This window comes from Curtobacterium sp. 320, from assembly GCF_031455235.1.
GTDB lineage: Bacteria > Actinomycetota > Actinomycetes > Actinomycetales > Microbacteriaceae > Curtobacterium.
On record NZ_JAVDSI010000016.1, the window covers coordinates 1 to 57,269 of the forward strand.

The window sequence follows — 57,269 nt, forward strand, 5'->3', positions numbered from 1 at the left end:
GCCGCCCCGGCGGGCGCCCCGGGGGGGGGGGGGGCCGCCCCCCCCCCCCCCCCCCCCACCCCCCCCCCCCCCCCCCCCCGGCGGGGGGGGGGGGGCCCCGCCCCCCCCCCCCCCTCCCGTCTCGCTGTCACCGCGTCTGTTCATCGACCAGACCGGGCCCGTTCACCCGCCTGTACCCACGCACAGCCATCCTCGGATGGCACCCGTTCGGGGCACAGACGAGGGGAACACCCAATGCAGCACACTCCGCAGCGCCGCCGCCGCGCGGCGCTCGCACTCGGCGCCGCGCTCATCGCCGGCGCCGTCGCCCTGCCGGGCGCGGCCGAGGCCGTCGGGCAGCTCGCGCTGAACCAGCACGGCGGCGCACAGCGCCATCAGGGCGACCAGACCCGTTCGATCCAGCAGGAGATCAAGCGGGCCGGCGCGAAGAACGTCATCCTGCTCATCGGCGACGGGATGGGCGACTCCGAGATCACCATCGCGCGGAACTACCAGTACGGCGCGGCCGGTCGACTCCCGGGCCTCGACGCGCTGCCGCTCACCGGCTCGTACACGACGTACTCCCTGTACAAGGACGGTGCGGACAAGGGCAAGCCCGACTACGTGACCGACTCGGCGGCCTCCGGCAGCGCCTGGGCGACGGGGACGAAGACGTACGACGGCGCGATCTCGGTCGACATCGACGGGAAGCAGCAGCAGACGCTCCTCGAGCTCGCGAAGGCGAACGGCCTCCGCACCGGCGACGTCTCCACCGCCGAGATCCAGGACGCCACCCCGGCGGTCCAGGTCGCCCACGTCGGCGCCCGGTCCTGCTACGGCCCGGACACGGCATCGTGCGGCACGGACGCGCTGCAGAACGGTGGGCTCGGGTCGATCAGCGAGCAGCTGCTGAACACGCGCCCGGACCTCACCCTCGGCGGCGGTTCGGCGAGCTTCCAGCAGACCGCGAAGGCCGGGCAGTGGCAGGGCTCGACGCTCTTCGCCCAGGCTGAGCAGCGCGGCTACCAGGTGGTCTCCGACGCCGACGGTCTCGCCGCCGTCCGTCGTGCGGACCAGTCGAAGCCGCTCCTCGGGCTCTTCACCCCGGGCAACTTCCCGACCCGGTACGCACCCACCACGGCGACCGTCGGCGGGGCGGACCAGGCACCGGTGCAGTGCACGCCGAACCCGGCACGCCTGCCGACCGGGCTGTCGCTGCAGTCGCTCACGAACAAGTCGATCGACCTGCTGAACCGTGACCGTGGGAAGACCGGCAAGGGCTTCTTCCTGCAGGTCGAGGGCGCGAGCATCGACAAGCAGGACCACGCCGCCGACGCCTGCGGCCAGATCGGCGAGACGATCGACTTCGACGAGGCCGTGCAGTCCGCGCTCGCCTTCGCGAAGAAGGACGGCAACACGCTCGTCATCGCCACGGCCGACCACGCCCACTCGAGCCAGATCGTCGACAGCACGCCGCCGACCTCGCTCTCCACGGCGCTCCGCACCGCCGACGGCACCACGATGAAGGTCTCGTACGGCACCTCGGCCGCGGGCAGCTCGCAGCAGCACACCGGCACGCAGGTCCGCATCGCGGCGTACGGCCCGGGTGCCGCGAACGTCGTCGGGCTGTCGGACCAGACGGACACGTTCTTCACCATCCGCGACGGGCTCCGGCTGCACGACGACCTCGCGGCACTGTCGCGTGGCGCCCGGATCGACCTGTCCGTCGGTGCACCACGTCCGAACCAGCGCGTGACGCTCACCGGGTCGCGGTTCGCCGGTGACCGCCAGGTGCGGGTCGCGGTCGGTTCGACCGACCTCGGCACGGTGGACGTCATCGACGGCACGGCGACGGTGGCGTGGAAGGCGACGTCGGGCAAGTCGACGATCACCTTCACCGGCGTGCAGTCCGGCAAGCAGGCCTCGAAGCAGGTCCGGGTCCGCTAGCCTCCTCGGCTCGGTCGAGACGGCCTGGTGACACCGGTCCCTCAGGGGGCCGGCGTCACCAGGCCGGTCTCGTACGCCAGCACCACCGCGTGCACCCGGTCCCGCAGCTGCAGCTTCGCCAGGATCCGGCCGACGTGCGTCTTCACCGTCTGCTCGGCGATGTAGAGCTCTGCCGCGATCTCCCCGTTCGACCGGCCCCGTGCCAGCAGGAGGAACACGTCGCGCTCCCGTTCGGTCAGCACCTCGAGCACCTCGGTCCGGGGTGCGGCCGGGAGCGGGCCCGCGACGAACGCCTCGACGAGGTGGCGGGTCACCCGCGGCGCCAGCAACGAGTCGCCCGCCGCGACCGTGCGGACCGCCTGGACGAGTTCGTCGGCGCTGGCGTCCTTGAGCAGGAACCCGCTCGCCCCGGCACGGAGGGCGTCGAACACGTAGTCGTCGATGTCGAACGTCGTGAGCATGACGACCCGTACGGGCTGCGTGGCCGGAGCGGCCGTGATCCGTCGGGTCGCCTCGATCCCGTCGAGCTCGGGCATCCGGACGTCCATGAGCACGACGTCGGGTCGCAGCCGCAGCGCCTCGACGACCGCTTCGGCGCCGTCCGACGCCTCGCCCACGACCTCGACGTCGTCCTGGGCCTGGAGGATCGCCCGCAGTCCCATGCGGAACATCTGCTGGTCGTCCACCACCATCACACGCGTCATCGGGTTCCTCGGTCGGCCTGCGGAGGCAGGGTGGTCGTGCTCGGCTGGTCGGACTGGGCCGTGCTCGGCTGGGCGGGCAGGGTCACGGCGACCCGGAACCCGCCGTCCGGGAGCGGCCCGTGCTCGATCGTCCCGCCGAGTGCCGACACGCGCTCCCGCATGCCGGCGAGCCCGAACCCGCCGTCGTCCGGCGGAACGGCGAGGACGGTGCCGACGGGTGGCGCGGCGTTCGCCACCTCGACCGCCAGCAGGGCGCCGCGCCGGGCGACCGTCACGATCGTGTCCGCACCGGGAGCGTGCCGCGCGACGTTGCCGAGGGCCTCCTGCACGACCCGGTACGCGCTCAGCTGTGCGAGCCGATCGTCCCCGTCGTCGGGTGCGTCGTCGTCGAGGTGGAGCTCGACCGGGATCCCGGCGGCCCGCGTGGCCTGCACGAGCGCGGGGAGGTCGGCGAGCCGGGGCTGCGGCGCCCGTTCGGCCGAGCCGTCGCCGCGCAGGGTGCCGAGCAGTTGCCGCATCTCGCGGAGCGCCGTCCGCGAGGTCTCGGCGATCGCCGCGAACTCGGCACGTGCTGCCGGCGGGAGGTCGGCCACGCGGAACGGCGCCGACTCGGCCTGCATGTGCACGACGGACATGCTGTGCGCCACGACGTCGTGGAGTTCGCGGGCGATCCGGGAGCGCTCCTCGACCGACCGGCGGCGGGCCTGCTCGAGTTCGGCGTCGCGGCGGGCCTCGGCGAGCTCCACCCGGACGGCCCGGCGCTGCCCGATCGCCACGGCCGTCCCGGCGAGGAGCAGGTCGCTGCCGGCGGACACGACGAAGGTCGCGGCCCAGACGTCGGCCGGGTCCCACCGACCGGGGACCACCGCGACCAGGCCGAGCGTGAGCACCGTCGCCGCGGTCCAGACGGCGGCGGTGAGTCGCCAGTCCGTCCGGACGCCGAGCACGACGAGGAGCGCGCCGACGCCGATGATGGCGGTGACCGGGAGCGGCCACGGACCGGCCGGCGACCCGGCGGTGAGGAGCCCGAGGGCCGCCACCCCCGCCAGGTGCACCACCGAGGACGTCCGCGGCAGCACCGGAGCGAGCCCGAGCGAGACGGAGAGCACCGCGGTCACGAGCAGCGCGAGCGGGACGGGCACGTCGTACACGGCGACCGTCACGGGTGCGGCCACCGCGAAGAGCGTCGCGGCGACCACGACGAGCACGATCCGGGCGGCGACGACGGGCCAGGTCGCCCACTCCCGGCGCGTCGACCACGGCCGGCGTCGGCGCGGCGTCGCGGGTGGGACGTGGGCGGTCACGGTCGTGCGGTCCCTCCGGAGTGGGCGAGGTGCGGGGCGGTGCGGGCGGCGTCGAGGACCGCTGCCCGGGCGTCCGCGCGGTCGTCCGCCCGGGCGGTTGCTCGGGCCTCCCGCTTCCGGGTGACTCTACCGATGACCCGGTCGACGGCGATCCCCAGTCCGGCGGCGACCACCATCGAGACCAGTGCTGCGACGAGCGGCTCGTGCAACACGCTCGACGCCGCGAGGGCGATCCCGATCGAGGTGGCCGACCACGCCAGACCGGCGACCGAGCTGATCGCGAGGAACCGGCGGTAGGGGAGCCGGGTCGCACCGGCGGTCATGTTCACCGCGACGCGTCCGACGGGGATGTACCGACCGACGAGGATGAGGCTCGCGGACCGCCGTCGCATCTGGCGCTCGGCGAACGCGAACGCCGCGGCGATCCTCGGACGCCGGGACCGCGCGAGGCGGCCGAGTCCGATCCGACGGCCGATCCAGTAGGCGACGGAGTCCCCGGCGACCGCGCCGAGTGCGGCGGCCGCGAGGACCCCGGCGAGGACCGGCTGGCCGGAGGTCGCGGCGATGGCGGCGACCGCGACGAGGGCGGCCTCGCTCGGCACGGGTGGGAAGAAGCCGTCCACCAGGCAGAGCGCGAAGAGGACGACGAAGACGAGCGGGCTGGCCGCCAGCTCGACGACGAGCGGGGTGATCTGGTCGAACACGGTGGCTCCCTCCGCCGACGGACCTCGTCGACGGGTTCGACGCTACGGAGCGTGCGACCGGCTGCCATCCCGCGCGGGTCTCGACCACCCCCTACCGCGGTATGACTTCCCCCTGACGGGTCACGGTGTCGCCTCGGGGTCCGTCCGCGCGGCCTCGGTCGCTGCGGCCGCCTCGCGGATCCGTCGGACGACGGCGGTCGTGGAGTGCTCGGGCACGTAGTCGACCATGACGACCTCGCCGCCGTAGCCCTGCACCACCGCGGTCTCGCGCAGCATCTCGGGGGAGTAGTCGCCACCCTTCACGTAGACCTCGGGGTGCAGCCGTTCGATGAGCGGGATCGGGGTGTCGGTGGCGAAGACCGTCACCAGGTCGACGCACGCGAGGGCGGCGAGGACACCCGCCCGGTCCTCGGCCGGGTTGATCGGCCGCTCCGGACCCTTCAGACGCCGGACGGAGTCGTCGTCGTTCAGGGCGACGACGAGCAGGTCGCCCAGGTCCCGAGCCTGCCGGAGGTACGTCGTGTGCCCGCGGTGGACCACGTCGAAGCAGCCGTTCGTGAACACGATGCGTCGTCCGGCCTCCCGCGCGGCGTCCACCGCGGCGGCGAGCTCGTCGTGGTCGACGACGGTCGCGGCCGGCGCGGTCACCGACTCCAGCAGCGCCGCGGCCGAGCACACCGACGTCCCGGCCTCGCGGACGACCACGTCGGCTGCCGCCTGGGCGACCGACACGGCGTCGCGGAGCGGGGCGTGCACGGCGAGCGCCACCGTGGCAGCGGCGCAGAAGGTGTCGCCGGCACCGGAGGCCTGCTGCTCCGAGGCGGGGACCGCCCGCGTGCGGAATCCACCGTCGGAACCCGGCTCGACCAGGACCGTGCCGTCGCGGTCCAGCGTCACGACCGCCGCACGTGCGCCGGTCCGTCGGAGCACCTCGTGCCGGGCGTCCACGACCGCGGACGCCCGGTCCGGGCCGGTCCCGAGCGGCGCACCGAGCAGGGCGGCCGCCTCGCCGGCGTTGGGCGTCACGAGGTCGGGCCGGAGCGCCGCCCAGCGGGTGAGGTCGTGCGCGTCCACGACGACCGCGGTGGGACGGTCGGCGTCCAGCACGGGGACGACGTCGGCCGGGTCCACCCCGAGGCCGTAGTCGCAGACGACCGCGGCGTCGGCGCACCGCAGCGCACGGGCGACGGCCTCGGCCAGCCGGACGCCGTGCTCGGCGGTGGGCGCCGCGGCGATCTCGTCGACCCGGACGACGACCCGGTCGCCGCCGACGACCCGCGACTTCGTCGTGGTGCGGGTGCCGGGGACGACGACCATGCAGGACGTGTCCACCCCGGCGGCGTCGAGGCGTTCGCGGAGCACGGCACCGGCCTCGTCGTCGCCGAGCAGCCCGACCATCCGGACGCGGGCGCCGAGTGCGCGGGCGTTGACCGCGGTGTTCGCCGCGCCACCAGGGACCGCCACGGTCTCCGTCACGCGGACCACCGGGGCCGGGGCCTCGCGCGAGACCCGTTCGGCCTCGCCGACGGTCCAGCGGTCGAGGATGCAGTCGCCGATGACGACGACGAGCGGCTCGCGGTCGTCGACCGTGGCGACGAGGTCCCGGACGAGCCGGACGTCGACGCTCACCGGGCACCGCCGGCCGGCCGGGCCGCCTCGAGGTGCACGACCGTCGTGGTGGTGAGCTCGTCGAGCAGGTGCGGGCCGTACCCGAACCCGGCGCCGGAGGCGCCCCGGGGCTGCGCGCTGCCGCCCGGGGCACCGCCGAAGACCGCGTTGACCTTCACCGTGCCGACGGGGAGTTCCGCGGCCGCACGCAGGGCGTGTCCGGTGTCGTTCGTGAGCACCGTCGCCGCGAGGCCGTAGCGGTCGGCCGCCGCGAGCCGCAGGCCCTCGTCGAAGTCCTCGACGACGCGCACGGGGGCGATCGGCCCGAAGGTCTCCTCGGTCATGACGAGCATGTCGTCGGTGACACCGGTGAGCACGGTCGCGGGGTAGAAGGCGCCCGGGCCGTCCGGTGTGGCACCGCCGGTGCGCGCCGACGCCCCACGCTGCAGCGCGTCGTCGACGTGCGACTGCACGGTGCGCCGGAGCCGGTCGTCGACGAGCGGCCCGTACTCCGCGGCCGGGGCCGACGTGCGCCGCTCGGCCTCGGCGACGAGCGCGGTCACGAACGGCTCGGCGACCGCGCGGTGCACGTACACCCGCTCGACGCTCGTGCAGATCTGGCCGGTGTTCGCGAAGGCGCCGAGGGCGACCTGGGCCGCGGCCCACACCGGGTCGACGTCGGCGTCCACGACGACCGCGTCGTTCCCGCCGTTCTCCCGGACGACGTGGGCACGGGTCCGCACCGCAGCCTCGGAGAGCCGGTCACCGGTCGCGGTCGAGCCCACGTGCGCGTACACGTCGATGCCGTCCTGTGCGAGGAGCAGCTCACCCGTCGCGCCGTCGCCGTCCACCCCGACGAGGACGCCGTCCGGCAGGACCTCGGCGAGCAGGGCGTTCAGGCGGGCGATCGTCGCGGGGGAGCGCTCGCTGCCCTTGTGCACGACCGTGTTGCCGGTGACGATCGCGGCGCCGAGGATCCCGCACGCCACGGCGACCGGGTCGTTCCACGGGGTCAGCGCGAGCACCACGCCGCGGGGGTGCGGCACCGACCAGTCGGCAGCGCCGAACGCGCCGCGCAGGGCCTCGCCGCGGTGCACGGGTCCGAGCTCGGCGTACTGCACGAGCGTCCCGACCCCGGCCTCGACCCCGCCGAGCGCGTCGCCGGGGACCTTGCCGGTCTCCCGGGTGTTCAGGTCAGCCAGCTCCTGGGCGTGCGCGCGGACGTGCGCGGCCGCCGCGTGCAGCAGCGCACCGCGCTCGGCAGGCGCGGTGCGTGCCCATGCCGGGGCAGCGGCGCGTGCGCGGGCGACCGCGTTCCGGACGTCGTCCGGGGACGATCGCACCACGGTGGACGCGACCGTCCCGTCGGTCGGGTCGGTCACCACCAGCGCGTCGTCTCGATCGGTCTCCGTCGTGAGCGGGGCTTCGAGCGTCATGGGGTCCTTCCGGGGGAGAAGCGGGAGTCGAACGCTGCTCGACCGTGGCTGGACACGTTCCCGGGATCGCGCTTCTCGTCCATCCGGTCTGCCGCTGGACACCTCCGCGGCGTCGGCCCGGTAGACGAGAGTGGTGCAACTGATCGGCAACGGTGGAGAACGGTTCGACGGCGTCCGGGAGATCGCGGTGCTCCGCGGCGGCGGGTTGGGGGACCTGATGTTCGCCGTCCCGGCGATCGAGGCCCTCGCCGCGGCGTACCCGGAGGCTCGGGTCACCCTGCTCGGCGTACCACTCGCCCGCAGTGTCCTCGACGGGCGCACCGACGCGGTGCACGCCTTCGAGGAACTCCCCCTCGTCCCGGGCGTGCGGGAGTCCGGCGAAGGGGCGCCGAGCCTCGCGGACTTCGACGCGAGGACACACGGCCGGTTCGACCTCGCTGTCCAACTGCACGGCGGCGGCCGGAACTCGAACCCGTTCCTCCTGCGGCTCGGTGCCTTGCACACCGTCGGGACCGCAACCGAGGACGCCGAGGTCCTGGAGCGGTGGGTCCGCTACGTCTACTACCAGCACGAGGTCCTGCGCGGGCTCGAGGTCGTCTCGCTCGCCGGTGCCGCACCGGTCACGCTCGACCCACGGGTCCGCGTCAGCGACGAGGAACGCCTCGCGGTGCGCGAGCGACTCGGGGTGACCGACCGGCTCGTCGCGATCCACCCGGGCGCCACCGACCCGCGCCGACGATGGAGCCCGGAGCGCTTCGCCGCCGTCGCCCTGGCACGGCTCCGCGCCGGCGACGACGTCGTCCTGGTCGGCGACGCGACGGACGTCCCCGCAGCCGGCGCGATCCGCGCGGCGCTGCCCGACGAGCTCGCCGACCGGCTGCACGACCGCACGGGGGAGCTCCCGCTCAGCGACCTGCCGGCCGTGCTCGCGGCCGCGGACGTGCTGGTCGGGAACGACTCCGGTCCGCGGCACCTCGCCCTGGCGGTCGGGACGCCGACCGTGGGGGTGTTCTGGTTCGGCAACGTCGTCAACGCGGGGCCCGTCGACCGTGGACGGCACCGCGTGCACCTGTCGTACGTGACGCGGTGTCCGGTCTGCGGCATCGACGTGACGCAGGTGGGTTGGACGGCCGAACGCTGCGAGCACGACCCGTCGTACGTGGACGAGGTCGAGCCGGCAGCGGTGCTCGCGGACGTCGCGGACCTGCTCGCGACGGCGCGTCGCTGACGCGACCTCCAGCGGGGTGACGGCGGGGACGGGAGGGACGGTGCCGACCGGCACCGCGCCTCCCGTCCGTCACACAGCGTGGTCTACGGCCAGCTCGGCTCCGTCGCCGGCATGATCGACATCTCGCGGATCTCGCAGCCGGCCGGCTGCGACAGCGCGAACAGGATCGCGTTCGCCACGTACTCGGGCTCGATGAGCTGCGCGTCCGGACCGGGCTTGTACTGCTCGGTGCGATCCGCGAAGAAGTTCGTGCGCATACCGGCGGGGATGATGTTCGTCACGCCGACGCTGCCGCCCGTCTCGGCGGCGAGCGCCTGCGAGAACCCGCGGACGCCGAACTTCGACGCCGAGTAGGCGGTGCCGTCGCCCACGCCGCGGAGGGCGAGCGAGGACGAGATCGTCACGACACGGCCGTGCGTCGCCTCGAGCGCCGGCAGTGCGGCACGGACCACTGCGGCGGTCCCGAGCAGGTTGACGGCGACGATGCGCTCCCAGTCCCCGGACGAGATCCCGCCGATGGGCGCCGGCTTGTCGATCCCGGCCGCGGTGACGACGGCGTCGAGACCGCCGTGCCGTTCCGCAGCGTCGCGGACGGCGCGCTCCGTTGCCTCGGTGTCCGTCACGTCGACCGCGACCGCGTCGGTGCCCTCGGGCACGGCGTCGACCCGCAGGTCGAGGACGATCGGGGTGCCGCCGGCCTCGGCGACCGCCTGGACGACGGCGGCTCCGAGTCCGGAGGCACCGCCGGTGACGAGGACACGGCCGATGGGGGTGGTGGGGACGGGCATGGACTTCCTTCCGTAGGGGGTCTGGGGGTGCTCAGCCGACGTGCTCGAGCGCGGCGGCGAGGCGGGTCGTCGAGCGGCCGGGGTGGAACGGGACCGTGACGACGCGGCCGCCCCACTCGCCGAGGGTGGCCGTCTCGGGCAGCTCGCTCGCGGTGTAGTCGCCGCCCTTCGCCCACACGTCGGGTCGGAAGCGGCGCAGGGCCTCGTCGGGCGTCTGCTCGTCGAACACGACGACGGCGTCGACGCAGTCCAGCGCGAGCAGGAGTTCGACGCGGTCGTCCTGGGTCATGATCGGTCGGTCGGGACCCTTGAGCGCCCGGACCGAGTCGTCCGAGTTCAAGCAGACGACCAGGCAGTCGCCGAGCGCGCGGGCGGCGGAGAGGGTGCGGGCGTGCCCGGCGTGCAGCAGGTCGAAGCAGCCACCGGTCGCGACCACCGTCCCCCCGGCACTCCGGACGTCGTGCACGACGCGCATCGCGTCGCGGTCGGCTCCGGGAACGCGCACGGGTGCGGGGCCCTCGTCCGCGAGGAGTGCGGTCACTCCTCCGGCAGCGAGGTACTCGGACGCGGCGGCGACCCCGGCGGAGACGGCGTCGGTGACGTCGGAACCGGACGCGAGCGCCACGGCGACGCTCGCAGCGAGTCGGTCTCCGGCACCGCAGGGGTCGCCGGCGGTGACGGACGGAGCGGGCACGAAGCGGTTGCCGGAACGACCGTCCGCGACGAGGGCGCCCCGGTCGCCGAGCGTCACCGCCACGGCGTCGACACCCCAGCGCGTGACCAACGCTTCTGCGGCTTCGGTCGCGAAGGGCACGCCGTGACCGCCGATGTCGGTGAAGCCCCGCGCCTCGGCCTGGTTCGGCGTCGCCACCGCGATCCCGGCGACGGGCTCGGCACCCTTGGGGTGCGGGTCCCACACCACGGGGACGCGGTCTGCGGTCCGGGCGATCGCGCCGCGCAGGACCGGCGCGGCGGCGACACCGCGGCCGTAGTCGGCGACGACCACGGCGTCGACGGTTTCCAGCGCGGCCACCATGTCCGGTGTGACCTCCGGCACGGGTGGGGTGGCGCACCCCTCGTCGATGCGGACGAGGGCGTGGTCGACGACGCGCACGCGGGTCTTCACCGGGGTGGGCGCGCCGGACGGCCCGGCCACCACGGTGACGTCGGGCAGCAGGGACCGGATCTCGTCGGCTCGGCCGTCGTCGCTCAACACGGTGACCAGGGTGACGTCGTGTCCGTCCCGGGCGAGCATCGTCGCGACGAGGCCAGCACCCCCGGCTCGTCGGTCGTCCGTACGGACGTCGACCACCGGCACCGGGGCGTCCGGGCTGAGGCGCTCGCTGGTACCGGAGACGTCGACGTCGAGCAGGGTGTCCCCGACGACGGCGATCCGGAGTCGGGTGGTGCTCTCGGAGGCGCCGGTGCCCGGCCGCAGCCGGCGGGCGTCCGCGCTCATCGCCGTCCGCCCCGGCGGAGGGCGGGCTCCATGGCGCGGCAGAGCGCGTGCACGAGCACGAGCTGTGCCTCCTGCACGTTCGCGGACGGCCCGTCGATGCAGATCGCGTCGTCGACCGCCTCGGCGAGGGGGTTCGGACGCGGGCCGGTCATCGCGATGGCCTTCGCGCCGACCGCCCGTGCCGCGGCTGCCGCACGGAGCAGGTTCGGGCTCTTCCCGCTGGTCGAGAGCAGCACGACCACGTCCCCGGCGCGGGCGTGCGCCGACACCTGCCGGGCGAACACCTCGTCGTAGCCGTAGTCGTTGCCGATGGCAGTCACGGCCGACGACTCGGCGTGGAGCGAGATCGCGGAGTAGGCGGGCCGGTCCCCGTCGAACCGCCCGGTCAGCTCCGACGTCAGGTGCTGCGCCTCGGCGGCCGAGCCACCGTTCCCCGCGGCGAGGAGCCGTCGTCCGGCGACGAGCCGCGCAGCGATGTCGTCCGCCCAGTCGGCGATGCGGTCCTTGTGGTCGACGAGCGACGCGATGACGGGGACGGAGGCGGCGACGTGGTCGAGGACCACCCGTGCGCTGTCCGTCGCGGTGTGCTCGTCGAGCCCGGTCTGCTGGTCGATGGTCATCGTGCGGTCCTCTCCGTCGGCTGCGCGGCGCGGGCGACCCGGCCGGCGTCGGTGCTGCGCGTGCGTGCGGTGGTGCGGGGGCGTGCGGGGGCGGTGGCCGCGGTGACGCCGGTCGTGCCGGCGAGGAGTCGCTCGTAGACGCGTTCGCTGTCCGCGGCGACCTTCTGCCACGTGTACCGGGCGTCTGCGCGTTCCCGGCCGGCACGCCCGTAGGCCTCGCGCCGGTCCGGATCGTCGAGCAGCGCACCGACCGCCTGGGCGACCGCGTGCTCGTCGCGCGGTGGCACGTGCAACCCCGTGGCGTCCTCCACCACGGTGTCGATGAGTCCGCCGACGCTCGAGGCCACGACGGGTCGGCCGCACGCCATCGCCTCGAGCGGCACGATGCCGAACGGCTCGTACCACGGGGCGCACACGACGACGTCGGCACTGCGGTAGACGGCGGGCATGTCGTGCTGGCCGAGCTGGCCCCGGAACGTCACGTGGTCCCGGACGCCGAGCTCCCGCGCCAACGCATCGAGCCGCTGGTACTCCGGGTCGTCCGGCAGATCGGCGCCGGCGACACCGGCGCCGCCGACCACGACGAGTTCGACGTCGCGTCCGGCGTGCACGAGTTCCGCGAGCGCGGCGATGGTCGTGCCGACGCCCTTGCGTCGGACGAGGCGGGACGCTGACAGCACCCGGAACGGACGCTGCCGCTCCTCAACGGCTCCGTCCGGTCGGAACACCGTCGTGTCGACGCCGCACGGGACGACCGAGATGCGCTGGAGCGGCACACCGAGGGTCTTGAGCTCGAAGGCCTCGTCGGAGCAGGTCGCGACGACCTGGTCGACGCTCCGGCCGACGGCGGGTTCGATCCACTCGCGCTCGGCCGGACTGGTGTCCGCCGAACCCTGGTGCCGACGCTTCACGACACCGAGCGCGTGGAAGGTCTGCGCGACGGGGATCCGGATGCCCCCGGTGCGGGCCTGCACCTGGGCGACGGCCTCGAGCGCGGCGTGTCCGGACATCCAGAAGTGCCCGTGCACGACGTCCGGCCGGTCGACGAACCACTCGGCGGCGAGGACGGACGCGAACGTGCTCATGTAAGGGAACAGGTCGTCCTTGGGGACGTGCCGTGCCGGACCGGCATCGACGTGCACGACCTCGACCCCGGGCCGGAGCGGGACCCGCACGGGCTGCCCCGCGTCGTCGCGCCGGGTGTAGACGGTGACCTGGTGGCCGCGGTCGGCCAGCGCACCGGACAGCTCCGCGACGTGGACGTTCTGTCCACCCGCATCGACCCCGCCGAGGACCGCGAGCGGACTTGCGTGCTCGGACACCATGGCGATCTTCATCGCAGGCTCCCTTCGAGAGCGGCTCGGGCCGCTCGGTTCGTGCGCCCCCCGCGCGTGACCACGTCGTCGAGCAGGTCGTCCCAGTCGGCCAGGTACCGTCCGAGCGCGTGTCGCGCCAGGGCGGCTTCGCGAGCCACGGCCCCGCGGCGACGTGCTTCGTCGGGGTCCTCGAGCAGGGTCCTGGAGGCGCGGACCAGCTCCTCGACGTCGGTCGCGATCGCGCCCGCCTCGGCCGGGACCGTGCGGGCCGCGTCCGTCGTCGCCAGGACCAGGACGGGCATCGCCAGGTGCATCGCCTCGATGAGGGACAGTCCGAGGGACGTCCACCGGTTGGGGTGCACGTAGGCGCGGCGCTCCGCGAGCGCGGCGTGCATCGGGTCGGACGGGACGTCGCCGAGCGCGACCACACCGTCACCGAACCCGAGTTCCGGCAGCCGTTCGGTGCCGATGCCCCACACGTCGACCGGCGCCACCGAGGCGAAGCGGGGGAGCAGGTCCGTCCCGACGACACGGTTCCGTCGGACGGGCTCGTTGATCACGACGCCGAAGCGGTCGAGCGCACCGGTGTAGAGCGGTCCGGGGTCGACGACGCCGTGCTCGATGACGGTCGTACGGGTCGTCCCGCAGTCCCACATGAGCGCATTCCAGTGCGTGACGTGCGCGATGGTGAGGTCGTCGCGGTCCCGGAACGGGTGCAGGCTGTTCGGCACGTCGGTCCGCGGTGCGTTGTGCTCGACGAAGACCACGGGCACCTCGCGACCGCCGAGCAGGCGTCGTGCGTGTTCGAGTTCCTCGGTCCGCTGCAGGACGACGACGTCGACCTCGGCGGCCGCGACGTCTGCCGGGGCGATCTCGATCGCCGAGTCGGGCCAGTCGCGGCCGCCACGGCCGAGGCCCCACGCGTCGCGCTCGACGTTCGTCGGGATGAGGTAGTCGTGCGGGCCGCGGACGAAGGCGTCCATCCAGCCGCCGTGCACGTGCCACACGAGGATCCGCATGCAGGGCCTTCCGGTCGGGAGGAGAAGAACAGGAGGAGGAGGAGCAGTCCGGAAGCTACGCAGCTCCTTCTGGCGTGCTCCGCAGACTTCTCCGGACCATCCGGGAAGCGCGGTCGAGCAGCCGCCGATGCGCTTCGAGGACGTCCTCGATGCGCACGGAGGACAGACACGGGTGGCCCGGCACCGGGCACTCGCGCGCTCGGCTGAGGCGGCACGGAGCCCCCTGGTCGCCGAGCAGTTCGACGAGCGGTGCGTCCGGCGCCCACTTGACGGCAGGGACCACCGGCGAGAACAGGCTGACGATCGGCACGCCCACCGCTGCGGCGAGGTGCGCCGGCCCCGTGTTGCCCACGACGACGACCTCGGCACCGGCCAGGACCGCCGCGAGCTCGGCCGGCGTGGTGCGTCCGCCGAGGTCGATCGCGGTGTCGCCGGCGACCCGCGCCGTCAGGGCACGTTCGCCCGGCGAGCCCGTGACGACGACGGCGGTGCCCTGCGCCGCGTACGCGGCGACGAGGGCCCGGTGACGGTCCTCCGGCCAAGCGCGGGCCGGGACGCTCGCGCCGGGGTGCACGACCACGTACCGGTCCAGCCCGGCCACCTCGGCAGGCGGGGCGACGTCGAGACGCACGCCGAGCCTCCTGGACGCACCCGACGGCAGTCGGAACCCGGCGGCCTCGGCGATGCGGAGGGCGCGCTCGGGTTCCGGGACGTCCTCGGGGAGGTCCTCGCCGGGTCGGAGCCGCACGTCGAGCAGTGAACCGGGGTGGTCGACGCTCGCGCCGGAGACACGACGGACGCCCGCGAGGCGGAGCAGCAGCGCGACCGGCAGCGGCGACTGGTGGAACGAGGTGAGGACCACGGCCTCGTCCGGCGCCTCCTCGGCGACCAGGGCGCGGAAGTCGGCGAGCAGTGCGTCGTCGATCGGGCGGGCGGTCTCGGTGACCCACGGCGCCGCCCAGACCCGGACCCGGTCCACGCCGGGCAGCAGGTCCGCGGCGGGCGCACCCTGCGGCCCGCACAGCATCGTCACGTGGGACGCGCCGGCGGCCACGGCCCGGACGGCGGGCCCGGCGACGAGGACGTCGCCGAACGAGTCGAGCCGGACGACGAGGACCCGGGGTCCGGTCCTCACGAGCGCACCGCCCGCACGTGGTCGAGGACGAGCGCCACGGCGTCCTCGATCGTCGCCGCGACCGTCGGCGCGGCGTAGACCTCCTCCGGCCGGGTGCGCGGCGTCGGGACCAGGACGGCCTGGGCGCCCGCGGCCAGAGCGGCGCCGACGTCCGCGCCGATGTCGCCGACGACCACGAGATCGGACGGGTCGAGACCGAGTCGTCCGGCCGCGTCGAGGACCATCCCGGGCCGCGGCTTCCGGCACACGCAGTCGTCGTCGGCGTCGTGCGGGCAGACGCACCACACGTCGAAGGGTCCGACGAGTTCGTCCACCCGGGCGTTCGTCGCGTCGACCTGCTCGCGCGTCGCCATCCCCTTCGCGATCACCGACTGGTTCGTGACGACCCCGAGCGCCAGACCGGCTGCGCGGGCACGTGCCACTGCTCGACGCGCGCCGGGGACGGGCACCACCCGGTGCGGGTCGGCGTTGTACGGGACGTCGATGACGAGCGTGTCGTCCCGGTCGAAGAGGAGACCGCGCACGGTGCGGTCCGGAGCGAGGGCCATGCTCCTGACGTACCGACCGCGGGCCGGTGACGTGTTCAGGAACAGCCGCGGAACGCGTTCCCGGACGGGCGGGCGGCGGCATCCGTCTACCGTCGGCGCGGTGACCGCCGTCGACACCCTGCCCCCGTCCGACGGGCGCCCCGAGCTGCTCGTCCTCCGCGCCATCAAGCTCGGCGACCTGCTCGTCGCCGTGCCCGCACTGCACGCGCTGCGCCGCGCCTTCCCGGACCACCGGATCTCGCTCGCGACGACGGCCTGGCTGGCGCCCGTCGTGGAGCTCGTACCCGAGGTCGACGTGCACCTCGCCCAGCATGGTCTGGACCACCCGATCGGCGCACCCGCGGGCGCGGTCGACGTGGCCGTGAACCTGCACGGCGCCGGGCCGGAGTCGTCCGACCTCGTCGCCGCGCTCGGTGCCCGTCGGGTGATCGGCCACGCCGACCCCACGAACGGCTTCGACGGACCGGAGTGGCCCGACGCGGTGCACGAGCGCGACCGCTGGGCCGACCTGCTCCGGTGGCACGGGATCGAGGCCGACCCCGACGACGTCGCGATCGCCCGTCCCGACGCGCCGCCGGTCGCCGAGGGTGCCGCGGTCGTGCACGTCGGCGCGTTCCACGGTGCGCGGCACTGGCCGACGGACCGCTTCGCCGCCGTGGTGCGCGGACTGCGCGAGCGCGGCCTCGACGTGGTGCTGACGGGAGGCGCGGACGACGTCGAGCGCGCCGCCGCCGTCGCGCAGGCGGCCGGGCTGGCGCCGGGGGCGGTCCTGGCCGGCGTGCTCGCGCTACAGGACTTCGCGGGCGTGATCGCGGCCGCACGGCTCGTCGTGACGGTCGACACCGGTGCCGCGCACCTCGCGTCCGCCTACGGCGTCCCGTCGGTGGTCGTCTTCGGTCCGGCGCCGCCGGAGGCGTGGGGGCCGCCCGCCTCCGGTCCGCACGTCGTCCTCACCGATGCCTCGGTGCGGCGCGGCGACGTCTTCGCCGAGGACCCGGACCCCGCGCTGCTCGCCATCGGACCCGACGACGTGCTCGCCGCGGTGGACTCGCTCGGCGTGACCGACCCGTCCGAGGCCCGGTAGCGTCGACGGGGAGCGACCCGGACGCGCCGGGTGCTCGCGAGGAGGCGCACGTGTTCGAAGCCGCGAACATCCGGGACTGGATCGGCCTGCCGGTCGTCGACGAGGCGGACGACAAGGTCGGGACGCTCGAGAGCATCTACTACGACACCGCGACGTCCGAGCCTGCCTTCGGCGCGGTGACCACGGGGATGGTCGGCTTCCAGAAGCTCCTGTTCGTGCCCCTGACCGGAGCCCTCGTCGCGCCGAAGCACCTGCGTGTCGCGTACCCGAAGAAGACCATCAAGGCCGCGCCGACGATCGCGACCGACGGCGAGCTCGACGCGTCGCTCGAACCGGAGGTCTACCAGCACTACGGGCTCGAGTACCGCACCGGCAGCGGGGGAGAGCGGCGCCTGGGCCGTCGCTGACCGCGGCGCCCGGTCGGTCGCTGACCGCGGCAGCCGGGTCGACCGGTTAGCCTGGTCCGTCCGACCCGTCCCTGGAGGCCGAACCTGCTCCGCTCCGTCCGCTCGACGCTGCTCGCCGTGGTGGCGGTCTTCGTCGTGCTCGCCGGATCGGTCGCGGGTGGTGGTGCGTCGTCGGCTGCGCCGACGTGGCCGGTCCCGCAGCCCTACCCGGTGACCGGTGTGCCGGCGGAGACGCTCGCGGACATCCCGCCGGGCAGCGAGTACGTCGCGCTCGGCGACTCGTACTCCGCCGGGTACGGGCTGTCCGACCCGACGCACCTGCCGACGAGTGCGTGCGGGCAGTCCGCCCAGGACTACCCGCACCGCATCGCCGCGCGCTTCGGGCTCGCCCTCACCGACGTCACGTGCGGTGGCGCCACGAGCGACGACGTCACGAGCGGCTTCCAGTTCAAGGGTGTGCCCCCGCAGATCCGGTCGCTGTCCGAGCGCACCCGCCTGGTGACGCTGACGATCGGTGGGAACGACGCCGACCTCTTCGGCACGGCGGCGTCCTGCCTCGCGCTCTCGGCGAAGGGCCCGGTGTTCTCCGGTCGCGACGCACCGTCCTGCCGGAGCACGCTCGTGACCGACGGCGAGGACCTGCTCGGCACGAAGATCGAGTCCCGCGTCGCCCTCGGCATCGCCGACACCCTCGCCACGGTCAAGGAGGCCGCGCCGAACGCGACGATCGTCTTCCTCGGGTACCCGGCGATCTTCCCGGACGCCGACCACACGCCGAAGGGCGGCTGCTTCCGGTCCGCCCTCGACCTCGGGACGCTCGCGGGGTCCTTCCCGACGAACTCGTACCCGTTCACGAACACCGACGTGCGGTACCTGCACGGCGTGCAGGAGGCGCTGAACGACGTCTCGGCGTCGGCGGCACGGGCGGCCGGGGTCCGGTTCGTGGACGTGTTCTCGTCCACCCAGGCGCACTCGGCGTGCGCGACGAAGAAGCCCTACGTGTCGGGCGTCTCGCTCGACGGCACCGGCGACCTGCGGCGGATCGACCTCGAGCCGGGCGCCCTGCACCCGAACACGCGAGGCGTCGCCTACCTCACGAAGCGCGTGGCATCCGCTGCGCGCGACCTCGCCGGCTGACCGGTCGCGGCGGGGACCTCCGCGCCGCCGACGTCGTGTGCGCCGTGCGCCGCCCGTGGGACCACGCACACCGGCGATGCTGTCTCCCGCAGGACGTCGTGCAGCACCGACCCCGAGAGCGCCGTCACGTGCCCGAGGCCGAGCACGACGAGCGAGGCACGGCGGGTGTGCGCCGCGATCGCACGGCCCGGGTGCCCCTCGACGAGCAGCGGGTGGAACCGGACGCCGGGGTACCGAGCGGTCAGGGCCGTCGTGACCCGCTGCAGCAGCTCGGCGTTCCGGGTGCGCCACCGCAACGGGTCCTCGGCGAAGTCCGTGAGGCCCGTGCGGGTCAGCACCGGCATCTCCCAGGCACGCAGGAGCGTCACGCGACGGTGGAGTCGGTGCGCCTCGTCGACGGCGATCGCGAGGGCGCGTTCGTCGATCGGCTCCTCGACCGCGAGGACGACGTCGCCGTCGATCGGGTGCGGCCCCTCCGGCACGACGACCGTCGGCACCGCTGCACGTTCGGCGACCCGCGCCGGGTCCCCACCAGCCGTCGAACCGCGCCGGCCACGGAAGGTCCCGACGACGAGCAGGTCGCCACCGTCCGACTCCTCGACGAGTGCCGCGGCGAAGGGCCCGGCGTGCCGACGCACCTCGACCCGGACGTCGGGCATCGCGGTGCGGGCAGCGTCCGCCAGGGCGTCGGCCACGCGCTTGCCGTCCGGTCCGGTGCGCCCTTCGATCGCCGGGTCCACGCCGATGACCCGGATGCGCTCGATGCCCGTGCCGACCCGGGACGTGACCCAGCGCAGGGCTTCCTCGTGCGGCTTCGCCGCGTCGGCGGCCAGTGTGACCGTCGTCCACCGTTCGTCCATCCCGATCGACCTCCTCGTCCGGGGTCCTCCGGGGGCGTCGCCATGGCGCTCCTTGCGCTGCAAACTACTCCCGTTGCCCGCTGTGTCGCCGTTGCCCGCTGTGTAGCCTCGCGCTGTGGTGTTGAGCGCTGGACTCCTGCTGTACCGGGCCGACGACGCCGGCGTGCAGGTCTGGATCGCGCACATGGGCGGGCCGTTCTGGCGGAACCGCCCGCGCGCGTGGTCGATCCCGAAGGGGATCGTCGAGGGGGACGAGGACCCGCTCGACACCGCACGGCGTGAGTTCGCCGAGGAGATCGGGGTCGCCGCACCGGACGGACCGGTGACCGACCTCGGCGAGGTGCGGCAGGCGTCCGGCAAGCGCGTGCGGGTGTTCGCGGTCGACGCCCCGGGCTTCTCGGTCGATCGGGTGCGGTCGAACACGGCGCGGATCGAGCTGCCGCGGGGCTCCGGACGGTTCGTCGAGGTGCCGGAGGTCGACGACGCGCGGTGGGTCCCGATCGACGAGGCGCGCTCGATGGTCGTCGCGGGACAGGTCGCGGCGCTGGACCGGCTGACCGCGGAGTGATCGACCATCACGAACGCGTCTCGTTCTGGACGGACTTCGCGCCCCGTGGATAGCCTGAGCAAGCGTCGAGAATCCGGCGTCTGGCTCAGGGACCAGGTCAGCACGAGCAGGGGAGCACGATGCGGCGCTTGCGCACCGTCACGGCGGCACTGACCGCCCTCGCACTCGGAGGGGGACTCGCGCTCGTCGGCGCGTCGTCCGCCTCCGCTGAACCGGTCGGACACTGGGGGACGTTCACCCTCGCCGGCCAGAGCAAGGCCTACACCGGCACCGTCAGCATGCCTGGCTTCCCGGAGACCACCTTCACGTCCAACTCGCGGCAGTCGACGGTGATCAGCGGCAACTCGACCTGGCAGGGCCCGAACACCGGTTCGGGCACGGCGTACGGGTCGAGTCGCGGCAACACCTACCTCAACCAGCGACCGCTCGCCGATGCGGCCGGCCAGCCGTCGGTCACCACGTACACGTTCGCGGAGCCGACACCGGGCGCGAGCAGCTGGTCCTTCGTGCTCGGCGACGTCGACGCCGACCGTGCGACGATCTCGGCGGTCACACAGTCCGGCGCCGCCGCGACCGCCGCCGACCTCGGGTTCCAGAGCGTCTACAACTCGTGCTCGGCGACCTCGCCGGGTGGCTGGTCGTGCCCGGCGGATCCGGACGGGTCGACCGGGCGGGACGTCCCGATCTGGGACCCCGCCACGCTGACGCTCACGGGCAACACGGGCTCGGTGGACACCGCCGGCGCGACCGCCTGGTTCACGCCGACGACCCCGCTGACGAGCCTGACCATCACGTACGAGCGCCGGAGCGGGTTCCCCGTCTACCAGACGTGGTTCGCCGACCGCACCGCCGCGATCACCGGCACGGCCACGCTCGACGGCACGCCGATCCCCGGCGCGACCGTCACCGTGACGGCGCCGCGCGGGACCGTGTACACGACGACGACGGACGCCGAGGGGAAGTACGCGTTCCCCGAGCTCCCCGTCATCAACGACTACGAGGTGGCGATCACCGCTCCGCCCGGGGCGACGGGTGCCGCCACGGCGACGGGTGTCTCGTTGAACGGCGTCCCGGGAGGTGCGGACCAGGTCCGCGACTTCACGTTCACGTCGCCCACGGGGACCACCGCGGTGATCGGACAGGTCGTCGACGACGCGGGCAACCCTGCGGCGGACGTCCCCGTGGTCATCACCGACCCGAACGCGACCGCGCCGATCCAGACGGTCACGAACGACGAGGGCTACTACACGGCGTCAGGCCTGACCCCGAACACACCGGTCACCGTCGCCGTCGACGGGGCGGACCCGGTCACGGTCACGACGGGTGAGGCGGCTCCCGCGGCACCCACGCGGGCCGACCCGATCGAGACCGCCGCCGTCGCGAGCGTCGGCGGCGTCGTCCGCCTCGACGGGACACCGCAGGGCGGGGTGGCCGTGGAGCTGCTCGACGCGGCCGGCACGGTCGTCGCGACGGCGGTCACCGGCACTGACGGCTCGTACTCGTTCACGACGGTGGGTGGCACCTACACGGTCCGTTCGGCACTGCCGACACCGGACGCGACGGGCACGGCGACGAGCACCGCGGTGACGCTGGTCGGCGGCGGCGCGGACCAGACCCGTGACTTCGCCTTCACGACCCCGGCAGCGACCGAGGCGGTCACCACGAACGCGAACGGCCGTGTCCTGGACACGAACGACGCACCGGTCGCCGGACGCACCGTGACGGCCACGCCGGACGAGGCGGACTCGGGCGGACCCGTGACGGCCACCACCGGCGCCGACGGCCGGTACACGCTCGACGGCCTCGCCCCGTCGACCGACTACACCGTGTCGGTCTCCGGGAGCGACGCGACGGTCGGGTTCATGTCCGGTCTCGACGACACCGACGTGGTGTCCGTCGACGACCTCGTCGTCGCAGCCGCCGCGACCCCGAGCCCGACGCCGACCGCCACGCCGACGCCCTCGGCGAGCCCCGTCCCGACGACCGCGCCGGTCGCCGCGACGGGCTCCGGCCCGACGAACGGCGCCCTCGCCTACACGGGCGCCGACCTGACGCCGGGGCTCATCGCCGCGGGCGTGCTCGTGCTGCTCGGCGGCGGACTCCTGACGTTCCGCGCGGTGCGCAACCGTCGCCGGACGTCGCACCTGCAGGACTGACACCTGTCGCGCAACGGGGTGGGGCCGATCGGCCCCACCCCGTTCTGCGTCCCGGGAACAATTCCCGTACCTGCGCCGTTGGAGCGGTCCGAGGAAGTTCTCAGCGGCACCCCCTCGCGCCCCTCGCCACACCGTGCAAGACTGGAGGAGCGCACTCGCCGTGGAGTCGTACCCACAAGCACATCCACAGCTCGAGCGCGCAGTTCCTCGTCTCCTCCGACGTCGTCGCCGTGCGCCCGGACGTCCCCAGCGAGGAGGTCAGCCCCGTGTCAACCACCACCACCCGAACCTCGGCCGTGCCCACGCACACGCGGCCGATCACCGTGACGACCGGTTCGATCGTCGGCATCGCCGTGCTCGGGCTCGCCACGTTCTTCGCGATCACGACGGAGCTCATGCCGGTCGGGTTGCTCGGCACGATGAGCCACGACCTCGGGGTCTCCGAGTCGACCATGGGCATCGTCGTCACCGTGTACGCGGCGGCCGTGGCCCTGCTCGCGCTGCCCCTGACGTCGTTCACGGCCCGGCTGCCGCGCAAGGCGGTCCTCGTCGCGACCCTCGTCGGGTACGCCGTCTCCAACCTCATGGTGGCGCTCGCGCCGTCCTTCGCCGTGGTGTGCGCGGGACGGATCGTCGGCGGTGTGGCCCACGCGCTGTTCTTCTCCGTCGCCTCGGCGTACGCGACCCGGATCGTGCCTCCGCGCCTCGCGGGCCGTGCGATCGCATTCGTGTACTCGGGCAGCTCGCTCGGCTTCGTGCTCGGCGTCCCGATCGCGACCTGGGTCGCGCAGCACATCGGCTGGCGACCCGCCGTGGGTTCAGTGGCGGTCGCCTCGGCGGTGCTCGCAGGCGTTGCGCTCGCCTTCCTGCCGGCCGTGCGCGGTGCCTCCTCGCCGCACATCGGTTCGCCGCGCGCCTGGGCCCGGACCGGCCTGCTCTCGGTCGTCGTCGCCGACCTGCTCCTCTTCGCGGGCCACTACGTCGTCTACACGTACATCGGCCCGTACGCCATCGACGCCGGACTCGCGCCCGACCTGGTCTCCGGCGCGCTCCTCGTCCTGGGAGCCACCGGGGTCGTCGGACTCTGGCTCGCCGGACTGTTCGTCGACCGCGCTCCGCGGCAGACCCTGATCGTCTCGGTCGCCGTCATGGCTGCCGCGTTCGCCGTGCTGCCCTTCGTCCACGGATCGCTCGTGGGCACGATGACCGTCGCCGGCGTCTGGATGGCGGCGAACGGCACCACGGGCACGCTCTTCATGGCCGCTGCGATCCGCACCGGTGGCGTGTCGCCGGACATCGCCGGTGCGCTCGTGAACGGCGCCTCGAACATCGGGATCGCCGGCGGCGCGGCCCTCGGCGGCCAGGCCCTCGGCGCCGTCGGCCTCCAGTGGATGCCGTTCGCCGGTGGAGCGGTCCTCGTCGCGTCCCTCGGCGTCGTGATCGCCGCACGCAAGGGCTTCCCGGCGCGGACGCACGCGCAGGAGCACCTGTCGACGTCGTCGCTCGAGGCCATCACCTCCTCGCTCGCCGTCGTCACGACGTCGGTCCCGACGATCAGCCGGGCGATCCAGACGGTCACCGGATCGGTCGGGGTGGTCACCGGCACGATCCGGACGCGTCGATCCGGCGAACCGTCCGCCTAGGACCGGCCGGGCGGGCGCAGTCCGCACGGGCTCGATCGATCAGTTCTCGTTCGTCACGGTGCCCTGCACCCCGCCGCCCCGGAGGCTCAGCGTCAGCGTGCCGCTCATCGACTGCGCCGACAGCGAGACCGACCCGTGCAGCGCGTCCTGCCGCGGGTAGCACGCGGACGTCGACTCCAGCCGGTTCGCCGTCGCGACGAGGCAGATCGTCGAGCGGTCCGTCCCGACGCCGGCCCACACGCTCCAGGGCGTCTCGAACGAGCCGCCGTCGAGCGCGCGGTTCGTGAAGATGAGTCGCGTCGTCCGGAGCGTGACCGGCGCCTCGACCGGTCCCGGCAGCTGGTCGGCGTAGGTCTGCGGCGCGTCCAGCAGGTCCTCGAGCGTGATCGTCCCGGCACTCGGCGTCACGCTCGGCGCCGCCGCCGGGTCCGGCCTCGAGGTCCCGACCACCGTCCCCGCCGCGAACGCCACACCGACGGCCGCCGCGACGCCCAGCCCGATCCAGACCCGTGGCCGGGTCGTCCAGAGCACCCGTGCGGCTCGCGTTCGCCAGGCGCCGATGCGGTCCAGGAGGCGCGACCCGCCTCCGCCACGGTCACCCGGCTCCGTCTCGTGGTCCGGTCCGTCGGCGACCCCGCTCGTGTCGTCGGTCGCCGCCCGGTCGACCGGGCCCGGCCCACCCTCGGCGGCGGCAGCGCCCTGCGGTCCCACGTCCGGTGTCCGCGGCCCCGGTGTCGACGGCACCGAGACCGGACGCGGTGCCGACGTCGCCATCTGGTCGGCGACGGCGCCAGAGGAACCGGCGAGGGGCCGCGCGCCGCCGGTGCCGAACGGGCTCGTCGTGCCGGACGTGACGGCCCGGTCGGAGCCCGCCGCGGAGGTCGGACGCGACCGCCCCGTCGACCGGGCCCGCGGGGAGACGGGAGCCGCGCCTCCTGGACCGCGCCGTCCTCGGCCGAGCCGCTCGAGGGCGAGCCGCGCTGCGGCCGCGTCGGTCTCGGAGGCGGCACCACCCCATGCGAGCGCCTCGAGCCGTGCTCGTTCTGCTGCCACGTCGTCGTCGGCCATGCGCACTCCCGGTCCGGTCGCACTGTCCGCCCATCGTCCCACCGGCGCCGTGCGGGCGCGCACCCAGTTCGCGGGGCGTAGACGGGGGTCATGAGCGACAAGCACGATCCCGACCCCGAGACCCTCGAGCCGCTGAGCCACGACACGCAGTCCGGGGAGGCCGACTACGTCGCGACGAGCCCGGGCGGGACGGGGACCGAGCGGCACGTCCCCCTGCCGGACGAGGAGCAGGGACGCGGCACCGAGTACGACCCCGTCGACCAGGGCCCGCAGCAGGAGGGCCAGGGCGGCTGACACGCCCGCCGCCCGACCGCGACGTCAGGCGAGCACGCGTCGCAGCACCGCACGCTCCCCGAGCGTCCACGCTGCACTCGTGACGACGTAGAGTGCGGCGGCCAGGGGCGCGATCGCGGCGAACACCACCGTGACGAACGGTGCCCACCGGCCGATCGCCGCCGTCGCACCCGCTCCCGGCACCGCGGCGTCCGGCGCCGCCGCCGGGTTCCACCGCAGGTTCGCGCGGCGGGTGAGCTCGACCACGAGGGCGAGCACGGCGAGCAGGAGCACCACGACCCACGCGTGCCACCAGAGCGGCGAGGTCACGACGACCACGAGCGAGTGCCCGAGCGGGACGCCCGCGAGCGTGGCCGTCAGCAGGGTGTTCACCGTGCCGTCGATCGAGGCGTGCGTGAACAGTGTGTACACGAGCGACAGCACCGGTGCCTGGGCGAGGACGGGCAGGCACCCGGCGAGCGGCGAGACCTTCTCGTTCGTGTAGAGCTCCTGCATCGCACGCTGCAGCCGTTCGGCGTCCTTCGCGTGGCGCTTCCGGAGCGCGGCGATCTGCGGGGCGAGGCGTCGGCGGTCCCGTTCCGCGCGGACCTGCAGCACGGCGAGCGGGACGAGCACGGCTCGGACCACGAGGGTGAGCAGCACGACGGCGACGGCGGCGGCGAGCCCTCCGGCGACGGGGGAGAGCGCCGCGGTGGTCGCGGCGAGGAGGTCGGCGCCGCCGTGCAGCAGCGGCCCGAGGAGGGGCAGGGTGGTGAGGTCCATGACGTTCCGATCGGTTCGGTGGGAGGGGTCGCGTGTACGGCCCGTCCACCGGTCGGTGGTCAGGGCCTCAGGCGACGGCTCCCGGTGCCCGGGGTCGGGCGTGCCCGTCGGCGTCGGGGTGGCTCCACGCGATCCGCGTCACAAGGTCGGCCGGGGCGCGCGACGACAGCGACCGGACCGGGACCAGGCCGAGGACGATCGCGAGGACGCCGGCGACCAGCACCGCGACCGCCACGGCCGTGAGCCCGAGCGCGGCGACCGCGAGGAGCGGGACGGCGCCGACCGACGGGTCGCCGAGCACCATCGCGGCGGCGGCGCGCAGCAGGAGTTCGACGACGGTCATGGTCCGTTCAGGGTAACGCCCGCGCGCCGTCGTGGGGGAAGTGGCTGGTCACGGCAGGATCGTGCCCATGACCGCAGGTTCGCCGAGCACCCCAGCGACCGCCGCCCTCGAGCGGGCAGGGGTCGCGTACACGCCGCACGTGTACGAGCACCACGAGACCGCCACGAACTTCGGCGAGGAGGCCGCGGCCGCCCTCGGGCTCCGCGAGGAGCAGGTGTTCAAGACCCTCGTGGTGTCGGTCGACGGTGCCCTGGCCGTGGCGATCGTCCCGGTGGCGAACCGGCTCGACCTCAAGGCGATCGCGGCTGCCGTCGGCGGGAAGAAGGCGACGCTCGCGGACCCGGCCCTCGCCGAGAAGCGCACGGGCTACGTGGTGGGCGGGATCAGCCCGGTCGGGCAGAAGACGAAGCTGCCGACCGTGGTGGACGAGTCGGCGCTCTCCTACGCGAGCATCTTCGTGTCCGGCGGGCGTCGCGGCTTCGACATCGAGGTGTCCCCGGCGGACCTCGTGCGCATCACCGAGGCGACAGCAGCACCGATCGCACGGACCTGAGCCGGGTCGCCGCAAGTTTCTTCCACGACCGGGAATGACCCGGTCCCTCCTGCGTTGCATTGAGTCGAAGGCACTCAAGTTCCCAGGAGGTCCCTTTGCCAGCAACGTTCGGCCCGACCGGCGGCAACGACTCGTTCGACGAGTTCCTCGCCCGCCTGCTCGCGGCACAGGACTCCGGCGCCCAGCGATCCGTACCGCTGGGACGCCCGGTCGACATCACGCGACTGCTCAGCCGTCGCACCCACGAGCTGCTCCAGCGCACCGCCGAGTTCGCGGCCGAGCAGGGGCAGCACGAGATCGACGCCCTGCACGTCCTGCACGTGCTCGTCCGCACCGACCCGTTCACCGCGGTCCTCCGGCACGCCGGGATCGACCCCGAGCAGTTCGCGGAGGAGGTCGAGCAGCGCCTGCCGATGGCGCGCGAACCCCGCCAGCAGCCCGACGGTCGCCCGGCCCTGACCGGGACCGCGCAGCGGATCCTGCTCGAGGCCACCCAGGCCGCCCGCGGGTTCGGCAGCACCTACACCGATCCCGAGCACGTCTTCTTCGCGCTCGTCATGGACCAGGACACCGTCACCGGGCAGCTGCTCGCCAGTGCCGGCGTCACCCCGCAGGTCATGCAGGACTACGCCGCGCAGGCCGCGGCGGCCGCCAGGGAGGGGCGCACGATGCCCACGAGCACCGACCAGACCACCGACACCGAGAGCGACACCCCGACGCTCGACCAGTTCGGCACCGACCTCACCGAGCGGGCCCGCGACGGCCGCATCGACCCGGTGATCGGCCGCGCCGACGAGATCGAGCAGACCGTCGAGATCCTGCTCCGTCGCACCAAGAACAACCCCGTCCTCATCGGCGAGCCCGGCGTCGGCAAGACCGCCATCGTCGAGGGACTCGCCCAGCGCATCGCCGACGGCGACGTGCCCGTGCTGCTGCAGGGCAAGCGCGTGGTCGCCCTCGACCTCGCCGGCATGCTCTCCGGCACGCGCTACCGCGGCGACTTCGAGGAGCGCCTCACGAAGGCGATGGACGAGATCGCGGCGCACGCCGACGAGCTCATCGTGTTCGTGGACGAGCTGCACACCGTCGTCGGAGCCGGTGGTGGCGGCGAGGGCGGTTCGATGGACGCCGGTAACATCCTCAAGCCCCGGCTGGCCCGTGGCGACCTGCACATGGTCGGCGCGACCACGCTGAACGAGTACCGCCGGATCGAGAAGGACGCCGCACTCGAGCGTCGCTTCCAGCCGGTCACGGTGGGGGAGCCGAGTGTCGAGGACGCCGTCGCCATCCTGACCGGACTCGCCCCGCGCTACGAGGAGCACCACAGCGTCACCTACACGCCGGACGCCCTGCGCGCCTCGGTCGAGCTCTCGCACCGCTACGTCACCGACCGGCACCTGCCGGACAAGGCCATCGACCTCATCGACCAGGCCGGCGCACGTCGTCGCCTGGCCCTGTCGGGCGACGTCGACGTCGAGGCGCTCCGCGCACAGGTCGCGACGCTCACCGCGTCGAAGGACGCGGCCGTCGCCGAGGAGCACTACGAGGAAGCGTCGCGCCTGCGCGACGAGATCGACGGACTGGAGGCGCGGATCACCGCCGCCGGATCGGCCGACGCAGGTCGCGCCTCCGGTCCGGAATCCGTGGGCACCTCGATCACGGAGGAGGACATCGCGGCCGTCGTGTCGCGTGCCACCGGGATCCCGGCGACCCGCCTGACGCAGGGCGACCGCTCCCGGCTCGCCGCGCTCGAGGACGAACTCCACCAGCGCGTCGTCGGCCAGGACGACGCCGTGCGGGCGATCGCGACCGCGGTGCGGCGCAGCCGGACCGGCATGGGCGACCCCCGTCGTCCGGTGGGCAGCTTCCTGTTCCTCGGTCCGACCGGTGTCGGCAAGACCGAGCTCGCGAAGGCGTTGGCCGGGTCGCTGTTCGGCGACGAGTCGGCGATGCTGCGCTTCGACATGAGCGAGTTCGGCGAGCGGCACACCGTGTCGCGGTTGGTCGGCGCCCCTCCCGGGTACGTCGGCTACGACGAGGCCGGGCAGCTGACCGAGCGTGTCCGTCGGAACCCGTACTCGGTCGTCCTGCTCGACGAGGTCGAGAAGGCGCACCCGGACGTGTTCAACCTGCTGCTGCAGGTGCTCGACGACGGTCGGCTGACGGACGGCCAGGGCCGCACGGTGGACTTCCGGAACACCGTCGTGATCATGACGTCGAACATCGGCTCGGAGTTCCTCGCGTCGCGCTCCGGTGCGCTCGGCTTCGCGCCGGTCGGCTCCGGGGACGGGTTCGCCGAGGACGACCTGCGCGCCCGGGTCATGGGCAAGCTCCGCGAGGCGATGCGGCCGGAGTTCATCAACCGCATCGACGAGATCGTGCTGTTCCGCAAGCTCGACCGCTCGCAGATCGAGTCGATCGTGTCGCTCCTGCTCGAGGACACCGCGCTCCGCCTCGTCGCCCAGGGGATGACCCTGACGGTGACGGACGCCGCGGTCGGGTGGCTCGCCGAGCACGGCTACGAGCCGGAGTACGGCGCCCGCCCGCTCCGTCGGCTGATCCAGCGCGAGGTCGACGACCGCATCGCGAGCCTCGTGGTCGACGAGGCCGTGGCTGCGGGCGACACCGTCCGGGTCGACGTGGTCGACGGCGCGCTCGACGCCACGGTCGCGGTCCCCGCCGCGGTCTAGGCACCTCGTCCGCATCGAACGCCCCGGTACCCCTCGTGGGACCGGGGCGTTCTGTGTGTGCGGCGTCCCCGAACTGTTCAGGAATGCAATTCCGGACGAATCTCGAGAAAAGGGTTGCGCGGGGAATGGCGGTGTGGATAGTGTTCACGAGCAGCAATCACCGCGTCAGCACGAGACCGAGAGGGGGCCTGACCATGATGTTCACCGAAACGACTCCGTTCCGTGGAATCCGTACGTCCGGCGGCACCCCGATCCGGGTCCGCTGACACGGGGCGTCCCACACCAGTCGCATCTCCGACCGGCCCGTCCGCGCTGAGGTCATCCTCGCCGTCCGGTGCCGTTCCGACCTTCGGTCGCACTCGTCCGTCGCCCTCGTGGTGACGCACTCGGCGTGTGCCCGACACCGGTCGTGAATGTCGGTGGCCGGTGCGACGCTCCTTCCATCGGCAGCAATTCCTGACCGCACCCGTCGTGCATTCTTCGACGGGGCGCGGAATGCATTCTCGCGCATTCATCTCCCTTGCCCGCGTTCCGGGCAGTACTGCCATGCCCTGGCAGTCGTCGTCACGCCTGAAAGGCACCACCTTGTCAACGAAGACCGTCAACCGTCCCCCCGATACCCGTGCGGTGCGCCGTCGGGTCTCGCTCTCCGACCGCATCGCACTCCGCATCGGGATGTCCCTGATCATCTGGAGTCGTCGGACGCACCACGTGCGTCCGTCGGTCGACCTCGAGACGCGCCGGCGCCTCGAACAGGAGCGCGCCGCCCGCGAGGCCGCGTGGCTCACGCAGGTCGGCATGCTCAACCGCTGGCGCTGAGCCGCGCGGCGCGGCGCGCTCCGCGGCGGCACGGCGCGCCTGTCTGCCCGCCGCACGGTGCGCTCTGCGCCGTCCGGTGCGTCGTGGACCACTCGGTGCGGGGTACCAGCCCCGCACCGAGTGGTCGCGCCCGCCGCGACCGGCGCGCGCCGCACCGTGCGCCGGAATCCGCCCAGCACGTCGGCGACAACACGGTGCGAGCTCGCGTCCAGCCACCAAGGAGGCAGCCCCGCACCGAGCCATCAACCGCGCACGGTGCGAGGCGGGGCGGGCGCGCACCGCGCCTCCCGAGCAACCGACCGCGCGCGGTGCGGGGCGGGTCGGGCGCACGCCGCGCCTCCCGTACCGTTGTCGGGTGACCGAAACCGCAGCTGCACTCGTCGAACGCCTCACCGCCATCGTCCCGGACTTCCCGTCGCCGGGGATCCTGTTCCGCGACGTCACGCCGGTGTTCTCCGACGCCGTCGCGTTCGGCCGCGTGTGCGAGGCACTCGCAGCACCCTTCGCGATCGGCGAGGGCTTCGCCGCCGTCGCCGGCATCGAGGCCCGCGGCTTCGCACTGGCCGGCGGGATCGCCGCGCAGCACCAGGTCGGCGTCCTCACCGTCCGCAAGGCGGGCAAGCTCCCCGGCGAGGTCCTCAGCGAGCAGTACGCGCTCGAGTACGGCGAGGCCGAGCTCGAGCTCCGCCCCGGGCAGCTGCCCGCGGGCACACGCGTGCTCGTGGTCGACGACGTCCTCGCGACCGGGGGCACCGCTGCCGCGACCGTGACCCTGCTCGAGCGCGCCGGCTACGAGGCGATCGGCTTCGCCGCGCTGCTCGAACTCGACGGCCTGTCGGGTCGCGAGCGCCTCGAACCGCGCCTGCCCGTGCAGACCCTCGGCGCCGTCCCCGCGTGAGCCTCGGCGGGCGCCCCGCGCACTAGTCTTGATCCACCATCCAACCGAGGAGTCCCATCATCGTGACCGAGTCAGTCGCCGCAGCGCCGGAAGGCGCGTCGCCGGACAACGCCGAGCCCGCAGCCGTGCCCCAGGCACCCGAGCCCCGCACCGCGACGACGACCACGACGGGCACCGAGCTTTTCGACGGCGTCCGCGGCGTCGTGGCGATCCGTGTCGCGGGTGTGCTCAAGGACCTCGCGGCCTCGGTCGACGCCGGTGACGTCGTCGAGCCGGTGACCCTCGACGAGCAGGACGGCCTCGACATCCTGCGCCACTCGGCCGCGCACGTGCTCGCGCAAGCGGTGCAGCAGATCAACCCCGACGCCAAGCTCGGCATCGGCCCGCCCGTCACCGACGGCTACTACTACGACTTCGACGTCGCCGAGCCCTTCACACCGGAGGACCTCAAGGCGATCGAGAAGGGCATGGACCGGATCATCCGGCAGGCTCAGCGCTTCCGCCGCGTCGTCGTCACCGACGAGGAAGCCCGCGAGCGCATGGCGGGGGAGCCGTACAAGCAGGAGCTCATCGGCCTCAAGGGCGCTGCGGACGCCGGCGACTCCGGCGAGAGCGTCGAGGTCGGTGCCGGCGAGCTGACGGTCTACGAGAACGTCGACCCGAAGACGGGCGAGGTCGTCTGGCAGGACCTCTGCCGCGGCCCGCACCTGCCGCACACCCGCATCATCGGCAACGCGTCGAAGCTCATGCGCGTCGCCGCGGCGTACTGGCGCGGCTCGGAGAAGAACCCGCAGCTCCAGCGCGTGTACGGCACCGCGTGGCCCGACAAGGACCAGCTCAAGGCCTACCTGCTCCGGCTGGAAGAGGCTGCGAAGCGCGACCACCGCAAGCTCGGCGCCGAGCTCGACCTGTTCTCCTTCCCCGACGAGATCGGGTCCGGTCTGGCGATCTTCCACCCGAAGGGCGGCATCATCCGCCGCGAGATGGAGGACTACTCGCGCCGTCGGCACGAGCAGGAGGGCTACTCGTTCGTCTACACGCCCCACATCACCAAGGGCGACCTGTTCGAGACCTCCGGGCACCTCGGCTGGTACAAGGACGGCATGTTCCCGGCCATGCACATGGACGAGGCACGCGACGAGGACGGCAACATCACCCGCCAGGGCGCCGACTACTACCTCAAGCCCATGAACTGCCCGATGCACATCCTGGCGTACCGCTCGCAGGCCCGGTCCTACCGCGACCTGCCCCTGCGGATGTTCGAGTTCGGCACGGTCTACCGCAACGAGAAGTCCGGCGTCATCCACGGCCTCACCCGCGTGCGCGGCCTGACCCAGGACGACGCGCACATCTTCACCACGCAGGAGAAGATGAAGGAGGAGCTCACCACGACCCTCCAGTTCGTGCTCTCGCTGCTCCGCGACTACGGCCTCGACGACTTCTACCTCGAGCTCTCCACGAAGGACCCCGAGAAGTACGTCGGCGACGACGACGTGTGGGACGTCGCCACGAACACCCTGCGCGAGGTGGCGGAGGAGACCGGACTCGAACTCGTGCCGGACCCCGCCGGTGCTGCCTTCTACGGCCCGAAGATCTCCGTGCAGGCCCGTGACGCCATCGGCCGCACCTGGCAGATGTCGACCGTCCAGCTCGACTTCAACCTGCCCGAGCGCTTCGGCCTCGAGTACGCGGCGGCGGACGGCACGCGGCAGCGCCCCGTCATGATCCACCGCGCGCTGTTCGGTTCGATCGAGCGGTTCTTCGGCGTCCTCACCGAGCACTACGCCGGCGCGTTCCCGGCCTGGCTCTCGCCGGTCCAGGTCGTCGCGATCCCGGTCGCGGCGGAGTACGGCGACTACCTCGACGAGGTCGTCGCGAAGCTGCGCTCGCACGGCGTCCGTGCCGAGGTCGACCACTCGGACGACCGCATGCAGAAGAAGATCCGCACGCACACGAAGCAGAAGGTGCCGTTCCAGCTCATCGCGGGCGGCGACGACCGCGACGCCGGCGCGGTCTCGTTCCGCTTCCGCGACGGTCGACAGGACAACGGTGTGCCCGTGGACGATGCGGTCGAGCGCATCCTCACCGCGATCCGCGAGCGCGCGCAGGTCTGATGACCCCTCCAGGAGGCACGGATCCCGTCGGTGGGACGGGTCGCGTCGACGACGCGGCCGGTCCCACCGCCGTGCCCGCTCCCGACCCGTCGGGTCCGGCCGGCGCGGCTGGCTCCGGCGGGGCGGACGACCCGCTCGTGATCCGCGACGCCGCGACCGGCGCCGCGGTGCCCGATGCGTTCCAGCGCCTCTGGAACCCGCACCGGATGGCGTACATCGACGCCGGGCGCGAGGGCAGGGGCCGCGGCCACGACGACGACTGCCCGTTCTGCGAGGCCCCGCACAAGTCCGATGAGGACGGCCTCATCGTCGCGCGGGGCGAGCACGCCTACGTCCTGCTCAACCTGTTCCCGTACAACAACGGGCACCTGCTCGTCTGCCCGTACCGCCACGTGCCGCTCTACGACGAGGCGACGCTGGACGAACTCCGCGAGATCGGCGAGCTCACCCAGACGGCGATGCGCGTCCTGCGTGCCGTGTCGCACTGCGACGGCTTCAACATCGGGATGAACCAGGGCGAGGTCGCCGGCGCGGGTGTGGCCGGCCACCTGCACCAGCACATCGTGCCACGGTGGCAGTCGGACGCGAACTTCTTCCCGATCATCGCGCGGACGAAGTCGATGTCCCAGCTGCTCGGCGAGACCCGCCGACTCGTCGCCGAAGGGTGGCCGTCGGAGCACTAGACTGTCGGCATCATGAGCGACAGCAGCAGCACCACGAGCACCCCCGGCACCTCGATCACCGGCTCGGACCGCGTCAAGCGCGGCCTCGCCGAGATGCTCAAGGGCGGCGTGATCATGGACGTCGTCGACGCCGAGCAGGCCCGCATCGCGGAAGAGGCCGGCGCGACCGCCGTCATGGCCCTCGAGCGGGTTCCCGCCGACATCCGCGCGCAGGGTGGCGTCGCCCGCATGTCCGACCCGTCGATGATCGAGGAGATCATCGCGAGCGTGTCGATCCCCGTCATGGCGAAGGCCCGCATCGGCCACTTCGTCGAGGCGCAGGTGCTGCAGGAGCTCGGCGTCGACTACATCGACGAGTCCGAGGTGCTGTCGCCGGCCGACTACGTCAACCACATCGACAAGTGGAACTTCACCACCCCCTTCGTCTGCGGTGCGACCAACCTGGGCGAGGCGCTCCGTCGCATCACCGAGGGCGCGGCGATGATCCGCTCCAAGGGCGAGGCCGGCACGGGTGACGTGTCCGAGGCCACCAAGCACATCCGCACGATCAACAAGGAGATCGCGGCGCTGCGCCACCTCAAGGAAGACGAGCTCTACGTCGCCGCGAAGGACCTGCAGGCCCCGTTCGACATCGTGAAGGAGGTCGCACAGACCGGCAAGCTCCCCGTGGTGCTCTTCACCGCCGGTGGCGTCGCGACCCCGGCCGACGCCGCGATGATGATGCAGCTCGGCGCGGACGGCGTGTTCGTCGGCTCCGGCATCTTCAAGTCCGGCGACCCGGCCAAGCGTGCCGCCGCGATCGTCAAGGCCACGACCTTCCACGACGACCCCAAGGTCATCGCCGAGGTCTCCCGTGGTCTGGGCGAGGCGATGGTCGGCATCAACGTCGCCGACGTCCCCGCACCGCACCGTCTCGCCGAGCGCGGCTGGTGAGCGCCCGGCCCCGCATCGGGGTCCTCGCGCTGCAGGGCGACTTCCGTGAGCACATCGCGTCGCTGACGGAACTCGGTGCCGACGTGGTGCCGCTCCGTCGCCCGGAGGAGATCGGCGCCCTCGACGGCGTCGTCATCCCGGGCGGGGAGTCGAGCGTCATGGACAAGCTCGCGCGTGCCTTCGGCGTGGCCGAGCCGCTGTCCGAGGCGATCCGCGGCGGGCTGCCGACGTATGGGACCTGCGCGGGCATGATCATGCTCTCCTCGCGCATCGCCGCCGGCATCCCCGGGCAGCAGACGCTCGACGTGCTCGACACGACGGTGCGCCGCAACGCCTTCGGCAGCCAGAACGACTCGTTCGAGATCGACATCCCGATGCCGGCCCTCGGCGAGGCCCCGGTGCACGCGGTGTTCATCCGCGCGCCCGTGGTGGAGCAGCACGGCCCCGGGGTCGATGTCCTCGGCGCGCTCCCCGACGGGCAGGTCGTCGCGGTCCAGCAGGGCGCCGTCATCGCGAGTGCGTTCCACCCCGAGGTCGCCGGCGAGGACCGCTTCCACCGGCGCTTCCTCGACCTCGTCCGCGCCGCCTGACGCCGACCGGCCGGTCGCTCGACGGGGTCAGGCCACGCCGGTAGCGACCAGCACCTGCACCACGACGGCCCGGACGGCGAACGCCGCGAACCCGAGGGCGATCACGGCGTACACGACGAGCCGAACGCGCCGCGGCCGGCCCACGGCACGCAGGATCTCCGCCGCGCTCTGCAGCACGAACACCCGTGTGGCGAGGAGCAGCGGGACGGCGGCCACGGCCCACGTCCCCGTGGTCGGTGCCGCCAGCGCGACGATGCCCCAGGTCACGAGCGCGGCGAAGCCGGCGATGTACGCACCACCGCGGTCGTTCTCCTCCTTGCGACGCCGTCCGCGGTCGGCGACGAGCCCGTCCCACAGCCCGGACCGCACCTGACGACGGCGTTGCACGATCGTGGTGACGTCCTGCGCAGCGGACTGCAGCAGCAGCGCGACGGCGAGCACGGTGACGACGGTGGTGTACCCGTCGCCGGCGGGTGGGACGATGCCGGCGAGCAGGAGCACCGCTCCGGCGGCACCCGCGATCCAGGTGAGTGCCGCGACGCCGAGCACGACCGGCACGAGCGGGACCCGCCGCATCGTCCGGAGGAGCAGTCCGCGCGGGAACTTCGCGAACGAGTGCACCTCCACGAAGCAGACCCACAGCGCTGCGATGCCGGTCAGGGTCCACCCGAGCGTCTTCGTGACGACGTTCGCACCGCCCCCGGCAGCGATGTGGGCGCCGAGCACCGTCACGACGAGGGACCAGGCGACGACGCCGACCGGCACGGACACGAGGCTCCAGAGCCCGTCGTCCACACGCCGGCGGGCCTCCCACGACGTCGGGTGCTGCGCGAGGACCCGAGCGGACTGCGCGACCCGCTCGGACAGCTGCAGGACCGACCCGGCCGCGAGCATCACCCACTCGTCGTTCGGGTCGAGCTCGAGTGCTCGGTCCATGGCCTCGCGAGCCCGTGGCGCGAGGGCCGCGTCGGTCCACGAGAGGGCGCGGTAGCACTGCGCCGCGTCGGCGAACAGCCGGGCGTCGTGGGGTGCGAGCTCGAGCGCGCGCTCGAGGGCTGCCGCGGACCGGGCGACGTCCGCCGTCGGCCACGCGGCTTCCTCCGCTGCGGACCGCTTCGCGTGCGACCAGCGTGTGTGTGCGAACGCCCACAGCAGGTGCGCGGTCGCCCAGTCCGGCCGGCGCTCGCGCAGTTCCTCGGCCGCGGCCTTCGCCGCCTGGCGCTCGTTCGCGTCGAGCATCGCGTTCACCCGGGCGGACAGTGCGGTGGCGTTGTCGGGGTCGAGCGCGAGGGCGCGCTCGGCGGCGGTGCGACTGGCGGCGTGGTCGTGGCGTGCACGTTCCGCCCGTGCGAGCGTCGCCCACAGCCGGGGGTCGTCCGGTGTGCTCGCGACGGCGGCGGTGAGGACGGCCCGCGCGTCGTCCGGGCGCTTGAAGCCCAGGAGCGCGTCGGCGCGCTCGACCACGACGTCGACCGCGTCGGCCATCAGAGCTGCTTCTCCTCGCGGAGCCACTCGACCATGTCGTCGTACTCGCCGCTGGCGTTGGAGTACTCCGCGACGTTGCGGGCGGTCTGCACCCAGGGGCCGATCGACGGCTTGACCTCCTTGAGGGCGGCGCGCATGTCGTCCATCCGCATCGGCCGCACCGACCCGGTCCGGATCGACTCCGTCATCGCCTTCTCCGCCGCGGTGGTCACGAGGTGCTCCAGGTCGGCGCCGGAGAACCCCTTCGTACGACGGACGAGGTCGCCGAGGTCGATGCCCTCGATCGGCCGTCGGCGGAGGTGGACACGGAGGATTGCCTCGCGGGCGTCGTCGTCCGGCGGACGGACGAGGACCATCCGGTCGAAGCGTCCCGGTCGCTTCAGCGCGGCGTCGACCTCCCACGGGTGGTTCGTGGCCGCGAGGACGTAGACGCCGTCGTTCTGCGAGTCGACCCCGTCCATCTCGACGAGGATCTGGTTGACGACGTTCCGGAACGACGAGAACGTGTTCCCGCTCCGCTTCGCGCCGATCGCGTCCATCTCGTCGAAGAACAGCACGGCCGGCGCGTGCTCGCGGGCCGTGCGGAACACCCGGTGGATGTTCTTCTCGCTCTCGCCGATGAACCGGTCGAGCACGTCGCTGAGCGTGACGGAGACGAAGTGCGCCCCGAGCTCGCCGGCGATCGCGCGGGCGAGGAACGTCTTGCCGCAGCCGGGCGGACCGTACAGCAGCAGGCCGCCGCGGAGCTTCTTGCCGAACGCGGCCGCGATCTCGGGGTGCGCCATCGGCTGCAGGAACGACTCGTCGATCCGCCGCTTCACGACCTCGAGCCCGCCGACGTCGGCGAGCCGGACGGTCTCGCGGCGGAGTTCCGCCACCGGGTCGGCGTCCTCGGCGGTCTCGGCAGCCTCGGCCACGAGCTCCTCGTCGTGCTCGGCCACGACCCGCTCGACGAACGGCGGCTCGGTCGGGTTCGCGATCGACGCCTCGAGCTCGGACCAGTCGATGTCCTCGTGTCGGTCGCTCGGTGCCGGCGTCGGCGGGGCGACCGCCGGCTCCGGCGGCGCCGCTGCCGGCATCGATTCCGGCGGCGCCGCTGCCGCGAGGGCCGCGCGCCGGACGACCGCCGTCGCCGCCTCGTCCTCCGGCGCCTCGCGGAGCACGACGCTCGCCTGCTCGATCGCCTCGCCGTACCGGCCGGCGTCGGCGAGCAGCTCGGCGTAGCGGACCCGGAGGGTCCGGTCGTCGGGGAGCGCCTGGACGGCGGCCTCCAGTGCGGACAGCGGATCGGTCATGCGTTCCCCCTGGTCGTCCCCGTGCTGCGCCCCATCGTACGTGCGTCGACGGGCCCGCCCGCGAGGCGGGGCCGCACCGTCCCTCCAGGCCGCTAAGCTGGACGGGACTTTCCGCAAGACGCAAGGAGCACCGTGTCCGGGCATTCCAAGTGGGCAACGACCAAGCACAAGAAGGCCGTCATCGACCAGCGACGTGCCAAGTCGTTCGCGAAGCTCATCAAGAACATCGAGGTCGCCGCCAAGATGGGCGGTGCCGACCTCTCCGGCAACCCGACCCTCGTCGACGCCGTCCAGAAGGCCAAGAAGACCTCGGTCCCCAACGACAACATCGACCGCGCCATCAAGCGCGGTGCCGGCCTGACCGGTGAGACGATCGAGTACACGACGATCATGTACGAGGGCTACGGACCGAACGGCGTCGCGATGCTCATCGAGTGCCTCACGGACAACAAGAACCGTGCCGCTGCCGAGGTCCGCACCGCGATGTCGCGGAACGGCGGGACCATGGCCGACCCGGGCAGCGTCGCCTACAACTTCTCCCGCAAGGGCGTCATCTCCGTCACCAAGACCGACGGCCTCGACGAGGACACCGTCATGACGGCGGTGCTGGACGCCGGCGTCGAGGACGTCATCGACCAGGGCGGCGGCTTCGAGGTCATCACCGAGGCGACCGACCTCGTCGCGGCCCGCACCGCGCTGCAGGACGCCGGGATCGACTACGACTCCGCCGACGCCGAGTTCGTCCCCGGCCTCAAGGTGCCGGTCGACGCCGACACGGCGCGCAAGGTGTTCCGCCTGATCGACGCGCTCGAGGACAGCGACGACGTGCAGAACGTCTACTCGAACTTCGACATCCCCGCGGACGTCCAGGCCGAGCTCGACGAGGACGAGGACTAGCCCGATGCTGCGCGTGCTCGGGGTCGACCCCGGGCTCACGCGGTGCGGCGTCGGCATCGTCGAGGTCGCATCGAACCGCCGCGCCCGGCTCGTCCACGTGACGGTCGTGCGCACCCCGGCGGACATGGCGCTCGAGCAGCGGCTGCTCCGCATCGCCGACGGCATCGCCGCCGAGATCGACGAGCACCGTCCGGACGCCGTCGCGGTCGAGCGGGTGTTCGCGCAGGCGAACGTCCGGACGGTCATGGGCACGGCGCAGGCCGCCGGCCTCGCCCTGCACGCCGCGGCGGCACGGGGGCTGCCGGTCGGGCTGCACACCCCGTCCGAGGTGAAGGCCGCCGTGACCGGGTACGGCAACGCGGACAAGCGCCAGGTGCAGACGATGATCGCGCGCGTGCTCGGCCTCGACGAGGCCCCCAAGCCCGCCGACGCCGCGGACGCGCTCGCCCTGGCCGTGTGCCACGCCTGGAGGCTCGGGTCACCCGACACGGTCGGCACGCGTGCCACGAACCTCACCCCGGCACAGCGCGCGTGGCGGGACGCACAGGGCGGCACGGTCGACTCGCCGCTGGCACGCGCCGCGGCCGCGGCCGCCGGTCGCTCGCAGCGTGGCTCGTCGGCATCGTCGGTGGCCGGCCGTAGGCTCGGGGCATGATCGCGAGTCTCCGGGGCACCTGCATCGACATCGCCGGCTCCGGCGTGGTGATCGAGGTCGGGGGAGTGGGCTACGCGGTCACGGTGACCCCGGCGCACGCGCTGACGATGCGCCACGGGTCCGAGGTCTTCGTCCGGACCGCGATGATCGTGCGCGAGGACGAGCACCTCCTCTTCGGCTTCGAGTCCACCGACGCGCTCCAGGTGTTCGACCTCCTCCGCAGCGTGTCCGGCGTCGGCCCGAAGTCGGCGATGGGCGTCCTCGCCCACATGGACCCGGCCCAGGTCGCGAACGCCGTCGCGCACGACGACGACGGTGCCTTCCGCAAGGTCTCCGGCATCGGCCCGAAGACCGCCAAGCTCATCATCGTCGCCCTCTCCGGCAAGCTCGCCGCGTTCGAGCAGGCCCCCGTCGTGGCGGCCCGCGGCGGCACCGCGCACCCGGCCGCGACCGACGTCGTCGCCGCCCTCGTCGGCCTCGGCTGGCGCGAGGACGCGGCGCAGCGTGCGGTCGACGAGACCATCGCGTCCGAGCCGGGCGTCGCCTCGATGGGCACCCAGGCACTGCTCCGCGCCGCCCTCGGGGCGCTCCGCCCCGCCGGTGCCGGCCGGTGAGCGGGATCACCGCCGCGGGCGCCGAGTCACAAGAGGAACTCGCGTTCGAGGGGGCCCTCCGCCCGAAGTCCCTCGACGAGTTCGTCGGGCAGCGGAAGGTCCGGGGGCAGCTCGACCTGCTCCTCAAGGCGGCGGCACTGCAGGACCGGACGCCCGACCACATCCTGATGGCCGGCCCTCCCGGACTCGGCAAGACGACCCTCGCGATGATCGTCGCGCACGAGTCCGGTCGCCCCCTGCGGATGTCGAGCGGCCCGGCGATCCAGCACGCCGGTGACCTCGCCGCGGTGCTGTCGTCACTCGTCCCCGGCGAGGTCCTGTTCATCGACGAGATCCACCGGATGGCCCGCTCGGCAGAGGAGATGCTCTACCTCGCGATGGAGGACTTCCGCATCGACGTGATGGTCGGCAAGGGGGCCGGGGCCACGAGCATCCCGCTCGACCTCGCGCCGTTCACCCTCGTCGGCGCCACCACGCGTGCCGGCCTCCTGCCGAACCCGCTGCGCGACCGCTTCGGGTTCACCGCCCACCTCGAGTTCTACGAGAAGGACGAGCTCGAGCAGGTCCTCATCCGGGCGGCGCACCTGCTCGAACTCGACATCGACCGGTCCGCCCTGCGCGAGATCGCCGGGCGCTCCCGGGGCACACCGCGCATCGCGAACCGCCTGCTCCGACGAGTCCGCGACTACGCCCTCGTGCACCGCACCACCGACGGTATGGCCGCCGTGCAGGGCGCCCTCGACCTCTACGACGTCGACGAACTCGGACTCGACCGCCTCGACCGCGCCGTGGTCGAGACGATGCTGACGCGCTTCGACGGCGGTCCCGTCGGCCTGAACACCCTCGCGGTGTCCGTCGGGGAAGAGTCCGAGACCATCGAGTCGGTCGTCGAACCGTTCCTCGTCCGGGTCGGCCTCGTCACCCGCAGCCCCCGCGGCCGGATCGCCACCCCGCGGGCCTGGCGGCACTTCGACATGACACCCGGGCAGACCGGCCTCGCACAGCCCGGCCTGTTCGACGACGACGCCGACTGACGTCCCCGTCCGCGGTCTCGGTGACATGCCACGCACAGACGTGTGCCCTAGACTGCTACGGCCCGAAACCGAGCAACCAGAGAAGGCAACGCATCATGGGTCAAGAAGTCATCCTCATCGTCATCGTCGTGGCGTTCGCTGCCTTCATGTTCTACAACAGCCGGAAGCGCAAGAAGCAGCAGGGCGAGCTCGCCACCAAGATGGTGCCGGGCGCGAAGGTCATGCTGTCCTTCGGTCTGTACGGCACGCTCCTGTCGGTCGACGACGAGAAGGTCACGGCCGACGTCGAGATCGCACCCGGAACGGTCGTCACCGTCCACCGCCAGACCCTGTCGCGTGTCGTCGACGACACCGCGTCGGACATCACCACCACGGCCACGCCCGAGGACGAGCCGGCAGCACCGAAGCCCGTCGCCGAGCTCAACGGGGAGCCGATCTACGGCGAGCGTGTCGAGTCCACGGACGCCGACACCGACGCTGCGAAGCGCAAGACCGAAGACTGACTCCTCGGCCGCCGGGTCCACCGACCCGGCGGCGACACCTGCCGCCGGTCAACCGCCGTCGGTCCTGACAGAAAGACGAGACGACCGGTGGCACGATCGACACCCGTCAAGAAGGCGATCCGCTCGCTGACCTGGTTGGTGATCCTCATGGCGGTCCTCGCGGGGTTGAACACCGCCGCGTCGGTCCTCGCCGGGAACACCAAGGACGACAGCGGCAAGTGGTTCGAAGGGGCCAGCTGGGTCCCGGAACTCGCCCTCGACCTCCAGGGCGGCACGCAGCTGACGCTCGCGGCGCAGAACACCGAGGGCGGCTCGGTGACGAGCCAGCAGCTCAACCAGGCCGTGAACATCATCCGGCAGCGCATCAACGCCACCGGTGTCTCGGAATCGCAGATCAACACCCAGGGGACGAACAACATCGTCGTCTCCATCCCGGGCAAGCCGGACAAGGCGACGATCGACCGCATCGAGGCGGCCGCGAAGCTCACGTTCCGCCCGGTCCTCTACACCGAGGCGGCGACCAACACCGCGGTGGGCGGCAGCAACGGTTCGTCCGCGTCGCCGACGCCGTACACGCCCCCGGCCTCGCTGGCGGCGACCCCGAGCACGAAGCCGACGAACGGCAGCGACCTGTCCCAGGTCACGCCGGCGCTGCAGGACCTGTACACGAACTACAACTGCAACGCTCCGGACGACGTCACGACGGCGCCGGACGACGAGCCCCTCGTCACCTGTGACCAGGACGGTACCGCGAAGTACATCCTCGGCCCGGTCGAGGTGTCCGGCTCGGGCATCAGCAACGCCACCTCGGGCCTCGCAACCGACTCGCAGGGCACGTCGACCGGCCAGTGGGCCGTCAACCTGACGTTCAAGGGCAAGAGCTCGGACGACTTCCGTGACGTTACCAGCCGGCTCGTGAAGCTGCAGCCGCCGCAGAACCAGTTCGCGATCGTCCTCGACGGCTCCGTCATCACGGCGCCGGCGTCGAACGCGGCCATCACGAACGGCAAGGCGCAGATCACCGGCTCGTTCACGGCCGACTCCGCGAAGACCCTCGCCGACCAGTTGAAGTACGGCGCGCTGCCGATCAACTTCCAGGTCCAGTCGAACGAGAACATCTCCGCGACCCTCGGTACCGCGCAGCTCGTCGGTGGCCTCGTGGCGGGTCTGATCGGTCTGATCCTGGTCATCATCTACTCGGTCATCCAGTACCGGGCGCTCGCGTTCGTCACGGTCCTCTCGCTCGGTGTGGCCGCGGCGCTGACGTACCTCGTGATCGCGATCATGTCCTGGCGCGTCGACTACCGCCTGTCGTTGGCGGGTGTGGCGGGTCTGATCGTCGCGATCGGCATCACGGCGGACTCGTTCATCGTGTACTTCGAGCGCATCAGGGACGAACTCCGTGACGGCCGAGGCCTCGAGAGCGCCGTCGAGGCCGGCTGGAAGCGTGCACTGCGCACGATCCTGGCGTCCGACTCGATCAACTTCCTCGCCGCCGTGGTGCTCTACATCCTCGCGGTGAGCGACGTGAAGGGCTTCGCGTTCACGCTGCTCCTCACCACCCTGATCGACGTCGTCGTGGTCGTGATGTTCACGCACCCGATGATGCAGCTCATCGCCCGCAGCCGCTTCTTCGGCGAGGGACACCGGTTCAGCGGGCTCGATCCCGCGGCCCTCGGTGCCGTCTACCGCGGTCGCGCGCAGTTCCGCGCGCCGGTCGTCGACGGCAGGCGTCAGCGCAGCGCCGGTGAGGCGCAGCGTCGACAGACGATCGCAGAGCGGAAGGCCGCGCAGGCCTCCGGCGAGAACGGCACGACGCCGGACGGGAAGGACGACTGATGGCCAGCTTCAGCCAGTTCGGCAGCGACCTCTACACGGGGAAGCGCTCGTACGACATCGTCGGCCGCCGCAAGACCTGGTACGTCATCGCGATCATCGCGATCGTGGTCTCGCTGGCGGTCCCGTGGCTGCGTGGCGGGTACCAGCTCGGCATCGAGTTCACCGGCGGGTCCGAGTTCACGCTCTCCGACGTGAAGACGCTCGACCAGAACCTCGCCACCGACACCGTCGAGTCGATCGTCCCCGACGGCGTCCCGCGTGTCTCGCAGCTCGGGACGCACGGCATCCGCGTGCAGACCGGCCAGCTCACCGACCGTGAGACCTCCGAGGTCCAGGACGCCCTGGCGAAGGCCTACGACGTCCCGGACAGCCAGGTCGCCGCGACCTTCATCGGTGCGACCTGGGGTGCCGACGTGCTCAACCAGGCGATCCGCGGCCTCGTGATCTTCCTCGCCCTCGCGGCGGTGTTCATGGCGCTGTACTTCCGCACGTGGAAGATGTCGGTGTCCGCGATGGTGGCGCTCCTCCACGACCTCCTCATCACGGCGGGCGTGTACGGCATCGTCGGGCTCGAGGTCACGCCCGCGGCGGTGATCGGCTTCCTGACCATCCTCGGCTACTCGCTGTACGACACCGTCGTGGTGTTCGACAAGGTCCGCGAGAACACGAGCCAGGAGTCCCACCGCACCTTCGTGCAGTCGGTGAACCTCGCGGTCAACCAGACGCTCGTGCGGTCGATCAACACCTCGGTCGTCGCTCTGCTGCCGGTCGGCGCGATCCTCTTCATCGGGTCGTACATCCTCGGCGCCGGAACGCTCCGCGACATCTCGCTCGCGCTGTTCATCGGCATCATCGTCGGCACCTACTCGACGATCTTCATCGCGTCGCCGATGTACGCCCACCTGCGTGAGAACGAGCCGAAGATCAAGCAGGCCGACGCCAAGAAGCAGGCCGCTGCCGCCAAGCGTCAGCGCGAGGTCGACGCGACGGCGGGCGTCTGATGCCGGCGGACATCGTCGACATCGACGTCGCCGAGGCCCGTCGGCGGATCGACGCCGGTGCGCGCCTGTTCGACGTGCGCGAGCAGGGGGAGTGGGACGAAGTCCACGCGCCCGAGGCGACCCTCGTGCCGATGTCCGAGTTGGTCGCCCGGTGGAAGGAGATCGACGGGGGCGACGAGCCCGCGATCATCGTCTGCCACTCCGGCGGACGCTCCGCTCGGGTCGTGGCGGCACTCGAGCAGTCCGGGGTCCCGGCGGTGAACCTCGTCGGCGGCATGGTCGCGTGGGAGCAGTCGGGCGCCCCCGTGGTGCGCGACGCCCAGGGCGAACCGCGTCACGAGCACTGACCGGACACGCGTAGTCTTGTCGGATCGAGCTCGGACGGGCATCCCGGGAGGCGCCGCATGACGGACACGCGTGAGTCCACGCCGCAGGACGCCTCTGCGCCGCGGGCAGGGCAGGACACCGGCTCCGCGAGCCGCCCCGGCTCCGCACCCCGGCCGACGAGTCCGCTCGGGCCGAACACGACCGGCAACCTCGGTTCGCTCCGATCGCTGCTGCCGCGGCTGTTCTCGCGCGCCCAGCCCGCCGGTGCCGTCGACACCCTGATCCGCACCGTCCGGTCGCACCACCCCAAGGCCGACGTGACGCTCATCGAGCGCGCCTACTCGGTCGCGGAACGCGCGCACGACGGGCAGAAGCGCAAGTCGGGCGAGCCGTACATCACGCACCCGGTCGCGGTGGCGCAGATCCTCGCCGACCTCGGGATCGGGCCGATCACCATCGCCGCGGCGCTCCTGCACGACACCGTCGAGGACACCGACTACCAGCTCGACCAGCTGCGCGAGGACTTCGGCGACGAGATCGCCATGCTCGTCGACGGCGTCACGAAGCTCGACAAGGTCAAGTACGGCGACAGCGCTCAGGCCGAGACCGTCCGCAAGATGGTCATCGCGATGTCGAAGGACATCCGCGTCCTGGTCATCAAGCTCGCCGACCGGCTGCACAACGCCCGCACGTGGGGCTTCGTCGAGTCGACCTCCGCCACGCGCAAGGCGAAGGAGACCCTCGAGATCTACGCGCCGCTCGCGCACCGGCTCGGCATCCAGATGATCAAGCTGGAGCTCGAGGACCTCTCGTTCGCGGTGCTCCACCCCAAGCTGTACGTCGAGATCGACAGCCTGGTGAAGGAACGCCAGCCGAAGCGCGAGCAGTTCGTCCAGAACGTCATCGGCACGCTCAAGAAGGACCTCAAGGCCGCCAAGGTCCGCGGCGAGGTCATGGGCCGGCCGAAGCAGTACTACTCGATCTACCAGAAGATGATCGTCCGCGGGCGCGAGTTCGACGAGATCTACGACCTGGTCGGCATCCGCGTCCTCGTCCCGACCGTGCGCGACTGCTACGCGATGCTCGGTTCCGTGCACGCGCGGTGGACGCCGCTGCCGGGTCGGTTCAAGGACTACATCGCGACGCCGAAGTTCAACCTGTACCAGTCGCTGCACACCACCGTCCTGGGGCCGCAGGGCCGTGCCGTCGAGATCCAGATCCGCACGCACGAGATGCACCAGCGGGCCGAGTTCGGTGTCGCCGCCCACTGGAAGTACAAGCAGCGCGCGGCCGGCCGTGACGTCGACTCCTCGTCGGCGACCGACCAGGACATGGCCTGGCTGGCGCACATCACCGACTGGCAGGCCGAGACGAGCGATCCGGGGGAGTTCCTCGACTCGCTCCGGTACGAGATCGGTGCGAAGGAGACCTACGTCTTCACGCCCCAGGGCAAGGTCATCGGGCTGCCGTCCGGTGCGACCCCCGTCGACTTCGCGTACGCCGTGCACACCGAGATCGGCCACCGCACGATGGGCGCCAAGGTCAACGGGCGTCTCGTGCCCCTCGAGAGCGCCCTGTCGAGCGGCGACGTCGTCGAGATCTTCACGTCGAAGAACCCCGACTCCGGCCCCAGCCAGGACTGGCTGACCTTCGTCCGGAGCCCTCGCGCCCGGAACAAGATCAAGCAGTGGTTCACCAAGGAGCGCCGCGAAGAGGCGATCGAGCAGGGCCGCGACGCGATCGCGCGGGCGATGCGGAAGCAGAACCTGCCGCTCCAGCGCATCATGAGCCAGGACTCGATCTCCGAGGTCGCGTCGTCGATGCGCTACGACGACATCTCGGCGCTGTACGCGGCCGTCGGCGAGGGGCACGTCTCCACGCAGTCGGTGATCGAGAAGGTCCTCGGGAACGTCCAGACCGAGACCGAGACGGAAGAGCCGGAGCTCAGCTTCCCCCGCCAGGTCACGAGCCGGCAGCTGCGCAACAGCGACAGCGGCGTCCTCGTGCGTGGCGCGCCGGACATCCTCGTCAAGCTCGCGAAGTGCTGCACGCCGGTCCCGGGCGACCAGATCGTCGGGTTCATCACCCGCGGCCAGGGCGTCTCGGTGCACCAGGCCTCGTGCACGAACGTCAAGTCGCTGATGAACGAGCCCGACCGGATGATCGAGGTCGAGTGGGCGCCGTCCTCGAAGTCGGTGTTCCTCGTGCAGATCCAGATCGAGGCGCTCGATCGGTCGGGGCTCCTCAGCGACGTGACCCGGGTGCTGACGGACCACCACGTGAACATCCTGTCCGCGACGGTCTCGACGTCGTCCGACCGGCTCGCGCTGAGCCGCTTCGTGTTCGAGATGGGCGACACGACCCACCTCGACCGTGTGCTCAACGCCGTGCGACGGATCGACGCGGTCTACGACGTCTACCGCGTCAGCGCGGGCTGACCGGACTCCAGGACCGCCCGCAACCGCCGCTCCGCCTGCCGGGCCATCGGGATCGTCCCGAGGGTCGCGAGGGACCCGCCGACCGCATCGACCGACACCGCACCGATCGCCAGGAGCCCGACCACCGCCGCGGCGTCCGACGGGTCGAACCCACCGGGCCGGTCCCCGGGGCTGCGCAGCAGGTCCACGACCGTGCGCAGCGGTGTGGTGACGCGGAGGCCACCGAGGACGACGACGTCCTCGTCCGTGATCACGACCTCGCGGACGCGCAGCGCGCCGTCGACGTGCACGCGGACCCGGAGCGGGACACAGGCCTCGAGCGGGGCCGGTGCACGCGAGACGGCACCCCAGACCCACGCGGCCGTCCGGGTGCTCGCGATGAGGCGCGCGTCACGGAGGGCCCACGCCGCGGCTGCCGCCCGGAGTGACGGGGTCTGCGGTTCGGCGGGGGAGGCCCAGCACGCCCCGACGGCCACGAGCTCGCCGGCGAGGACCGCTGCGCGCAGCTCGGCCTCGGGCCAGTCGTCACTCGTCAGCAGCCGGGTTCGGGACACCCGGACATCCTGCCCGACGCGCACGGCGCGTCGACGCGCCCTGTGGAGAGCGACGGACGTGCGTCCGTGACGTGACCACCTGTGGGCCGGGAGGCGCGGGTCGGCCCCGCACCGCGCCTCCCGTCCGTCAGCACGTGCCGTCGAGAGCCGACGTCGTCAGCGCAGCACGTCGGCCCGGTGCACGAGCGCCGCGGCGCCGATGAGCGGACCGTCCTGCGACAGCCCCGTCGGGACGATCCGCACCTTGGTCACGAAGCCGAACTCGACGCGCTCCGCCACCGCCTCGCGCGCGTACTCGAAGAGGTCGGGCGTGACGTGCGAGAACCCGCCGCCGATGGCCACGACCTCGAGGTCGACGAGGCTCGTGGCCGCCGCGATGGCCTGCCCGAGGGCGCGACCGCTGCGCTTGACGGCCGCGACCGCGATCTCGTCGCCCGCCGCGTAGGCCGCCGAGAGCTCCTCGCCGGTGCTGCCCGTGAACCCCTGCCGCTGCGCCCACGCGACGGTCTTCGGGCCGCTGGCGATCGCCTCGAGGCAGCCGGTGCCGCCACACGCGCAGTGGTCGTCGAAGCCGCCGCACTCGACGTGGCCGATGTGCCCGGCGTTGCCCGTCGGGCCGCTGACGGTCCGGCCGTGCAGGATCAGGCCGCCGCCGACGCCGGTCGACACGATCATGCCCATCACGTGGTCGGAGCCCTGCGCCGCGCCGACCCAGTGCTCGGCGAGCGTGATCGCCAGGCCGTCCATGCGGAGCGTCACCGGGACACCGGCGGGGACGTGTGCGGCGACGCGGTCCCGGAGCGGGTACCCGCGCCAGACCGGCATGTTGAGCGGGGAGACGAGTCCGTGCTCCTCGTCGACCGGACCTGCCGAGCCGATGCCGACACCGACGAGCGAGGCGTCCGTCGGCAGCGCGGCGAGGGCGGCCGTCACGACCTCGTCGACCGCGGCCTGCAGCTCGTCGGACGTCCGGCCGGGGCCGGTTGGGCTGCGGAACCGCGTGGCGGGGAGGACGACGCCGGCGTCGGTGACGAGGGCCGCCTCGACCTTCGTCCCGCCGAGGTCGACGGCGAGGGCGAGCGGGGTGGACTGGGTGGTGGACATGCGCGCTCCGATGCGGCGGTCTGGAGGCGCGGTGCCGGTCCCGCACGCGTCGTCGCGTCCGGTGGGCGCCGGCCCCTGGTGGTGGGTCGGGTGGTGCTGGAGGTCGCGGGGGCTCGCGCCCCGGACCGTCAGTAGGACGTGGTGTCGTCGCCGACGGCCGACGCGGTGCCGGTCTCGGCGCGGTGCGCGACCTCGTCGAGGATGCGTGCCGAGGCGCTCGTGCCGATGCGGTCCGCACCGGCCTCGACCATCTCGAGCAGCGTGTCGAGCCCGCGGACGCCGCCGGAGGCCTTCACACCGGTGTCGGGGCCGACCGTGGCGCGCATGAGGGCGATGTGCTCCGCGGTGGCGCCACCGCCGGCGAACCCGGTGGAGGTCTTCACGAAGGCGGCACCGGCGGACCGTGCGGCGCGCGACGCGGCGACGATCTCGTCGTCGGTGAGGAAGGCGGTCTCGAGGATGACCTTGACGACGGTGCTGCCCGCGGCGTCGACCACGGCGCGGACGTCGGCCTCGACGCGCTCCCAGTCGCCGGACTTCGCGGCGCCGATGTTCTGCACCATGTCGAGCTCGAACGCACCGTCGGCGAGGGCCTGCAGCGACTCGGCGACCTTGGCCGCGGTGGACGTGGTGCCGTGCGGGAAGCCGATGACCGTGCCGACGCCGACCCCGGTGCCGGTCAGGCGCTCGACGGCGTGCGCGACGTCGCTCGGGCGGACGCACACGCTGAACACGCGGTACGCGGCGGCCTCGTCGAGCTGGGCGTCGACGTCCGAACGCGTGAGTTCGGGCTTGAGGATCGCGTGGTCGATGAGACCACGGACGGCATCGGCGGTGACGGAGAACGCTGCTTTGTCCACCCGGCAAGCCTACCCGGAGCCGAGCCGCGTACCGTGCCCCGCATGCGCGTCCTCGTCACCGGGGCCACCGGCTACATCGGCGGTCGTCTCGTCCCACGTCTCCTCGAAGCCGGTCACACCGTCCGCGTCTTCGTCCGCACGCCCCGGAAGCTGCAGGACGTCCCCTGGCACGACGACGTCGAGATCACCGCCGGCGACCTGCAGGACGCCGACGCCGTGCGCCGGGCCGTCGCCGACATCGAGGCCGTCTACTACCTCGCCCACGCGATGGGCGCGGACGGCGACTTCGAGCGGGCCGAGCGGGACGCCGCCGAGACCATGGCGCGCGAGGCCTCGGCCGCCGGCGTGCGCCGGTTCGTGTACCTCGGCGGCCTGCACCCCGACGGCGAGCTCTCGAAGCACCTCCGCAGCCGCAAGGAGGTCGGGGACGTCCTGCTCCACTCCGGCGTCCCGACGATCGCGTACCAGGCCGGCGTGGTGATCGGGTCCGGGAGCACCTCGTTCGAGATGATCCGCCACGTCACGGACGTCCTGCCGTGGATGCCGGCGCCGCGGTGGGTCCGGAACCGCATCCAGCCGATCGCTGTCCGTGACGTCCTCTACTACCTCGTCAAGGCGCTCGACATCCCCGCCGACGTGAACCGCACGTTCGACATCGGCGGCCCGGACGTCCTCCGCTACGGGCAGATGCTCAACGGGTACGCCGTGGAGGCGAAGCTCCCGCAGCGCCCGATCTCGCCCCTGCCCGTCCTCACCCCGGGGCTCGCGGCGCACTGGTTCAACATCGTGACGCCGATCCCGCGGAAGCTCGCCAAGCCGATCATCGAGTCGCTCCAGTTCGAGTGCGTCCAGCGCGAGCACGACATCGACGACGTGGTGCCGCGGCCGGAGGGCGGGCTGACCGGGTACCGCCGTGCGGTCCGTCTCGCCCTGAGCCGCATGCGCACCGGCGAGGTCGAGACCAGCTGGCGGAACGCGACGCTCGCGGCCACCCCCGCGGACCCGCTGCCGAGCGACCCGGACTGGGCCGGCCACACCGTCTACGTCGACGACCGCAAGCGCCACTCGGCGGCCTCGGCGGACGACGTCTGGCGGGTCGTCGAGTCGATCGGCGGCGAGAACGGCTGGTACTCCTTCCCGCTCGCATGGGTGGCCCGCGGGTGGATGGACAAGCTCGCCGGGGGAGTCGGCCTGAACCGCGGTCGCCGCGACCAGAAGCGCCTCGAACAGGGCGACGCCCTCGACTGGTGGCGCGTGGAGCGGCTCGAACGCGGGCGCTACCTGCGACTGCGCGCCGAGTTCAAGTCCCCGGGCCGTGCCTGGCTCGAGATGACCGTGACCCCCGCGGACGACGGCGGCAGCGACTACCGGCAGCGGGCGATCTACTTCCCCCAGGGGCTCGCCGGCCGCCTGTACTGGTACTCGATCCTGCCGTTCCACGGCGTGATCTTCCCCGGGATGGTCGAGCGCATCACGGCGGCCGCCGAGCGGGAGTCCGAGCACACCGAGTCGACGGGGCGGAACTGGACCCAGCAGAATGGGAACCCGGAACCCGCACACGAGGAGGCAGCATGACCGAGGAACGCACGAGCGTCCTGTTCCTGGGCGACAGCATCACCGAGCAGGGGTCGTGGGACGCCTGGCTGCCGGACGAGCGGACCGTCAACCAGGGCATCGGCGGTGACACAAGCGACGGGGTCCTCGCACGGCTGGACGCCGTCGTGGCCGAGCAGCCCGAGGTCATCGTCCTGCTCATCGGCACGAACGACTTCGGCAACCACCGCAAGAGCGTCGAGCACGTCGTCCGCGGGGTCGAGTCCGTGCTCGTGACCCTCCGCCGCGAGCTCCCGGGCGTCCGGCTGCTCCTCGTGTCGATCCTGCCGCGGCAGGCGGAGTACACGGCGAAGATCGAGGAGGCGAACCGGCACCTCCGCCAGTTCGTCGCCACCTGCCACGCCCAGTACCTCGACGCGTGGCCGGCCCTCGCCGACGGCGACCACCTCGACGACCGGTTCACCGACGACGGCCTGCACCTCACCGAGGACGGCTACCGGGCCTACGTCGCCGAGCTCGTGCCCGCGCTCGAACGGGTGCGCGAGCTCCCGCCGATGTCCCGGTCCATCCAGGCGATCGACCTCGACGGGGCCACCGCCTGATGGCAGGACGGAAGGGCCGACCACCGGCCGGATCGTCGCTGCACGGCGTGCCGGTGGGCGGGGCGGAGCCGACGCGGTCGGGCTTGGCGTCTGGCCGAGGGGCAGGGCGCGAGTTGCCGCCGTTCACCCGGCCCGCCCTCGCCCCGTCGCTGATCGCGGCGATCGTGCTCCTCGCCTGCGTCGCGATCGTCGACTCGTCCGGCTTCGTGTTCGCCCGCTGGGGTGTCACCGTGCTCAGCCTCATCGTCCTCGTCTTCGCCGTGCGCGGGCGGACGTGGTGGGCGGCGCTCCTGATGGCCGCGATCGCCGTCTGCTGGAACCCGCTCGCGGTCGTGCCGATCCCCGGTGAGCTGTGGGCGGCACTGCAGCTCGTCGCCGCCGCGCTGTTCATCGTCGTCGGCATCGTCGTGAAGGTGCCGCGCGAGGCGGAGGCGAGCAGCGCCTCCAGGCCCTAGGCCGGGCGACCGACGAGCGGACCGAGCGTCCGCGCGGACGGTAGGATGAGTCGCCGGGCAAACGGGTCCGGCGCACTGATCCGAAGGGTGTGGATGAGCAACGAGACCGAGCCGGTGACCGAGAGTCCTCTGCTGAACCCTCGACCGTCCTCCGGCGGTCTCGAACGTCCCGACGTCGTCGTGCGGAAGGGACGCCTGACGCTCGTCAACGGGCACCTGACGCCGCAGCAGTCGATGATCGAGGACCTCCTGTTCCTCGACGACGCCCTCACCGCCGGTGACGTCGACCACCTGCTCATCCGCGGCAACGACCAGCGGCCGGTGATCGCCCTCGACGAGCGCGACCGGCAGCGGGCGGAGAGCGCCGTGATGGCCGCCGCCGCGAACGAGCCCTTCTACGCGAAGCCACCGGGGAAGCCCGCGGTGCTCGTCATCGACGACGGCCTCGGCTCCGTCGACGAGCCCGTCCTGCGCGTGTTCCGGCCGCGCCTTGAGCCGCTCGGACGCCTGCGCTACGGCGCCGAGACGAGCGTGCAGCTCGAGTTCTGGCGGGTCACCGACACCGAGGTCCTCGCGCCCGTCGAGAACGCCCTGATGCGCCGCAGCCTGCCCGTCGACGAGTTCGTGCTCGTCGACATCGAGCGGTACGGCCGAACCTGGCGCACGGTCGAGCACATGTTCGACGACCACGTGTCGGACATCCGGTTCCCGATCGACATCGTGTTCTCGTGGGTCGACGGCAACGCCATCGAGTACCAGCGGGCACGACAGGCAGCGCAGTCCGGTGCGGTCCTGGGCGAGGGCGACGACGCCCCCGCCCGCTTCCGCCAGATCGACGAGCTGAAGTACGCGCTCCGGTCGGTGCACACGTTCGCGCCGTGGATCCGGCAGATCTACATCGCCACGGACTCCCCGGCGCCCGCCTGGCTCGCCGACCACCCCAAGGTGCGCATCGTCCGCTCCGAGGAGTTCTTCGCCGACCCCTCCGTCCTGCCGACGCACAACTCGCAGGCCGTCGAGTCGCAGCTGCACCACATCCCGGGCATCAGCGAGCACTTCATCTACTCGAACGACGACATGTTCTTCGGCCGCCTGGTCGACCCCTCGGTGTTCTTCAGCCCGGGCTCGGTGACAAAGTTCATCCTCGCGACGACGCGGATCGGCCTCGGGTCGAACAACCCGGCACGCAGCGGGTTCGAGAACTCCGCCCGGGTCAACCGCCGACTCCTGCAGCAGCGCTTCGGTGCGGTGACGACCCGGCACCTCGAGCACGCGCCGACCCCGCTGCGCGCCTCGATCATGACCGAGATGGAACACGAGTTCGCCGACGAGTTCGCGGCTACCGCGGCCTCACGGTTCCGTGCTGCCGAGAACATCTCGGTGACGAACTCGCTGTACCACTACTACTCGCTGCTGACGGGCCGGGCGATCGTGCAGGAGAACGCCGAGGTGCGGTACATCGACACGACGATGCAGTCCGGTCTGCGGGCGCTCGGCGACCTGCTCAAGAAGCGGAACGCGGACTTCTTCTGCCTGAACGACGGGAGCTTCCCCGAGGTCAGCGACGAGGAGCGGACGCAGCGGGTGACGGACTTCCTCGAGAAGTACTTCCCGTTCCCGGCGCCGTGGGAGCGCCCCGCGGGCTGAGGCCGGGCGCGCGGGCGGGTCTTTTCGTCGTTTGCGCAGCTTGTTGCGCGTGCAATGAGCGACGAGGCCGTTGTCGTACGACGTCGGCGATGTCGTTCCTTGTGCGCGCGGGCAGGTGCGTGTGCAAGGAGCGACAAGACGGCTGTCGAACGACGACCACGGTGTCGCACCATGCACATGCAACTGATGCGCGTGCAACCACCGACAAGACCGCTGTCGAACGACGACCACGATGTCGCACCATGCACACGCAACCATCGGGGACCGCGGGCGCACCACCGAGCCGACCCGCGCCTCCTGGCCCCGCCCGGTGCGTGCCGCGCGCTCGGGCTCAGCGGTGGACGGGGGAGACCGGCACGGAGTCGAGCGTGAACACCGGGATGCTCGACGTCACCGGCGCGGGCTCCGCCGCCGCCGGGATCGTCACGCCCGCCGCTGCGAGCCGAGCCTCGGTCTGGGCCGACGACACCGGCTCGCCGACCGTGGCGTAGTGCCCGATCGGCACGACCGAGTGCACCACGTTGTGGCCGTAGACGTGCACGAGGTTGAACGACTGTGCGCCGTCCTGTCCTCGGGTACCGCCCTGGTACTCGGTGAGGTCCTGGGTGTAGCACGTGGCGCTCGCGACCGACACGGGGATGCCCGCGAAGACGGCGCTCGTCGAGTAGTGCAGGTGGCCGGCGATGATGGCGATGACGTCGCTGCCCTCGACGACCTCGGCCAGGGCGTCCTGGTCGCGGAGCTCGACGAGGACGGCGAGGTCCTGCACGCTCGGCACCGGCGGGTGGTGCATCGCCAGGATGGTGCCGTGCGGCGCCTGCTCCGACAGGACCTCGGCCAGCCAGTCGAGCTGCTCGGGGGAGACCTCGCCGTGGTGGGCGCCGGGCACGCTCGTGTCGAGGGTGATCACCCGGAGGCCGTTCACGTCGTAGACGAAGTCGACCGGACGATCGGTCGGCTGGAGCCCGAACAGCTCCTGCCGGAAGGCGCCGCGCTCGTCGTGGTTGCCCATCGCCCAGATGACCTGTGCGCCGATCCGCCGCGCGGCCGGCTCGACGATGTCGCGGATGCGGGCGTACGCGCCGGGTTCGCCCTTGTCGGCGACGTCGCCCGTGACGACGATGGCCTCGGGACGCGTCCCCGACGACTCGATGTCGACGATGATCTGGCCGAGCCGCGCAGCTGAGTCGACGTCACCGTAGAGGTCGCCGTCACCCGCCACGAGATGGGTGTCGCTGAGGTGGAGCAGGAAGTGGTTCGGCCTGGGGTGTTCGGCCGTCCGGCTGTCCATCGGGGTCTCATTCCGTTGGTCGGGTGCGTGGTGCAACACAGTGCCACACCGTCCTGGACGAGTCCAGCACGTGTCGGTGAATCGAACGTGAACGCGGCACGGCGCGTTCCCGCACGCACGACGAAACCCCCGCCACCGAGGTGACGGGGGTTCCGGTGCGCGGGGTGCCTAGTGCTTCGACTCGACCGCGGGCGCTTCGTGTCCGGCTTCGAGGTCCGGGCCGTGGTGCGCGGCGTGCGCAGCCTCGAGCTCGGCCTTGGACACCGGGGTGATCCGGTCCTCGAAGAAGAAGCGCGACATGCTGGCGCGGGCCTTCTGCAGGCTCGAGATCTTGCCTCGGGCGTTCGGACGGATCATGAGCGGCTTGTACTCGTTGAACTGCAGGAGCTTCCAACGCTCGTACTCGTCGAGCTGCTCGTGCACCTCGATGTACTCGCCGTGGGGGAGTCGCACGATGCGGCCGGACTCGTACCCGTGCAGGACGATCTCGCGGTCCTTCTTCTGCAGGGCGAGGCACACGCGCTTCGTGATCCAGAAGGCGACGAACGGGCCGAGGACCGTCGTGGCCTGGATCACGTGGATGACGTGGTCGATCGACACGTAGAAGTGGGTCGCGATGATGTCCGACGACGCGGCGGCCCAGAGGCTCGCGTAGAGCGTGATGCCGGCGGCACCGAACGCCGTGCGGGTCGGGGCGTTGCGCGGACGGTCGAGGATGTGGTGCTCACGCTTGTCGCCGGTGACCCAACCCTCGATGAAGGGGTAGATGAAGATGGCGAGGATGAGGAACACCAGCACCGCGATCGGCACGAGGATGTTGAACGACACCGTGTAGCCGAACCACACGACCTCCCAGTGCGGCGGCACCAGACGGAGCGCACCGTCGGCGAAGCCGATGTACCAGTCGGGCTGGGTACCGGCGGACACCGGGGAGGGGTCGTACGGGCCGTAGTTCCAGATCGGGTTGATCGTGAACAGCGACGCGATGAGGGCGAGGATGCCCGCGACGATGAAGAAGAACCCACCGGCCTTCGCCGCGAACGCCGGGAGGATCGGCACGCCGACGACGTTCTCGTTCGTCTTGCCGGGGCCGGCGAACTGCGTGTGCTTGTTGATGACGACCAGCACGAGGTGGACGCCGAGCACCGCGACGAGGATCGCCGGGAGCAGCAGGATGTGCAGCGTGTAGAGGCGGCCGACGATGTCGGTGCCCGGGAACTCGCCACCGAAGAGCAGGTAGGCGATCCAGACGCCGATGACCGGCACACCCTCGATCATGCCGACGATGATGCGCAGACCGTTGCCGGAGAGCAGGTCGTCGGGGAGCGAGTAGCCCGTGAAGCCCTCGGCCATGGCCAGGACCCACAGGATGAAGCCGAACACCCAGTTGAGCTCACGCGGCTTGCGGAAGGCACCGGTGAAGAACACGCGGGCCATGTGCAGCATGATCGAGGCCACGAACAGCAGGGCCGCCCAGTGGTGGATCTGCCGGACGAAGAGCCCGCCGCGGATGTCGAACGAGATGTTGAGCGTCGACTGCAGTGCGGTCGACATCTCGATGCCCTTCAGCGGGACGTACGAGCCGTGGTAGACCACCTCGGCCATGGACGCCTGGAAGAAGAACGTGAGGAAGGTGCCGGACAGCAGGACGACGACGAAGCTGTACAGCGCCACCTCGCCGAGCATGAAGCTCCAGTGGTCGGGGAAGATCTTGCGC

The 57,269-nt window shown here is 72.4% G+C and carries 53 protein-coding genes (1 of these 53 running past the window's edge); 30 read left to right on the forward strand and 23 right to left on the reverse strand.

Going from position 1 to position 57,269, the window contains the following annotated elements:
* Positions 1-234 precede the first annotated feature (234 nt).
* On the forward strand, positions 235-1,926 hold the full coding sequence (phoA, locus tag J2X60_RS16635; RefSeq protein WP_309889065.1) for an alkaline phosphatase: 1,692 nt from the start codon (positions 235-237) through the stop codon (positions 1,924-1,926).
* A gap of 41 nt (positions 1,927-1,967) precedes the next feature.
* Here the strand turns inward: phoA and J2X60_RS16640 are convergent, their stop codons facing one another.
* The 5 genes from J2X60_RS16640 to J2X60_RS16660 form a co-directional block, all read right to left on the reverse strand.
* A complete protein-coding gene (locus J2X60_RS16640) occupies positions 1,968-2,630 on the reverse strand; it encodes a response regulator transcription factor (RefSeq protein WP_071294651.1) in 663 nt (220 codons plus the stop codon).
* Positions 2,627-3,934: a histidine kinase gene (locus J2X60_RS16645; RefSeq protein WP_309889067.1), complete on the reverse strand. Its 1,308-nt coding sequence runs from the start codon at positions 3,932-3,934 to the stop codon at positions 2,627-2,629. Before J2X60_RS16645 ends, J2X60_RS16640 begins: the two co-directional genes overlap by 4 nt.
* The gene (locus tag J2X60_RS16650) at positions 3,931-4,638 is read right to left on the reverse strand and encodes a VTT domain-containing protein (RefSeq protein ID WP_309889069.1); all 708 of its coding nucleotides are present in this window, start codon (positions 4,636-4,638) and stop codon (positions 3,931-3,933) included. Before J2X60_RS16650 ends, J2X60_RS16645 begins: the two co-directional genes overlap by 4 nt.
* Positions 4,639-4,758: 120 nt before the next feature.
* On the reverse strand, positions 4,759-6,267 hold the full coding sequence (rfaE2, locus tag J2X60_RS16655) for a D-glycero-beta-D-manno-heptose 1-phosphate adenylyltransferase (RefSeq protein ID WP_309889071.1): 1,509 nt from the start codon (positions 6,265-6,267) through the stop codon (positions 4,759-4,761).
* On the reverse strand, positions 6,264-7,682 hold the full coding sequence (locus J2X60_RS16660; RefSeq protein ID WP_309889073.1) for an aldehyde dehydrogenase family protein: 1,419 nt from the start codon (positions 7,680-7,682) through the stop codon (positions 6,264-6,266). The genes rfaE2 and J2X60_RS16660 overlap by 4 nt, the downstream gene beginning before the upstream one ends.
* Positions 7,683-7,815: 133 nt before the next feature.
* On the opposite strand from J2X60_RS16660, the gene J2X60_RS16665 reads away from it, so the two are divergent.
* Positions 7,816-8,910 carry a glycosyltransferase family 9 protein gene (locus J2X60_RS16665; protein WP_309889075.1) on the forward strand — a complete coding sequence of 365 codons (1,095 nt, stop codon included), beginning with the start codon at positions 7,816-7,818 and terminating at the stop codon, positions 8,908-8,910.
* Positions 8,911-8,993: 83 nt separating this feature from the next.
* Here J2X60_RS16665 and J2X60_RS16670 read toward each other — a convergent pair whose 3' ends face one another.
* The 7 genes from J2X60_RS16670 to J2X60_RS16700 are packed head-to-tail and all read right to left on the reverse strand — an operon-like array spanning position 8,994 to position 15,795.
* On the reverse strand, positions 8,994-9,698 hold the full coding sequence (locus tag J2X60_RS16670) for an SDR family oxidoreductase (RefSeq protein ID WP_309889076.1): 705 nt from the start codon (positions 9,696-9,698) through the stop codon (positions 8,994-8,996).
* A 31-nt stretch (positions 9,699-9,729) separates the two neighbouring features.
* Positions 9,730-11,157 carry a PfkB family carbohydrate kinase gene (locus tag J2X60_RS16675; protein ID WP_309889080.1) on the reverse strand — a complete coding sequence of 476 codons (1,428 nt, stop codon included), beginning with the start codon at positions 11,155-11,157 and terminating at the stop codon, positions 9,730-9,732.
* Entirely contained in the window at positions 11,154-11,777 is a 624-nt protein-coding gene (locus J2X60_RS16680; protein ID WP_309779549.1) for an SIS domain-containing protein, read from the reverse strand. Before J2X60_RS16680 ends, J2X60_RS16675 begins: the two co-directional genes overlap by 4 nt.
* Positions 11,774-13,114, reverse strand: a complete 1,341-nt coding sequence (locus J2X60_RS16685) for a glycosyltransferase (RefSeq protein WP_309889082.1) — start codon at positions 13,112-13,114, stop codon at positions 11,774-11,776. The genes J2X60_RS16680 and J2X60_RS16685 overlap by 4 nt, the downstream gene beginning before the upstream one ends.
* Entirely contained in the window at positions 13,111-14,112 is a 1,002-nt protein-coding gene (locus J2X60_RS16690) for a glycosyltransferase (RefSeq protein ID WP_309889085.1), read from the reverse strand. The genes J2X60_RS16685 and J2X60_RS16690 overlap by 4 nt, the downstream gene beginning before the upstream one ends.
* Positions 14,113-14,167: 55 nt before the next feature.
* A complete protein-coding gene (locus J2X60_RS16695) occupies positions 14,168-15,247 on the reverse strand; it encodes a glycosyltransferase family 9 protein (RefSeq protein ID WP_309779552.1) in 1,080 nt (359 codons plus the stop codon).
* Complete coding sequence (locus J2X60_RS16700) at positions 15,244-15,795, reverse strand: HAD-IIIA family hydrolase (protein WP_309889086.1); 552 nt, start codon at positions 15,793-15,795, stop codon at positions 15,244-15,246. The genes J2X60_RS16695 and J2X60_RS16700 overlap by 4 nt, the downstream gene beginning before the upstream one ends.
* Positions 15,796-15,895: 100 nt before the next feature.
* On the opposite strand from J2X60_RS16700, the gene J2X60_RS16705 reads away from it, so the two are divergent.
* The 3 genes from J2X60_RS16705 (at position 15,896) to J2X60_RS16715 (ending at position 18,423) form a co-directional block, all read left to right on the forward strand.
* Positions 15,896-16,879, forward strand: a complete 984-nt coding sequence (locus J2X60_RS16705) for a glycosyltransferase family 9 protein (protein ID WP_309779553.1) — start codon at positions 15,896-15,898, stop codon at positions 16,877-16,879.
* 50 nt (positions 16,880-16,929) lie between these two features.
* Positions 16,930-17,286 (forward strand): PRC-barrel domain-containing protein, encoded by a 357-nt coding sequence (locus J2X60_RS16710; RefSeq protein ID WP_070418952.1) that lies wholly within the window; start codon positions 16,930-16,932, stop codon positions 17,284-17,286.
* Between the two features lie 117 nt (positions 17,287-17,403).
* Positions 17,404-18,423: an SGNH/GDSL hydrolase family protein gene (locus J2X60_RS16715; RefSeq protein ID WP_309889088.1), complete on the forward strand. Its 1,020-nt coding sequence runs from the start codon at positions 17,404-17,406 to the stop codon at positions 18,421-18,423.
* On the opposite strand, the gene J2X60_RS16720 is transcribed toward J2X60_RS16715, so the two are convergent.
* A complete protein-coding gene (locus tag J2X60_RS16720) occupies positions 18,375-19,283 on the reverse strand; it encodes a universal stress protein (RefSeq protein ID WP_309889089.1) in 909 nt (302 codons plus the stop codon). The two genes, J2X60_RS16715 and J2X60_RS16720, sit on opposite strands and share 49 nt — an antisense overlap.
* Before the next feature lie 115 nt (positions 19,284-19,398).
* Here J2X60_RS16720 and J2X60_RS16725 point away from each other — a divergent pair, with 115 nt between their 5' ends.
* The 3 genes from J2X60_RS16725 to J2X60_RS16735 all read left to right on the forward strand — a co-directional run bounded on the left by J2X60_RS16725 (position 19,399) and on the right by J2X60_RS16735 (position 23,650).
* On the forward strand, positions 19,399-19,851 hold the full coding sequence (locus tag J2X60_RS16725; RefSeq protein WP_092387156.1) for an NUDIX domain-containing protein: 453 nt from the start codon (positions 19,399-19,401) through the stop codon (positions 19,849-19,851).
* 128 nt (positions 19,852-19,979) lie between these two features.
* Positions 19,980-22,007, forward strand: coding sequence for a carboxypeptidase regulatory-like domain-containing protein (locus tag J2X60_RS16730; protein ID WP_309889090.1), 2,028 nt, complete (start codon positions 19,980-19,982; stop codon positions 22,005-22,007).
* Between the two features lie 266 nt (positions 22,008-22,273).
* Positions 22,274-23,650, forward strand: coding sequence for an MFS transporter (locus J2X60_RS16735; RefSeq protein ID WP_309889091.1), 1,377 nt, complete (start codon positions 22,274-22,276; stop codon positions 23,648-23,650).
* 39 nt (positions 23,651-23,689) lie between these two features.
* On the opposite strand, the gene J2X60_RS16740 is transcribed toward J2X60_RS16735, so the two are convergent.
* Positions 23,690-24,718 (reverse strand): hypothetical protein, encoded by a 1,029-nt coding sequence (locus J2X60_RS16740; RefSeq protein ID WP_309779560.1) that lies wholly within the window; start codon positions 24,716-24,718, stop codon positions 23,690-23,692.
* Positions 24,719-24,808: 90 nt separating this feature from the next.
* Between J2X60_RS16740 and J2X60_RS16745 the strand changes: the two genes are divergently transcribed.
* Positions 24,809-25,012, forward strand: a complete 204-nt coding sequence (locus tag J2X60_RS16745) for a hypothetical protein (protein WP_071294668.1) — start codon at positions 24,809-24,811, stop codon at positions 25,010-25,012.
* 24 nt (positions 25,013-25,036) lie between these two features.
* On the opposite strand, the gene yidC is transcribed toward J2X60_RS16745, so the two are convergent.
* Both yidC and J2X60_RS16755 read right to left on the reverse strand, forming a co-directional pair.
* On the reverse strand, positions 25,037-25,774 hold the full coding sequence (gene yidC / locus J2X60_RS16750) for a membrane protein insertase YidC (protein WP_309779561.1): 738 nt from the start codon (positions 25,772-25,774) through the stop codon (positions 25,037-25,039).
* A 67-nt stretch (positions 25,775-25,841) separates the two neighbouring features.
* Positions 25,842-26,117, reverse strand: a complete 276-nt coding sequence (locus J2X60_RS16755; protein WP_309889093.1) for a hypothetical protein — start codon at positions 26,115-26,117, stop codon at positions 25,842-25,844.
* A gap of 67 nt (positions 26,118-26,184) precedes the next feature.
* Between J2X60_RS16755 and ybaK the strand changes: the two genes are divergently transcribed.
* The 8 genes from ybaK (at position 26,185) to pdxT (ending at position 35,397) form a co-directional block, all read left to right on the forward strand.
* Positions 26,185-26,670: a Cys-tRNA(Pro) deacylase gene (ybaK, locus tag J2X60_RS16760; RefSeq protein ID WP_070418963.1), complete on the forward strand. Its 486-nt coding sequence runs from the start codon at positions 26,185-26,187 to the stop codon at positions 26,668-26,670.
* Between the two features lie 95 nt (positions 26,671-26,765).
* On the forward strand, positions 26,766-29,360 hold the full coding sequence (locus J2X60_RS16765; RefSeq protein WP_309889096.1) for an ATP-dependent Clp protease ATP-binding subunit: 2,595 nt from the start codon (positions 26,766-26,768) through the stop codon (positions 29,358-29,360).
* Positions 29,361-29,945: 585 nt separating this feature from the next.
* The gene (locus J2X60_RS16770; RefSeq protein WP_309889098.1) at positions 29,946-30,179 is read left to right on the forward strand and encodes a hypothetical protein; all 234 of its coding nucleotides are present in this window, start codon (positions 29,946-29,948) and stop codon (positions 30,177-30,179) included.
* Positions 30,180-30,534: 355 nt separating this feature from the next.
* Positions 30,535-31,077, forward strand: coding sequence for an adenine phosphoribosyltransferase (locus J2X60_RS16775; RefSeq protein WP_070418966.1), 543 nt, complete (start codon positions 30,535-30,537; stop codon positions 31,075-31,077).
* A gap of 62 nt (positions 31,078-31,139) precedes the next feature.
* Positions 31,140-33,191 carry a threonine--tRNA ligase gene (gene thrS, locus J2X60_RS16780; RefSeq protein WP_396127809.1) on the forward strand — a complete coding sequence of 684 codons (2,052 nt, stop codon included), beginning with the start codon at positions 31,140-31,142 and terminating at the stop codon, positions 33,189-33,191.
* A complete protein-coding gene (locus J2X60_RS16785) occupies positions 33,191-33,874 on the forward strand; it encodes an HIT domain-containing protein (RefSeq protein ID WP_309889100.1) in 684 nt (227 codons plus the stop codon). Before thrS ends, J2X60_RS16785 begins: the two co-directional genes overlap by 1 nt.
* A 12-nt stretch (positions 33,875-33,886) precedes the next feature.
* Positions 33,887-34,807, forward strand: a complete 921-nt coding sequence (gene pdxS, locus J2X60_RS16790) for a pyridoxal 5'-phosphate synthase lyase subunit PdxS (protein WP_070418967.1) — start codon at positions 33,887-33,889, stop codon at positions 34,805-34,807.
* Entirely contained in the window at positions 34,801-35,397 is a 597-nt protein-coding gene (gene pdxT, locus J2X60_RS16795) for a pyridoxal 5'-phosphate synthase glutaminase subunit PdxT (RefSeq protein ID WP_070418968.1), read from the forward strand. Before pdxS ends, pdxT begins: the two co-directional genes overlap by 7 nt.
* Before the next feature lie 27 nt (positions 35,398-35,424).
* On the opposite strand, the gene J2X60_RS16800 is transcribed toward pdxT, so the two are convergent.
* Together J2X60_RS16800 and J2X60_RS16805 are read right to left on the reverse strand one after the other, a co-directional pair.
* Complete coding sequence (locus J2X60_RS16800) at positions 35,425-36,882, reverse strand: tetratricopeptide repeat protein (protein ID WP_309889102.1); 1,458 nt, start codon at positions 36,880-36,882, stop codon at positions 35,425-35,427.
* Positions 36,882-38,177 carry an AAA family ATPase gene (locus tag J2X60_RS16805; protein ID WP_309889104.1) on the reverse strand — a complete coding sequence of 432 codons (1,296 nt, stop codon included), beginning with the start codon at positions 38,175-38,177 and terminating at the stop codon, positions 36,882-36,884. The genes J2X60_RS16800 and J2X60_RS16805 overlap by 1 nt, the downstream gene beginning before the upstream one ends.
* 132 nt (positions 38,178-38,309) lie before the next feature.
* Between J2X60_RS16805 and J2X60_RS16810 the strand changes: the two genes are divergently transcribed.
* The 9 genes from J2X60_RS16810 (at position 38,310) to J2X60_RS16850 (ending at position 47,485) form a co-directional block, all read left to right on the forward strand.
* Positions 38,310-39,074, forward strand: a complete 765-nt coding sequence (locus tag J2X60_RS16810; RefSeq protein ID WP_070418971.1) for a YebC/PmpR family DNA-binding transcriptional regulator — start codon at positions 38,310-38,312, stop codon at positions 39,072-39,074.
* Between the two features lie 7 nt (positions 39,075-39,081).
* Positions 39,082-39,729, forward strand: a complete 648-nt coding sequence (gene ruvC, locus J2X60_RS16815; RefSeq protein WP_175475696.1) for a crossover junction endodeoxyribonuclease RuvC — start codon at positions 39,082-39,084, stop codon at positions 39,727-39,729.
* Complete coding sequence (ruvA, locus tag J2X60_RS16820; RefSeq protein WP_071301584.1) at positions 39,726-40,343, forward strand: Holliday junction branch migration protein RuvA; 618 nt, start codon at positions 39,726-39,728, stop codon at positions 40,341-40,343. The genes ruvC and ruvA overlap by 4 nt, the downstream gene beginning before the upstream one ends.
* On the forward strand, positions 40,340-41,377 hold the full coding sequence (gene ruvB / locus J2X60_RS16825) for a Holliday junction branch migration DNA helicase RuvB (RefSeq protein WP_309889108.1): 1,038 nt from the start codon (positions 40,340-40,342) through the stop codon (positions 41,375-41,377). The genes ruvA and ruvB overlap by 4 nt, the downstream gene beginning before the upstream one ends.
* A gap of 95 nt (positions 41,378-41,472) precedes the next feature.
* Complete coding sequence (yajC, locus tag J2X60_RS16830; protein ID WP_070418975.1) at positions 41,473-41,880, forward strand: preprotein translocase subunit YajC; 408 nt, start codon at positions 41,473-41,475, stop codon at positions 41,878-41,880.
* 87 nt (positions 41,881-41,967) lie between these two features.
* The gene (gene secD, locus J2X60_RS16835; RefSeq protein ID WP_309889111.1) at positions 41,968-43,719 is read left to right on the forward strand and encodes a protein translocase subunit SecD; all 1,752 of its coding nucleotides are present in this window, start codon (positions 41,968-41,970) and stop codon (positions 43,717-43,719) included.
* Positions 43,719-44,720: a protein translocase subunit SecF gene (gene secF / locus J2X60_RS16840; RefSeq protein ID WP_309889113.1), complete on the forward strand. Its 1,002-nt coding sequence runs from the start codon at positions 43,719-43,721 to the stop codon at positions 44,718-44,720. The genes secD and secF overlap by 1 nt, the downstream gene beginning before the upstream one ends.
* Positions 44,720-45,067, forward strand: coding sequence for a rhodanese-like domain-containing protein (locus J2X60_RS16845; protein ID WP_309889115.1), 348 nt, complete (start codon positions 44,720-44,722; stop codon positions 45,065-45,067). Before secF ends, J2X60_RS16845 begins: the two co-directional genes overlap by 1 nt.
* Before the next feature lie 57 nt (positions 45,068-45,124).
* Complete coding sequence (locus J2X60_RS16850; protein WP_229085942.1) at positions 45,125-47,485, forward strand: bifunctional (p)ppGpp synthetase/guanosine-3',5'-bis(diphosphate) 3'-pyrophosphohydrolase; 2,361 nt, start codon at positions 45,125-45,127, stop codon at positions 47,483-47,485.
* On the opposite strand, the gene J2X60_RS16855 is transcribed toward J2X60_RS16850, so the two are convergent.
* From J2X60_RS16855 to deoC, 3 genes are all read right to left on the reverse strand, one after another.
* Entirely contained in the window at positions 47,464-48,039 is a 576-nt protein-coding gene (locus tag J2X60_RS16855) for a type IV toxin-antitoxin system AbiEi family antitoxin (protein WP_309889121.1), read from the reverse strand. The two genes, J2X60_RS16850 and J2X60_RS16855, sit on opposite strands and share 22 nt — an antisense overlap.
* 156 nt (positions 48,040-48,195) lie before the next feature.
* Complete coding sequence (locus tag J2X60_RS16860; protein WP_309889123.1) at positions 48,196-49,143, reverse strand: ROK family protein; 948 nt, start codon at positions 49,141-49,143, stop codon at positions 48,196-48,198.
* Positions 49,144-49,271: 128 nt separating this feature from the next.
* The gene (gene deoC / locus J2X60_RS16865; RefSeq protein ID WP_071294682.1) at positions 49,272-50,003 is read right to left on the reverse strand and encodes a deoxyribose-phosphate aldolase; all 732 of its coding nucleotides are present in this window, start codon (positions 50,001-50,003) and stop codon (positions 49,272-49,274) included.
* Between the two features lie 42 nt (positions 50,004-50,045).
* Here deoC and J2X60_RS16870 point away from each other — a divergent pair, with 42 nt between their 5' ends.
* The 4 genes from J2X60_RS16870 (at position 50,046) to J2X60_RS16885 (ending at position 54,261) form a co-directional block, all read left to right on the forward strand.
* A complete protein-coding gene (locus J2X60_RS16870) occupies positions 50,046-51,578 on the forward strand; it encodes an SDR family oxidoreductase (RefSeq protein WP_070418981.1) in 1,533 nt (510 codons plus the stop codon).
* Positions 51,575-52,159, forward strand: coding sequence for a GDSL-type esterase/lipase family protein (locus J2X60_RS16875; protein WP_309889125.1), 585 nt, complete (start codon positions 51,575-51,577; stop codon positions 52,157-52,159). Before J2X60_RS16870 ends, J2X60_RS16875 begins: the two co-directional genes overlap by 4 nt.
* 113 nt (positions 52,160-52,272) lie before the next feature.
* Positions 52,273-52,614 (forward strand): DUF6804 family protein, encoded by a 342-nt coding sequence (locus J2X60_RS16880; protein ID WP_309889128.1) that lies wholly within the window; start codon positions 52,273-52,275, stop codon positions 52,612-52,614.
* A 93-nt stretch (positions 52,615-52,707) separates the two neighbouring features.
* The gene (locus J2X60_RS16885; RefSeq protein ID WP_071294685.1) at positions 52,708-54,261 is read left to right on the forward strand and encodes a stealth conserved region 3 domain-containing protein; all 1,554 of its coding nucleotides are present in this window, start codon (positions 52,708-52,710) and stop codon (positions 54,259-54,261) included.
* Positions 54,262-54,592: 331 nt separating this feature from the next.
* Here J2X60_RS16885 and J2X60_RS16890 read toward each other — a convergent pair whose 3' ends face one another.
* A complete protein-coding gene (locus J2X60_RS16890) occupies positions 54,593-55,552 on the reverse strand; it encodes a phosphodiesterase (protein WP_309889130.1) in 960 nt (319 codons plus the stop codon).
* A gap of 168 nt (positions 55,553-55,720) precedes the next feature.
* Positions 55,721-57,269: the 3' portion of a cytochrome bc complex cytochrome b subunit gene (locus J2X60_RS16895; protein ID WP_309889131.1), read on the reverse strand. Its footprint extends 137 nt past the window's final position; 1,549 of the gene's 1,686 nt are visible here — the last part of the coding sequence; its start codon lies beyond the right edge, outside the window; it ends in the stop codon at positions 55,721-55,723.

Excerpts from the sequence above, each read along its gene's own strand:
- phoA (WP_309889065.1), top strand. The coding sequence starts at position 235 with ATGCAGCACACTCCGCAGCGCCGCCGCCGCGCGGCGCTCGCACTCGGC.
- J2X60_RS16640 (WP_071294651.1), bottom strand. The coding sequence starts at position 2,630 with ATGACGCGTGTGATGGTGGTGGACGACCAGCAGATGTTCCGCATGGGA.
- J2X60_RS16660 (WP_309889073.1), bottom strand. The coding sequence starts at position 7,682 with ATGACGCTCGAAGCCCCGCTCACGACGGAGACCGATCGAGACGACGCG.
- J2X60_RS16670 (WP_309889076.1), bottom strand. The coding sequence starts at position 9,698 with ATGCCCGTCCCCACCACCCCCATCGGCCGTGTCCTCGTCACCGGCGGT.
- J2X60_RS16675 (WP_309889080.1), bottom strand. The coding sequence starts at position 11,157 with ATGAGCGCGGACGCCCGCCGGCTGCGGCCGGGCACCGGCGCCTCCGAG.
- J2X60_RS16680 (WP_309779549.1), bottom strand. The coding sequence starts at position 11,777 with ATGACCATCGACCAGCAGACCGGGCTCGACGAGCACACCGCGACGGAC.
- J2X60_RS16685 (WP_309889082.1), bottom strand. The coding sequence starts at position 13,114 with ATGAAGATCGCCATGGTGTCCGAGCACGCAAGTCCGCTCGCGGTCCTC.
- J2X60_RS16690 (WP_309889085.1), bottom strand. The coding sequence starts at position 14,112 with ATGCGGATCCTCGTGTGGCACGTGCACGGCGGCTGGATGGACGCCTTC.
- J2X60_RS16700 (WP_309889086.1), bottom strand. The coding sequence starts at position 15,795 with ATGGCCCTCGCTCCGGACCGCACCGTGCGCGGTCTCCTCTTCGACCGG.
- J2X60_RS16720 (WP_309889089.1), bottom strand. The coding sequence starts at position 19,283 with ATGGACGAACGGTGGACGACGGTCACACTGGCCGCCGACGCGGCGAAG.
- J2X60_RS16740 (WP_309779560.1), bottom strand. The coding sequence starts at position 24,718 with ATGGCCGACGACGACGTGGCAGCAGAACGAGCACGGCTCGAGGCGCTC.
- J2X60_RS16745 (WP_071294668.1), top strand. The coding sequence starts at position 24,809 with ATGAGCGACAAGCACGATCCCGACCCCGAGACCCTCGAGCCGCTGAGC.
- yidC (WP_309779561.1), bottom strand. The coding sequence starts at position 25,774 with ATGGACCTCACCACCCTGCCCCTCCTCGGGCCGCTGCTGCACGGCGGC.
- J2X60_RS16755 (WP_309889093.1), bottom strand. The coding sequence starts at position 26,117 with ATGACCGTCGTCGAACTCCTGCTGCGCGCCGCCGCCGCGATGGTGCTC.
- ybaK (WP_070418963.1), top strand. The coding sequence starts at position 26,185 with ATGACCGCAGGTTCGCCGAGCACCCCAGCGACCGCCGCCCTCGAGCGG.
- J2X60_RS16785 (WP_309889100.1), top strand. The coding sequence starts at position 33,191 with ATGACCCCTCCAGGAGGCACGGATCCCGTCGGTGGGACGGGTCGCGTC.
- pdxS (WP_070418967.1), top strand. The coding sequence starts at position 33,887 with ATGAGCGACAGCAGCAGCACCACGAGCACCCCCGGCACCTCGATCACC.
- J2X60_RS16800 (WP_309889102.1), bottom strand. The coding sequence starts at position 36,882 with ATGGCCGACGCGGTCGACGTCGTGGTCGAGCGCGCCGACGCGCTCCTG.
- J2X60_RS16805 (WP_309889104.1), bottom strand. The coding sequence starts at position 38,177 with ATGACCGATCCGCTGTCCGCACTGGAGGCCGCCGTCCAGGCGCTCCCC.
- ruvA (WP_071301584.1), top strand. The coding sequence starts at position 39,726 with ATGATCGCGAGTCTCCGGGGCACCTGCATCGACATCGCCGGCTCCGGC.
- yajC (WP_070418975.1), top strand. The coding sequence starts at position 41,473 with ATGGGTCAAGAAGTCATCCTCATCGTCATCGTCGTGGCGTTCGCTGCC.
- secF (WP_309889113.1), top strand. The coding sequence starts at position 43,719 with ATGGCCAGCTTCAGCCAGTTCGGCAGCGACCTCTACACGGGGAAGCGC.
- J2X60_RS16845 (WP_309889115.1), top strand. The coding sequence starts at position 44,720 with ATGCCGGCGGACATCGTCGACATCGACGTCGCCGAGGCCCGTCGGCGG.
- J2X60_RS16850 (WP_229085942.1), top strand. The coding sequence starts at position 45,125 with ATGACGGACACGCGTGAGTCCACGCCGCAGGACGCCTCTGCGCCGCGG.
- J2X60_RS16860 (WP_309889123.1), bottom strand. The coding sequence starts at position 49,143 with ATGTCCACCACCCAGTCCACCCCGCTCGCCCTCGCCGTCGACCTCGGC.
- J2X60_RS16870 (WP_070418981.1), top strand. The coding sequence starts at position 50,046 with ATGCGCGTCCTCGTCACCGGGGCCACCGGCTACATCGGCGGTCGTCTC.
- J2X60_RS16875 (WP_309889125.1), top strand. The coding sequence starts at position 51,575 with ATGACCGAGGAACGCACGAGCGTCCTGTTCCTGGGCGACAGCATCACC.
- J2X60_RS16885 (WP_071294685.1), top strand. The coding sequence starts at position 52,708 with ATGAGCAACGAGACCGAGCCGGTGACCGAGAGTCCTCTGCTGAACCCT.
- J2X60_RS16890 (WP_309889130.1), bottom strand. The coding sequence starts at position 55,552 with ATGGACAGCCGGACGGCCGAACACCCCAGGCCGAACCACTTCCTGCTC.